This is a genomic window from uncultured Eubacterium sp. (assembly GCF_945980375.1).
Taxonomy (GTDB): Bacteria; Bacillota; Clostridia; order Oscillospirales; family Acutalibacteraceae; genus Eubacterium_R.
Genome location: NZ_CAMFQO010000004.1, coordinates 1 through 57,671 on the forward strand (window position 1 = coordinate 1; position 57,671 = coordinate 57,671).

Annotated in this window: 46 protein-coding genes, 1 tRNA gene and 1 other annotated feature (1 of these 48 running past the window's edge); of the genes, 20 read left to right on the top strand and 27 right to left on the bottom strand. The window is 41.7% G+C overall.

Going from position 1 to position 57,671, the window contains the following annotated elements; all coding sequences use genetic code 11:
* Positions 1 to 402 precede the first annotated feature (402 nt).
* Complete coding sequence (locus Q0P34_RS02230) at positions 403 to 1,761, top strand: MATE family efflux transporter (protein ID WP_294952255.1); 1,359 nt, start codon at positions 403 to 405, stop codon at positions 1,759 to 1,761.
* A gap of 174 nt (positions 1,762 to 1,935) precedes the next feature.
* Positions 1,936 to 3,579, top strand: coding sequence for a zinc-ribbon domain-containing protein (locus tag Q0P34_RS02235; RefSeq protein ID WP_294952258.1), 1,644 nt, complete (start codon positions 1,936 to 1,938; stop codon positions 3,577 to 3,579).
* A gap of 215 nt (positions 3,580 to 3,794) precedes the next feature.
* On the opposite strand, the gene Q0P34_RS02240 is transcribed toward Q0P34_RS02235, so the two are convergent.
* Positions 3,795 to 3,870, bottom strand: a tRNA-Met gene (locus Q0P34_RS02240).
* Between the two features lie 419 nt (positions 3,871 to 4,289).
* Here Q0P34_RS02240 and Q0P34_RS02245 point away from each other — a divergent pair.
* The 3 genes from Q0P34_RS02245 to Q0P34_RS02255 are packed head-to-tail and all read left to right on the top strand — an operon-like array spanning position 4,290 to position 8,907.
* Positions 4,290 to 5,360, top strand: a complete 1,071-nt coding sequence (locus tag Q0P34_RS02245; protein WP_294952261.1) for a glycerate kinase — start codon at positions 4,290 to 4,292, stop codon at positions 5,358 to 5,360.
* Positions 5,361 to 5,402: 42 nt separating this feature from the next.
* Entirely contained in the window at positions 5,403 to 5,624 is a 222-nt protein-coding gene (locus Q0P34_RS02250) for a methylenetetrahydrofolate dehydrogenase (RefSeq protein WP_294952264.1), read from the top strand.
* 19 nt (positions 5,625 to 5,643) lie between these two features.
* The gene (locus Q0P34_RS02255; RefSeq protein WP_294952267.1) at positions 5,644 to 8,907 is read left to right on the top strand and encodes a glycoside hydrolase family 38 C-terminal domain-containing protein; all 3,264 of its coding nucleotides are present in this window, start codon (positions 5,644 to 5,646) and stop codon (positions 8,905 to 8,907) included.
* A gap of 276 nt (positions 8,908 to 9,183) precedes the next feature.
* Here Q0P34_RS02255 and Q0P34_RS02260 read toward each other — a convergent pair whose 3' ends face one another.
* Positions 9,184 to 9,780, bottom strand: a complete 597-nt coding sequence (locus tag Q0P34_RS02260; RefSeq protein ID WP_294952269.1) for a DUF308 domain-containing protein — start codon at positions 9,778 to 9,780, stop codon at positions 9,184 to 9,186.
* A 3-nt stretch (positions 9,781 to 9,783) separates the two neighbouring features.
* Complete coding sequence (gene fusA, locus Q0P34_RS02265) at positions 9,784 to 11,826, bottom strand: elongation factor G (RefSeq protein WP_294952272.1); 2,043 nt, start codon at positions 11,824 to 11,826, stop codon at positions 9,784 to 9,786.
* Positions 11,827 to 12,113: 287 nt separating this feature from the next.
* Here fusA and nuoE point away from each other — a divergent pair, with 287 nt between their 5' ends.
* Genes nuoE through Q0P34_RS02280 form a run of 3 tightly spaced genes read left to right on the top strand, consistent with a single transcriptional unit; the run spans position 12,114 to position 16,544 of the window.
* The gene (gene nuoE, locus Q0P34_RS02270) at positions 12,114 to 12,587 is read left to right on the top strand and encodes an NADH-quinone oxidoreductase subunit NuoE (protein WP_294952275.1); all 474 of its coding nucleotides are present in this window, start codon (positions 12,114 to 12,116) and stop codon (positions 12,585 to 12,587) included.
* Positions 12,584 to 14,326 (top strand): NADH-quinone oxidoreductase subunit NuoF, encoded by a 1,743-nt coding sequence (locus Q0P34_RS02275; protein ID WP_294952277.1) that lies wholly within the window; start codon positions 12,584 to 12,586, stop codon positions 14,324 to 14,326. Before nuoE ends, Q0P34_RS02275 begins: the two co-directional genes overlap by 4 nt.
* Before the next feature lie 16 nt (positions 14,327 to 14,342).
* On the top strand, positions 14,343 to 16,544 hold the full coding sequence (locus tag Q0P34_RS02280) for an FAD-dependent oxidoreductase (protein WP_294952280.1): 2,202 nt from the start codon (positions 14,343 to 14,345) through the stop codon (positions 16,542 to 16,544).
* A gap of 144 nt (positions 16,545 to 16,688) precedes the next feature.
* Here Q0P34_RS02280 and Q0P34_RS02285 read toward each other — a convergent pair whose 3' ends face one another.
* From Q0P34_RS02285 to Q0P34_RS02300, 4 genes are read right to left on the bottom strand one after another with little or no spacing between them, the layout of a single operon-like run.
* Positions 16,689 to 18,230, bottom strand: coding sequence for an MFS transporter (locus Q0P34_RS02285; protein WP_294952283.1), 1,542 nt, complete (start codon positions 18,228 to 18,230; stop codon positions 16,689 to 16,691).
* Positions 18,231 to 18,269: 39 nt separating this feature from the next.
* On the bottom strand, positions 18,270 to 18,827 hold the full coding sequence (locus tag Q0P34_RS02290; RefSeq protein ID WP_294952286.1) for a hypothetical protein: 558 nt from the start codon (positions 18,825 to 18,827) through the stop codon (positions 18,270 to 18,272).
* Between the two features lies 1 nt (position 18,828).
* On the bottom strand, positions 18,829 to 19,185 hold the full coding sequence (gene spoVAE / locus Q0P34_RS02295) for a stage V sporulation protein AE (protein WP_294952290.1): 357 nt from the start codon (positions 19,183 to 19,185) through the stop codon (positions 18,829 to 18,831).
* A gap of 56 nt (positions 19,186 to 19,241) precedes the next feature.
* Positions 19,242 to 19,991: an ABC transporter ATP-binding protein gene (locus tag Q0P34_RS02300; RefSeq protein ID WP_294952293.1), complete on the bottom strand. Its 750-nt coding sequence runs from the start codon at positions 19,989 to 19,991 to the stop codon at positions 19,242 to 19,244.
* Between the two features lie 144 nt (positions 19,992 to 20,135).
* Between Q0P34_RS02300 and spoVAC the strand changes: the two genes are divergently transcribed.
* Positions 20,136 to 20,579, top strand: coding sequence for a stage V sporulation protein AC (spoVAC, locus tag Q0P34_RS02305; RefSeq protein WP_294952295.1), 444 nt, complete (start codon positions 20,136 to 20,138; stop codon positions 20,577 to 20,579).
* Between the two features lie 6 nt (positions 20,580 to 20,585).
* On the opposite strand, the gene Q0P34_RS02310 is transcribed toward spoVAC, so the two are convergent.
* Both Q0P34_RS02310 and Q0P34_RS02315 read right to left on the bottom strand, forming a co-directional pair.
* Positions 20,586 to 21,533 carry a glycoside hydrolase family 43 protein gene (locus Q0P34_RS02310; RefSeq protein WP_294952299.1) on the bottom strand — a complete coding sequence of 316 codons (948 nt, stop codon included), beginning with the start codon at positions 21,531 to 21,533 and terminating at the stop codon, positions 20,586 to 20,588.
* Between the two features lie 12 nt (positions 21,534 to 21,545).
* Complete coding sequence (locus tag Q0P34_RS02315; RefSeq protein WP_294952304.1) at positions 21,546 to 22,052, bottom strand: hypothetical protein; 507 nt, start codon at positions 22,050 to 22,052, stop codon at positions 21,546 to 21,548.
* A 111-nt stretch (positions 22,053 to 22,163) separates the two neighbouring features.
* Between Q0P34_RS02315 and Q0P34_RS02320 the strand changes: the two genes are divergently transcribed.
* On the top strand, positions 22,164 to 22,832 hold the full coding sequence (locus Q0P34_RS02320) for an SDR family oxidoreductase (protein WP_294952310.1): 669 nt from the start codon (positions 22,164 to 22,166) through the stop codon (positions 22,830 to 22,832).
* A 49-nt stretch (positions 22,833 to 22,881) separates the two neighbouring features.
* Here Q0P34_RS02320 and Q0P34_RS02325 read toward each other — a convergent pair whose 3' ends face one another.
* From Q0P34_RS02325 to Q0P34_RS02355, 7 genes are all read right to left on the bottom strand, one after another.
* Positions 22,882 to 25,887, bottom strand: a complete 3,006-nt coding sequence (locus tag Q0P34_RS02325; RefSeq protein WP_294952316.1) for a glycoside hydrolase family 2 TIM barrel-domain containing protein — start codon at positions 25,885 to 25,887, stop codon at positions 22,882 to 22,884.
* A 5-nt stretch (positions 25,888 to 25,892) separates the two neighbouring features.
* A complete protein-coding gene (locus Q0P34_RS02330; protein ID WP_294952321.1) occupies positions 25,893 to 28,265 on the bottom strand; it encodes an endonuclease MutS2 in 2,373 nt (790 codons plus the stop codon).
* Positions 28,266 to 28,270: 5 nt separating this feature from the next.
* Positions 28,271 to 29,005: a DNA repair protein RecO gene (recO, locus tag Q0P34_RS02335; protein WP_294952326.1), complete on the bottom strand. Its 735-nt coding sequence runs from the start codon at positions 29,003 to 29,005 to the stop codon at positions 28,271 to 28,273.
* Positions 29,006 to 29,158: 153 nt separating this feature from the next.
* Positions 29,159 to 30,046, bottom strand: coding sequence for a GTPase Era (gene era, locus Q0P34_RS02340; protein WP_294952329.1), 888 nt, complete (start codon positions 30,044 to 30,046; stop codon positions 29,159 to 29,161).
* A 3-nt stretch (positions 30,047 to 30,049) separates the two neighbouring features.
* Positions 30,050 to 30,550 (bottom strand): rRNA maturation RNase YbeY, encoded by a 501-nt coding sequence (gene ybeY / locus Q0P34_RS02345; RefSeq protein ID WP_294952332.1) that lies wholly within the window; start codon positions 30,548 to 30,550, stop codon positions 30,050 to 30,052.
* Positions 30,550 to 31,536 carry a PhoH family protein gene (locus Q0P34_RS02350; protein WP_178667074.1) on the bottom strand — a complete coding sequence of 329 codons (987 nt, stop codon included), beginning with the start codon at positions 31,534 to 31,536 and terminating at the stop codon, positions 30,550 to 30,552. The genes ybeY and Q0P34_RS02350 overlap by 1 nt, the downstream gene beginning before the upstream one ends.
* Positions 31,511 to 32,332, bottom strand: coding sequence for a hemolysin family protein (locus Q0P34_RS02355; RefSeq protein ID WP_294952337.1), 822 nt, complete (start codon positions 32,330 to 32,332; stop codon positions 31,511 to 31,513). Before Q0P34_RS02355 ends, Q0P34_RS02350 begins: the two co-directional genes overlap by 26 nt.
* 111 nt (positions 32,333 to 32,443) lie before the next feature.
* Between Q0P34_RS02355 and Q0P34_RS02360 the strand changes: the two genes are divergently transcribed.
* Entirely contained in the window at positions 32,444 to 33,493 is a 1,050-nt protein-coding gene (locus Q0P34_RS02360; protein WP_294952340.1) for an FkbM family methyltransferase, read from the top strand.
* Between the two features lie 74 nt (positions 33,494 to 33,567).
* On the opposite strand, the gene Q0P34_RS02365 is transcribed toward Q0P34_RS02360, so the two are convergent.
* From Q0P34_RS02365 to Q0P34_RS02375, 3 genes are all read right to left on the bottom strand, one after another.
* A complete protein-coding gene (locus Q0P34_RS02365; RefSeq protein ID WP_294952343.1) occupies positions 33,568 to 34,179 on the bottom strand; it encodes a hypothetical protein in 612 nt (203 codons plus the stop codon).
* Between the two features lie 89 nt (positions 34,180 to 34,268).
* Positions 34,269 to 35,945, bottom strand: coding sequence for a metallophosphoesterase (locus tag Q0P34_RS02370; protein WP_294952344.1), 1,677 nt, complete (start codon positions 35,943 to 35,945; stop codon positions 34,269 to 34,271).
* Positions 35,946 to 35,947: 2 nt separating this feature from the next.
* The gene (locus tag Q0P34_RS02375) at positions 35,948 to 38,644 is read right to left on the bottom strand and encodes a hypothetical protein (RefSeq protein ID WP_294952346.1); all 2,697 of its coding nucleotides are present in this window, start codon (positions 38,642 to 38,644) and stop codon (positions 35,948 to 35,950) included.
* Positions 38,645 to 38,840: 196 nt separating this feature from the next.
* Here Q0P34_RS02375 and Q0P34_RS02380 point away from each other — a divergent pair, with 196 nt between their 5' ends.
* From Q0P34_RS02380 to Q0P34_RS02420, 9 genes are all read left to right on the top strand, one after another.
* Positions 38,841 to 39,632 carry a Wzz/FepE/Etk N-terminal domain-containing protein gene (locus Q0P34_RS02380; RefSeq protein ID WP_294952349.1) on the top strand — a complete coding sequence of 264 codons (792 nt, stop codon included), beginning with the start codon at positions 38,841 to 38,843 and terminating at the stop codon, positions 39,630 to 39,632.
* Positions 39,632 to 40,549 (top strand): CpsD/CapB family tyrosine-protein kinase, encoded by a 918-nt coding sequence (locus Q0P34_RS02385; protein ID WP_294952352.1) that lies wholly within the window; start codon positions 39,632 to 39,634, stop codon positions 40,547 to 40,549. The genes Q0P34_RS02380 and Q0P34_RS02385 overlap by 1 nt, the downstream gene beginning before the upstream one ends.
* A gap of 21 nt (positions 40,550 to 40,570) precedes the next feature.
* On the top strand, positions 40,571 to 41,293 hold the full coding sequence (locus tag Q0P34_RS02390; protein WP_294952355.1) for a CpsB/CapC family capsule biosynthesis tyrosine phosphatase: 723 nt from the start codon (positions 40,571 to 40,573) through the stop codon (positions 41,291 to 41,293).
* Between the two features lie 112 nt (positions 41,294 to 41,405).
* A complete protein-coding gene (locus Q0P34_RS02395) occupies positions 41,406 to 42,434 on the top strand; it encodes a hypothetical protein (protein ID WP_294952358.1) in 1,029 nt (342 codons plus the stop codon).
* Between the two features lie 30 nt (positions 42,435 to 42,464).
* Entirely contained in the window at positions 42,465 to 43,388 is a 924-nt protein-coding gene (locus Q0P34_RS02400; RefSeq protein WP_366783530.1) for a DNA/RNA non-specific endonuclease, read from the top strand.
* A gap of 107 nt (positions 43,389 to 43,495) precedes the next feature.
* On the top strand, positions 43,496 to 44,476 hold the full coding sequence (locus Q0P34_RS02405; RefSeq protein WP_294952364.1) for an RING finger protein: 981 nt from the start codon (positions 43,496 to 43,498) through the stop codon (positions 44,474 to 44,476).
* A 24-nt stretch (positions 44,477 to 44,500) separates the two neighbouring features.
* Entirely contained in the window at positions 44,501 to 45,376 is an 876-nt protein-coding gene (galU, locus tag Q0P34_RS02410) for a UTP--glucose-1-phosphate uridylyltransferase GalU (protein WP_294952366.1), read from the top strand.
* A 17-nt stretch (positions 45,377 to 45,393) separates the two neighbouring features.
* Positions 45,394 to 46,404, top strand: a complete 1,011-nt coding sequence (locus Q0P34_RS02415; RefSeq protein WP_294952368.1) for a type II CAAX endopeptidase family protein — start codon at positions 45,394 to 45,396, stop codon at positions 46,402 to 46,404.
* A complete protein-coding gene (locus tag Q0P34_RS02420; RefSeq protein WP_294952371.1) occupies positions 46,401 to 46,868 on the top strand; it encodes a nucleoside deaminase in 468 nt (155 codons plus the stop codon). Before Q0P34_RS02415 ends, Q0P34_RS02420 begins: the two co-directional genes overlap by 4 nt.
* Positions 46,869 to 46,914: 46 nt before the next feature.
* Here the strand turns inward: Q0P34_RS02420 and leuB are convergent, their stop codons facing one another.
* The 8 genes from leuB to tpiA form a co-directional block, all read right to left on the bottom strand.
* Complete coding sequence (gene leuB / locus Q0P34_RS02425) at positions 46,915 to 47,985, bottom strand: 3-isopropylmalate dehydrogenase (RefSeq protein ID WP_294952373.1); 1,071 nt, start codon at positions 47,983 to 47,985, stop codon at positions 46,915 to 46,917.
* Positions 47,986 to 47,999: 14 nt separating this feature from the next.
* Entirely contained in the window at positions 48,000 to 49,736 is a 1,737-nt protein-coding gene (gene leuA, locus Q0P34_RS02430; RefSeq protein WP_294952376.1) for a 2-isopropylmalate synthase, read from the bottom strand.
* Between the two features lie 62 nt (positions 49,737 to 49,798).
* Positions 49,799 to 50,029: a binding site (T-box leader), on the bottom strand.
* Positions 50,030 to 50,090: 61 nt separating this feature from the next.
* The gene (locus tag Q0P34_RS02435; protein WP_294952379.1) at positions 50,091 to 50,732 is read right to left on the bottom strand and encodes an orotate phosphoribosyltransferase; all 642 of its coding nucleotides are present in this window, start codon (positions 50,730 to 50,732) and stop codon (positions 50,091 to 50,093) included.
* Positions 50,733 to 51,166: 434 nt separating this feature from the next.
* The gene (locus tag Q0P34_RS02440) at positions 51,167 to 51,325 is read right to left on the bottom strand and encodes a hypothetical protein (protein ID WP_294952381.1); all 159 of its coding nucleotides are present in this window, start codon (positions 51,323 to 51,325) and stop codon (positions 51,167 to 51,169) included.
* A 14-nt stretch (positions 51,326 to 51,339) separates the two neighbouring features.
* Positions 51,340 to 54,567 carry a hypothetical protein gene (locus Q0P34_RS02445; RefSeq protein ID WP_294952384.1) on the bottom strand — a complete coding sequence of 1,076 codons (3,228 nt, stop codon included), beginning with the start codon at positions 54,565 to 54,567 and terminating at the stop codon, positions 51,340 to 51,342.
* Positions 54,568 to 55,222: 655 nt separating this feature from the next.
* Positions 55,223 to 55,582 (bottom strand): endonuclease domain-containing protein, encoded by a 360-nt coding sequence (locus Q0P34_RS02450; protein WP_294952385.1) that lies wholly within the window; start codon positions 55,580 to 55,582, stop codon positions 55,223 to 55,225.
* A 72-nt stretch (positions 55,583 to 55,654) separates the two neighbouring features.
* Positions 55,655 to 57,187, bottom strand: coding sequence for a 2,3-bisphosphoglycerate-independent phosphoglycerate mutase (gpmI, locus tag Q0P34_RS02455; RefSeq protein ID WP_294952387.1), 1,533 nt, complete (start codon positions 57,185 to 57,187; stop codon positions 55,655 to 55,657).
* A 73-nt stretch (positions 57,188 to 57,260) separates the two neighbouring features.
* Positions 57,261 to 57,671, bottom strand: the 3' portion of a protein-coding gene (gene tpiA / locus Q0P34_RS02460; RefSeq protein WP_294952390.1) for a triose-phosphate isomerase. The gene runs 357 nt beyond the window's last position; the window shows 411 of its 768 coding nt (coding positions 358-768); the start codon falls outside the window, past its right edge; its stop codon occupies positions 57,261 to 57,263.

Consider the following 57,671-nt stretch of genomic DNA (forward strand, 5'->3'; position numbering starts at 1 on the left):
CCGATTTTTATTTTTCGCTTTATTTAGGACAATGGTATTTAGCCTAACAGTATCCTAACCTAATAGCCTAAAGTAAGGTAATTATGGTATCTGTCGCCATTTTTTGCCTTGATATACGGCAGTATAACTTCGTCAAAGAAATGACGACAGCTACACAAACTAACTCACTTTAGGTGCGTAGCAGTTTATATTAAACAAATTTTTAATTAGACAAGGCATATTTTTAATTGCATACTTGCGTATTCAATTAAAAATTAACGCAGTATAATCGTAAATTTGTTAATATAAACCTAATTATGTTCGAATTCTGTTAGGCTAGGTAGAAAAATATAAAAAATCACTTGAATTATGAAAAAATGCTCCTATAATATAATCAAGTTTTTGAAAACCGGGAGAAAGCCAATGAAACAAAACGATATGCTGAGCGGCAATCCGATAAAAAGAATAATTCTGTTTGCCTTGCCGATAATGATTTCAAGCATGCTTCAATACAACTACTCATTTATTGACAACATTATTGTCGGCAGATATGTGGGAACGGACGCACTTGCGGCTGTGGGTAATGTCGGCTCAATAGGCGGGTTTATTGTGGGTGCTTCGCTCGGGCTTACAAGCGGATTTACAATTCCCGTTGCTCATGCATTCGGAGCCGGAGATAAAAAGAGAGTTTCCGCTTATGCCGGCAACAGCATTGCAGTTGCTTTTTTGATAGGTGTAATCATTGTTATCGTTGCTCATATTATATCAAGGCCTCTGCTTCGTGCAATAGGCACACCAAGCGAAATCATTGATTTATCAGCAAGATACATAAACATTTTATATTTCGGAATTCCTCTTCAAATGCTTTCAAACAATTTTACGGCAATTTCAAGAGCAGTCGGCGAAAGCAGAAAGCCTTTGATTTTTTACATAGTAAGCGTTATAGTAAATTTTGTTCTTGATATTATTTTTGTAAAGCATCTCGGCTGGGGTGTCGAGGGTGCGGCGGTTGCAACATTGTTTTCGTATTTTGTTGCTGCCTTACTTACGGGAATATACATCATATTCATTAACAATGATGTTGAAATCAAAAAGGAAGATTTAAGATTAAACATTAAAATTGCTTGGGAGCAAATCAAGCTCGGCATTCCCGTTTCTCTTCAGTTTACCATTACATCAATAGGCTCAATGACAATGCAAAGTGCCATTAACTCTTTCGGTCCTACTAAAATGGCAGGCATTACCGCAGGAATGAGGGTTGAAAGCATAACAAATATTCCGATGAGTGGATTGGGTGTAGCAACACAAACCTTTGTAGGACAAAACTACGGTGCTAAAAATTATGACAGAATCATCAAATCGGTTAACAAAATATTTTTGCTTGATTTAGGTGTTTCAGTTGCAATGAGCCTAACGCTTATGGCTATTGCAGAGCCAATGGTATCACTGTTTATGACAGAGGTTAATGCCGAAATCCTTTCCGCTGCAAAGCAATACTTAACTGCAATAGCACAGTGCTACAGCCTTGTTGCAGTGTTGTTTGTCCTCAGGAATACATTGCAGGGGTTGGGATTCACGTACTCAAACACCATAGCAGGCGCAGGAGAGCTCATAGGAAGGATTGTTATTTCAATACTCGTATTAAGGCTCGGCTTCGGATTTGAGGCGGTATGCTACGCACCGCCTGCCGCATGGCTTCTTGCAGACATCCCACTTGCAATCATCTACCTGTCAAAGCGCAAAAAGTTCAAGCAACTCGCAGACCAAAGCATATGTGCATAATAAAGACAATGCTTAATATTCACAAAAAAGACACCGCTTGGGTGTCTTTTCCTTATGGGTCAAGTGTTAGCTTTTGATACAAAAAACTTTAATTCAAAAATAAAACTTTTCAATTATTGAAGGAATTATTATATTGTGATATTATATATTTATCAATGTTATGAGGTGCTTTAATTGGCTGAAAAGAAATACATAATAGATAGTGAAGAACTAATGGCTGAATGGGATTGGGAGAAGAATAATGAACTTGGTTTAAATCCTAATCAAATTACTTATGGCAGCAATAAAAAGGCTTGGTGGAAATGTCGTAAAGGACATTCGTGGGAAACTTCTATTTCAGCGAGAGCAAAACAAGGACATCAATGTGTATACTGTTCTAATCAAAAAGCACTTAAAGGTTATAACGATTTTGAGACATTTTGTAAAAATAATGCGTTACTATATTTACTACAAGAATGGGATTATGATAACAATGCTAACCAACCTGAAGAATATACTTGGTGTTCAGGTCAAAAGGTTTATTGGAGATGCAATAAAGGTCATTCTTGGAAAACATCAATTGCTCATAGAATAACCGAGAATACTGGATGTCCAGTATGTAGTAATAAAAAAGTATTGAAAGGATACAATGATTTAAAAACTCTATGTCCCGTAATTGCTGGCGAATGGCATCCAACAAAAAATGGTGATTTAACACCTGATAATGTGTCCATCGGTAGTAGCAAAAGAGTCTGGTGGATATGTAAGGAAGGTCATGAATGGCAAGCCGCAATTTATTCTAGAACGGGCAAAAACGGAACTGGTTGTGCTGTTTGTTCAGGAAAGAAATTATATCAAGGATTAAATGATTTAGAAACATATTGTAAGAGCAACAAAGAGCTTTTATATTTGCTCGACGAATGGGATTATGATAAAAACAAATGTAATCCAAATGAAATAGCTAGAAGTTCATCAAAAAAAGTGTTTTGGAAATGTATACACGGACATAAGTGGGCTGCCTCTGTATCATCTAGAGTACGAGGAAATAATTGCAGAATTTGTAATTCTCAAACATCATTTCCAGAACAAGCCATATTCTACTATATCAGTTCACTTTTCCCAAACTCTGTTAATAGATATGTTTTTGATAAAACTGAATTAGATATTTTTATTCCCGAATTATCTATAGGTATTGAATACGATGGTTTTCATTTTCACAATAAAAAATCAAACAAAGAAGTTTTAAAAAATCAAAAATGTATTGATAATGGCATAAAGTTAATTAGAATAAGAGAAAATGGATTAACTTCGTATAATGATTGCATATGCATTTTTAGGCAAGATAACTTTTCAAACGAAGCATTAAGTGATGTAATCAATGAATTATTGCGCCAATTAGGCAAGCCGGTAACGATCGATGTAAACAAGGATAAAGCTATAATCACAAAACAATATAAACAATATGTACTCGATAATTCTATTACATCATTAAAGCCAGAACTACTACTTGATTGGGACGAAGATTCTAACGGTGGTTTAATGCTTGAAAATTTTACAAAAGGTTCTCATTACAAAGCACACTGGAAATGTCATATATGTGGATATGAATGGGATGCTGAAATAAAATCAAGATTTGCAGGAAGCGGATGCATTATGTGTAGTATGAAAAAATTTACACAAACTCGTTCGATAAAAGTATTGAACGTGGAAACAAATGTAGTTTATACATCACTAACAGATGCCGAAAGGAAAACTAACATTGAGCGTCATAGTATATCTGATTGCTGTAAAGGGAAAAGAGACACTGCTGGTGGATATCATTGGAAATTCATTGATTAAATATTAAAGGTTTGGATTGAAATCCAAACCTTTTTTAGTTTTTACACGGAGTGCAAAAGGAAATCAAAATTGAGGTAGGTTTAAGTCCTACCCCCGCAACAAGACTAAAAAGAGCATTTTAGCAAATAGACAAATAAAATATTAGTGTTTGTTTTCAAGTGTATTTTAAGCAAAAAATTAAGACACAACATTGTATCAAATGTTGTGTCATTTAGTGGTTGCGGGGACAAGACTCGAACTTGCGACCTCCGGGTTATGAGCCCGACGAGCTACCAACTGCTCTACCCCGCGATATATGTGTTTACTCAACTTGTATAGAATATTATATCACATAATTTTGAAATGTCAATACATATTTTGATTATTTTATAAAACAAAAACGGGTAGCCTAAGTGTCCGCTTAAACTACCCATCTTCGCTGTTTAATAAAAACAATCTCTTCGTGTTGTGAAGTTGCTGACAGACACAACACTTTAGCGCTATTACCATCACGCTACCACACAATAGTGGTTGTATATATAGTACAACAGCAAGCAAAAATTGTCAAGATATTTTATGAAAAATTATCATTTTGTAACTTTTCAAAAAAGTAAATCAAATTATTTGTATAAATAGTCAATTCGATCCACAACATATTGTTTTTTTCATTTTACAACCACTAAAAAATGTGTTACAATTCAGGTAACAAAATTATTACAGGGTGAATAGCAATGAACATTTTGATAGCTCCGGATTCGTACAAGGGCACACTTACGGCAATGCAGGTTGCCGACACTATCAAGGCAGTAATTACAAAATGCACAAATCACAATGTTACGGCTCTACCCTTTTCCGACGGTGGAGAAGGCTTTGGCGACGCATTTGAGAGCATATGCGGTGCGAAAAAGCTTTTCACAAAATGTCACGATGTCTACGGCAGGCAAACAGATGGGTATATATTTGTATTTGATGACACCGCTGTAATTGAATGTGCGGTTGCAAGCGGTTTGCAAAAGCAAAAACGAATTATGCAAAGCACAAGCTACGGCACGGGAGAGCTTATAAAATTCGCATACGACAACGGCTTCAGAAAAATCATCCTTGGTCTTGGCGGTACAGGATGCTGTGACGGAGGTGCAGGAGCACTTGTAGCTCTCGGAGCAAAAATATATGACGAAAACCAAAGCATTATTAAAATGCCTAAAAGCAGTGACCTAAACTATATTTTCGGTTTAAGCACAAGAGATTGCCCAAAGGATATTGAGATAACATATGCCTGTGATGTTGAAAATGAATACTACGGAAAAAACGGTGCGGCTTATGTTTTTGCACCGCAAAAGGGTGCCAACAAAACACAGGTGGCAGAGCTTGACGAGGGCTTGCAAAGGCTAAATGCATTTTTCAAAAACGACATCAGCAAGGTTAAGGGGGCAGGAGCCGCAGGAGGAATATGCGGAGGACTTTACAGTGTTTTCGGCGGAGAGATTAAATCCGGATTTGATATTCTTGCACAGTACTGCAATCTTGAAGAAAAAATAAAAAATGCCAACATCATAATCACAGGTGAAGGCAAAACAGACGGGCAAACCTTAATGGGCAAGCTGCCTTACAAAATATACGAGCTTTGCAAAAAGCACAACAAAAGGTGCGTTGTAATCAGCGGGTGCATTGAAACAGACAAGGTTGGCGATATTGCGATACCGCTTGCAGACAAGGAAACAACAGTTGACGAGGCCATCGGCAACGCAAGGACAGTCCTTGCTAAAAAAGTGGAAAATAGCCTTGAAAAAATATTAAAATAATTATATAATATTATACAATTAATTTACACAAGGAGAATACTTATGAAGGTAAGAATCCCTAAACACAGAGAATTTCAAATTAAATTTCCGGACAACTATCCGTTAGAGGCAGAGGCTTGGGAAAAGCTTAACCAAATTGTTAAGGATTATTCCGTTGACGGAAAGAGTGTTCGCAGTGCATCATTTATCGAGGACAACGAGGACAAGGTAAAGGCTCTGCAGGAGCAGTACGATTTTGAATACGAAATTATTGAAGTAAAGTAAGTTAAAGCAGAGACATATAATGGCTGAAAATAAAATTTTTACGGTTGCAACTGCACATCTTGACACGGTTTGGAGATGGGAGCTGCCGAAAACCATTGATGAATTTATACCGGATACATTCAACAAAAACTTTGAATTAATTGAAAAATACCCTCATTACCGCTTTAATTTTGAGGGTAGCTTTCGTTATGAGCTTATTGAAGAATACTATCCTGATGCTTTTGCAAAAATCAGGCAATATGTTGACGAGGGTAAATGGTGTGTCAGCGGCTCTGCATACGAAAACGGAGATGTTAACATTCCGTCACCCGAGGCATTATTCCGCAATTTTCTTTATGGCAATCACTACTTTAACAAAAAATTCGGCAAAACCTCCAAGGATGTATTTTTGCCGGACTGCTTTGGATTCGGATATGCGTTGCCGAGCATTGCAAAGCATGCCAATCTGCTTGGTGTTTCTTCTCAAAAGCTTAGCTGGGGCGGAGCATATGAGCTGCCGTTCGACATCGGAATATGGCAGGGCGTAAACGGCGACAGGGTTTACGCATCCCTTAATCCCCTATCATACCGTTACAAATTTGACGGTGATGTCAGAGGAGATTTGCAAATAATAAACAAACTTGCAGAAAACGGACTCAAGCACGATTTGCCTTGGACCATGAATTATTATGGCACAGGTGATTGGGGCGGAGCTCCTACCGAAGAAAGTGCTAAGGCTGTAAACGACAGCGTTGAGGCTAACCAAAAAAACAAAGAAACCAAGGTATATTCTGCATCATCAGATGAAATCTTTGTTGAAATGGACGGGCTTTCGCAAAAGCAAAAAAACGCGTTGCCGATATGGAATAACGAATTAGTTATGAAAAGCCACGGTGCAGGCGGTTATACATCAAGATGTATGAGCAAAAGGCTCAACGCACAAAACGAATGTCTTGCAGACAGCTGTGAAAAGGCTGCCGTTGCCGCAAGCCTGCTGACATCATACAGGTATCCGCAGGAGATAATCGACAAGGCGTGGAAAAGAGTTATTCAGCATCAATTCCACGACGATATTCCGGGCACGTCGACAATGCTTCAGTACAACGACAGCTGGAACGATTACTTTGCATCCCTCAATCAATTCCAAGCCGAATACGAGGGTGCAATGGGAGCATTGGCTAACGAGATTGATACCTCATGGTGTAAGGAATGTGCCGTTATTGTTAACAACCCCGTTGCAGTAAAACGCAAGGCGGCGGTTAAGGCACACATCAAGCTTACACGAAATGCAAAATACATCAAGGTGCTTGACAAAAACGGCAAGGAGGTTCCAAGCCAGATTGTAAAAAAATCGGGCAAGGAATTTGACATTATCTTCCTTGCAAGTGTAGGCTCCTGTGCAAGCAGAGTTTACGATGTTCAGGGTGCCGACAAAAAGTATGACGGCAAGACAGACCTCAAGGTAACCGAGCATACACTTGAAAATGACAAATACAGGCTTATGTTCAACAAAAACGGCGACATAGGCTCTATCGTTGACAAAAAACTAAAGGTTCAGTTACTTACCGCACCTATCAAGCTTGCATTACTGCACAATATCGGTGAGCTGAATTATCCGTCCTGGGAAATCAGAAAAGAGGATATCGACGGCGAGCCGTACTGCTATGCAAACACTCCGAACTTTGAGATAGTTGAAGACGGTCCGGCAAGAATTGCAATCAAGGTGACACGAGAGGCCGAATACAGCAAAATCGAGCAGGTAGTCAGCCTTGAGGCATACGGTGAGGTTATAAGAGTTGACAACAACATTGATTGGCAGGAAAGAAGAGCTCTGCTTAAAGCACAGTTCCCTGTTACCTGCAGTAACGACGAAGCAAGCTACGACCTCGGCTTAGGCTACATAAAGCGTGGCAACAACACAGAAAATCTGTACGAGGTGCCTGCACAGAAATGGGCAGATATTACGGACAGATTCGGCAAATACGGTGTCAGCATTTTGTCAGACTGCAAATACGGATGGGACAAGCCGAACGATTACACACTGAGGCTTACCTGCATACACACCCCTGCCGGTGCTTTTACAAAGGATGCAAGGCAGGATTTGCAGGACATAGGACGAAACAGGTTTGCATTTGGAATAATGAGCCACAAGGGCAATGTAGGAGCAACTACTCAAATTGAGTCACAATGCTTTTGCCAAGGTCTTGTTGCGTTTTGCACATCGTCAAGGCGTGAGGGTGTACTCGGCGACAGCTTCAGCCTGCTTAACACATCATCAAACGCAGTTTTGGTCAGAGCCGTTAAAAAGGCTATTGACGACGACAGCATTATCGTGAGAATAAACGAGGGTGTCGGCAAGGCACACAAGAGTGCAGGTATTAAATTTTTCTGCGACATAACCGAGGCAACAGAGGTTTGGGCAAGCGAGGAATACAAAAACGATGCAAAAATCGACAACGGTGCATTGGTGTTTGACCTAAAGCCGTTTGAGGTGAAAACCTTTAAGCTAAAGCTAAATGCAGAAAGAAACAAGGCAAAGGAAAACTTTAAGAAGCTTGACCTTGAATACAATTCCGTTGGCATCACGGCAGATGAATACAAGGTTAACTGCATTATGCAGGGCAGCGGAATGAGCCTGCCGAACGAGCTGATACCAAGCTCGCTGACCGTTCACGGCATCACCTTTAAGATGCCTAACGTGGAAATGGATAAAAACATATTTATTCCTCGAGGACAAGAAATCGAACTGCCAAAGGGTGTTACAAAGCTGTATATGATTGCAGGCTCGGTGCTTGAGCGCAGAGATACCGTTGTTATGGCTGACAGCAAGGAAAGGCACATTACGGTTTATCCTATGCGTGAGCCGGTTGGTCAATGGGATATGGCAGGCTTACAGCAAACTGCCAAAATCACAAATCAACCAATCGCTATCGAATTTACGCACACTCATCATCCGGAGGGCAACATTGCCAACGGCAAGGCATATTTTTACCTGTATGAAATTGATGTGCGAGGCTGTAAAACAGTAACCATGCCTGAGGACAACAAAATTGTTATTTTGGCAATGACGGCTGTTAAAAAATTCTCTAACACTCACCTTGCAACAAGGCTGATTGACGAGGTTGACGAGGGCTACGAATTTGGTGAAATACCGCCTATCAACAAGATTATCGATAAGGCAGATTTCATTACAATCCGTGCAGGAAAAATACAAGACCAAATCAAAGGCGGCAAGGGCAAGGGTATCAAACGAGACAACATTATCACAAACATTATTCGCTCCTACACCAAGAGCGAATGGTAAAGCAAAGCACACGCTGGTAGACTGTTGAGAAATGGAGCTGAAATTCGCATTTTGCGAGGGAAGATGTACGAGGGTACCTCAACCGAGCAAAAGGCGAAAAACGCCAAAAAACAGATTGAACTCGATGTTCAATCTGTTTTTATATCCCCTCAGTCACCTTCGGTGACAGCTCCCCTTTATTGCATAAAAGGGGCGCCAAATATATTTTCTTTTGGCGTGGTTCAGCACACTTTATCGACAGTATAACGCTGTGAGCATAATGCTCACAGCGTTTTGTCATTCATCATTCTGTTGCTCGGTTGCTTCAACCTCTATGTCGGACGTGGAATCGATTGTTTGCTTTACCCTTTTGGCTGCCGTGTTGATTTGCAATAGTGTTATCAAATCAAGAACTGCGTATACGATAAGCGCCGCACCGATAAATCGAACTATGCTATCCGTCAGGCTTGCCGATTTTGTAATGGCTACTATGCCGAAGATTATTGTGATAACCGACAGAAGCATGGTAAACCAACCGGAAACCCTTAACGTTATTATTGAGCGAATAGCAGCCGCCATATCGACAAGGCCGGAGGTCAGTATAAATATACCAAGCACCACAACTATAAACGAAATAATTGCACGGTACCTAACGCATATCACTATTCCGGCAACAAGCGACAGGCAACCAAGCACAAGGCTCGGCTTTTGCTCTCGCTTAACAATATAAGACACAACCGAGATTATTCCTGTTGCAACAAATGACAGACCGATTACAAGAGAAATATACTCTATACACTTTGACGGAAATGCTATAAACAGCACACCCATAACGGCAGAAACAATTATCGTTGCAACGGAAAACCGTTTTAATCCTCTAAAAAATTCTATCATAAATTATTCATTTACCGAGCTTTCTGCGATAACCTTTTGAGCAATATGCTCAGGGCATCTTTCGTATCTTGCAAAGGCTGTTGTAAATGATCCTCTGCCCTGTGTGATTTGGCGCATAGATGTTGCAAAGGTTGTCATTTCAGATTCAGGCACCTCTGCAATAATCTCCTGCATACCGTCACCGGTAGGATTCATGCCGAGCACACGGCCTCTGCGCTTATTAATATCACCGATAACATCACCCATTGCATCATCGTTGCAAAGAGCATTAAGGGTAACAATCGGCTCAAGCAAAACAGGAGAAGCATCTGCTATACCCGACTTGAACGCAAGAGAAGCAGCCATCTTAAATGCCATTTCGGACGAGTCAACAGGATGGTATGAGCCGTCAAACAATGTTGCCTTTACGCCAACCATCGGATATCCTGCAAGCACACCCTTTTCCATAGACTCCTGCAATCCCTTTTCTACTGCCGGGAAGAAGTTCTTTGGAACGGAGCCGCCGACAACTCTTTCTGCAAATACAAGCTCTTCTGAATCGCAAGGCTCAAATTCGATAAATACATCACCGAACTGACCGTGACCGCCTGATTGCTTTTTATGTCTGCCCTGTGCAGTAACCTTGCGTGTAATAGTTTCTCTGTAAGCAACTCGAGGTTGTTCAAGAGAAGCGGTTACATTATATTTTGTACTCAATTTTGACAGACATACATCCAAATGCTGTTCTCCCAAGCCTGACAAAACTGTTTGTCTTGTTTCGTGGTTTACCTTATACGCGATTGACGGATCTTCCTCAATCATCTTTTGAATTGCGTTAGACACCTTTTCCTCCTCGCCCTTCTTATCAGCTGTAATAGCCATAGAATAGCAAGGTACGGGAACGGCAACGCCGTCAAGAGTTACAACCTTTGCCGATGTGCACATTGTGTCCCCGGTCTTGAAGCTGTCAAGCTTTGCAACAGCACCGATTTCGCCGGCGATGATTTCCTTGGCATCTGTTTGCTTTGTGCCGAGCAGGTTAACAACCTTGCCCACTCTCTCCTCCTTACCGGTGCGAGAGTTAACAACTGTTATACCCTGTGTAAGCTTGCCGGAAACAACCTTGAAATAATTAAGCTTACCGATAAACGGGTCTGCAACAGTCTTGAAGCATACAGCAGCCAACGGACCGTTTGCATCAACAGTAAGCTCGATAGGCTCACCGTTTGCATCAATAGCATATTCGGACTTCGGAGCAGGACAGCAATCCTTGATGAAATCAAGAAGCATATCCACGCCGACGCCGGTAAGACCCGAAAGTGCAAACACAGGGACTACCGTACCATCTGCAACACCCTTTGCCAAGCCGTTAAGCTTATCCTGTGTGGTAAGAGACTCGCCTTCAAAATACTTTTCCATAAGTGCATCGTCTGTGCCTGCAACAGCCTCTGCGAACACTTCCTTAATAGCGTCAAATCTTGCCTGATCATCGTGAGCAACATCGCTTGCCTTTTTATGAACTCCGTCGTATGTATAGGTTGTGTCGTCTATCATATTATAGTAGCCGACAACCTTGCCGCCGTTAAGAACAGGAACAACAACAGGACACATTGTTGTACCGAACTTTGCAACCAAGCCATTGAATGCCTTGTAAAAATCTGCCCTTTCATCATCCATCTTTGATGTAACGATAATGCGTGCCATACCCTTTTTACCGGCACCCTTAAATGCTTTTTCGGCGCCTGCTGCCAAGCCTGACCTTGCAGATACAACAACGATAGCACTATCGGCTGCTCTCAATCCCTCGGCAGAGCCCAAGGCAAAATCAAAAAGGCCCGGAGTATCTATAATATTAATTTTTGCATTATCATATGTAAACTGCAAAAGTGACGAAGATATACTAACTCCCCTCTTCTTCTCCTCTGCGTCACTGTCAGAAACAGTATTTCCATCGGCAATTTTACCCATTCTTTCGGTAACGCCTGCCACATTAAGCATTGCCTCTGCAAGAGTTGTTTTACCCTTTGAAGCGTGACCGACAATTGCCACATTTTTAACTATGCTCATTAAGAACACCCCTTCAATATATCATTTGTTAAAATTGTACAGTATTTTTGCACATATGTCAATACTTTTTGGTAAATAGTGTGCATTGTTTATAAAAATGAAATAAACGCATTTACCAGATATAACCAAAAACACTATATATATTCTATGGCTCAATATAAGCATATATTAATGTTTTTGTACAAGTTATATGAATTTGACGATTTTGCCTTGATAAAATGCCGAAATTATAGTATATTTTAAGTAATATATTATAAAATATACACCGTATTGTTAGGAGGAAAAATATGTCTACTGTTGATTTGAAGCTTATTGAACCTGTGCTTGACGAATATGCAGGCATTAAGGGAAGCTTGATTACAATTTTACAGCACACACAGGATATTTACGGCTATCTTCCCAAGGAAGCAATAATAAAAATTTCCGAAGCAACGGGTATTGCTGAAAGTGAAATTATGGGTGTCGGCACATTTTACACCCAATTTAGATTTCAGCCTGTGGGCAAATACCTTATTATGCTTTGCCAAGGTACAGCCTGCCACGTTAACTCATCCGAATTGATTTTGCAGACAATCAAGGATGAGCTTGGCATAGACGACGGAGAAACCACAGATGACGGCTTGTTCTCATTAAAGTGCGTTGCCTGTCTCGGCTGTTGCTCATTGTCCCCTGTTATGATGATTAATGACAATACATACGGCAGTCTTACACCTGACAAAACAAAGAAAATACTTAAGGAATTAAGGGAGGCAGCACAATGAGAATAGTTATCGGAGAGGGCTCATGCGGTATTGCTGCCGGAGCTGAAAAGGTGCGTGAGGCACTTTTGAATTGTGATTTAGGCGATGCAAGGGTAAGCATTACAGGCTGTATCGGTATGTGCTACCTTGAGCCTATTGTTGACATCTACGAGGGTGACAGGCTGACAAGGCTTGTTAAGGTTACTCCCGATGATGCCGATGCCATTGCCGAATATGCAAGAACAAAGGACATAAGCAAAATTGAAAAGCTTATTGTATCGGCTGAAGACAACGAATTTTTAACAAAGCAAACAAGAATTGCCTTGAGAAGATGCGGTATCATCAATCCTGATGAAATAAGCGAATTTATTGAAGCGGACGGCTACACAGCACTCAAAAAATGCTTGACAGAGCTTACACCCGAGGAGGTTATCGAAATCATCAAGGTGTCAGGCTTGGCAGGCAGAGGCGGTGCAGGCTTCCCAACCTGGTTCAAGTGGAATGCCGCAAGGCAGAGCGAGGGAGATGTTAAGTACCTTATCTGCAACGCAGACGAGGGCGACCCCGGTGCATTTATGGACAGAGCGGTTATCGAATCCGACCCGCACACTCTTATTGAGGGTATGCTTATCGGTGCATATGCTATCGGTGCACAGCACTCAGTTGTTTACGTAAGAGCCGAGTATCCGCTTGCTATCAAGAGACTTGAAAGAGCTATTGCACAGGCAACGGAAAAGGGTATTATAGGCGACAGAATTTTCGGCACAGACTTTAGCTGTGACTTTACCATCAAGGCGGGTGCAGGAGCATTTGTTTGCGGTGAGGAGACTGCTCTTATTGAATCACTTGAGGGACACAGGGGTATGCCGAGGCTCAAGCCTCCGTTCCCTGCCGCTTCGGGATATTGGCAGCAGCCGTCAAACATAAACAATGTTGAAACCTTTGCAAACGTTTCCTGGATTATCAACAACGGCGGTGAGGCATTTGCCGCTATGGGTACGGAAAGCTCAAAAGGCACAAAGGTATTTGCCGTTACCGGTAAGGTTAAGCGCTCGGGACTTGTTGAAATTCCAATGGGCAAAACTCTTAAGGATGTTATATTTGACATCGGCGGCGGAATGAAATCCGACAAAGAGTTTAAGGCCGTACAAATGGGAGGCCCGTCAGGCGGATGTATCCCGGCAGATATGATAGATACGGTTATTGACTACAAAGCTCTCGGTGCAACAGGTGCCATTATGGGCTCCGGCGGTATGGTTGTTATGGACGAGGGTACCTGTATGGTTGGCATGGCAAAGTTTTTCCTTGACTTTACCGCAAAGGAAAGCTGCGGCAAATGTATACACTGCCGTATAGGTACAAAGAGAATGCTTGAAATGCTTGAGCGTATCACAAAGGGCGAAGGCAAGGAGGGCGACATTGAGCTTCTTGAGGAGCTTTGCTATTCCATCAAGGACGGTGCTCTTTGCGGTCTCGGTCAAACTGCGCCAAACCCCGTGCTTACAACAATTAAATATTTCAGAGACGAATATGAGGCACACATTAACGAAAGAAAATGCCCTGCCGGCGAATGCAGTGACCTTGTTGAATACAAAATTATTGAGGACAAGTGCAAGGGTTGTACCCTTTGTGCAAGAAATTGCCCGGTTGAAGCAATCAGCGGCAGTGTGAAGAATCCTCATACAATAGACACCGAAAAATGTATCAAGTGCGGAAAATGCTATTCATCATGCAAATTCGGTGCGATAGTTAAAGAATAAGAAGGGAGGAGTAACGATGCTTAATATAACAATCAACAATAAAGCTATTCAGGTTGAAGAAGGAACAACAATTCTTCAGGCGGCAAGAGATAACGGCATATACATCCCTACCCTTTGCTATGACGAGGCTGTTAAGGTTTACGGTGCATGCGGACTTTGTGTTGTAGAGGCCGAGGGTATACCAAAGCTTCTGCGTTCCTGTTCCGCAAAATGCTCGGACGGTATGGTAATTAATACCGAAAGCGAAAGAGTTGTTCAATCAAGAAAAATTGCAATGGAGCTTTTGATGTCTGCACACGACGGCGACTGTGTTGCCCCATGTCAGCTCAACTGCCCTGCAAGAACCGACTGTCAGGGATATGTAGGTCTTATTGCAAACGGCGAATTTGACGCAGCACTTAAACTAATTAAAAACAAAATTTCATTGCCTGCATCTATCGGCAGAGTTTGCCCTCATCCATGCGAATCTGCCTGCAGAAGAAAGAATGTTGAGGAGCCAATCAACATTGCACAGCTTAAGGCTTTTGCGGCGGATGTCGACCTTAACTCCAACAAATACATTCCGGAAAAGAAAGCTGCAACAGGCAAAAAAATCGCTGTTATCGGTGGCGGACCTGCAGGTCTTACGGCAGCATATCAGCTTGCTATAAAGGGACACGACGTAACAATTTACGATATGATGGAAAAGATGGGAGGTATGCTGCGCTACGGTATTCCTCAATACAGATTGCCAAAGGAAGTTCTTGACAGCGAGATTGAAATCATTGAGAAGCTCGGTGTTAAGATGATTAACGGCAAAAAGCTCGGCAAGGACTTTACCATCGCACAGCTCAAGGCTGAAAACGATGCGGTTATTGTTGCAGTCGGTGCTTGGAAATCAAGCTCAATGAGAACTCCGGGCGAGGATCTTGACGGTGTATACGGAGGTATTGATTTCCTGCGCAGTGTTATCAAGGGTGAGCCTGTGGAAATCGGCGACAATGTTGTTATCTGCGGTGGCGGTAATACAGCTATGGACGCGTGCAGAACAGCAGTAAGGCTCGGTGCAAAAAATGTTTATGTTGTTTACAGAAGAACAAGAAACGAGATGCCTGCCGATGATCTTGAAATCCGTGAGGCAGAGGAGGAAGGAGTACAGTACAAATTCCTCACAAATCCTATTTCATTTAACGGTGAGAACGGAAAGGTCAAGAGCATTACACTTCAAATTATGGAGCTTGGCGAGCCTGATGCCTCCGGCAGAAGAAAGCCTGTTCCCGTTGAGGGCAAAACAGAGGAAATAGCAGTTGACAGTGTTATTATGGCAATCGGTCAAAAGCTTGTTACCGAGGACGTCAGCGAATTAAAGCTTACTGACAGAGGCAACATTGAGGCTGACATTGACACCTTTGAAACAAACCTTGACGGTGTATTTGCAATAGGTGATGCAACAAACAGGGGTGCATCAATCGCTATTGAGGCAATAGGCGAGGCAGACAGATGTGCCATTGCCGTTGACGCGTACCTGAACGGTGAGCAAATCGATACAAGAGTTCCCTATATCAGCCGCCGCGACGAAGAGCTTATTGACTATTCTGCCAAGGAAAAATGCTCAAGAATAAACCCAAGGGTACTTGATGCAGATTACAGAAGAAACAACTTTGACGAGGTAAGCCTTGGGTTTACCGAAGATGAGGCAAAGGCAGAGGCAAGCCGTTGCCTTGAATGCGGATGCAAGGAATACTTTAAGTGTAGGCTGCTTAATGTTGCACAGAGATACGACATCAATCCTGCAAGATTCAAGGGCGAGATGCCGCAAAAATACACGGCAAATTCCAACGAGTTTATTGAAAGAAACAGTGCAAAATGTATCCTTTGCGGTTTGTGCGTAAGAAGCTGTAAGGAGGTTATGAATATTTCGGCAATCGGTCTTATGGGCAGAGGCTTTAAGACAGAGGTTGCTCCTGCATTCAATCTTCCTCTTGACCAAACAAAGTGTACAAACTGCGGACTATGCGTTGAGCTTTGCCCGACAGGTGCATTAACGGAAAAATCAGCACTTAAAAAGCAGGTTCCGCTTGATGAGCAGTATTTTGAAAAGACTGTTAAAATCAACGGACAGGATGCAAAGGTGCTTGTTACAAAATACGACGGAAAAACAATCCGTGTTATTCCAAACGACGACGCTTCACGAAACGCCGACATCAGCAGAGAAGAGTTGTTTGAACTCGGAAAATAAGCAAAAACAAATTAAAACCGATTGGACTGCAATGAACAGTTCCAATCGGTTTGTTTTTTACAATTTATTTATTTCATCAACAATGCCGAGCAGATTTTCTTCAAGCTCCTTGGCTTTCAAATCATTTTGGGCATTGAGCTCTTTTCAATCCTCGTTTTCGGTTTTTTCTTCATTTCTCTTTGCAACAAGCTCTGCAAGAATTCTCTCATGCTCCTTATCAGACAAAGCATACTTTAATGTAGGCAATGCAGAAAGAACCATACCGATTGCCGGTGGGATTGAAATAAGGAAGAACATTGCAGCAGCATACTTACCTACGCCTGAGCCTCCGTCATATGTGATGAAGCTTGCTCCGTTTTCGATTGCTTTATTGAGTCTATCAACATTTTCACCGCTATAACCTACATATGCAAATACACCTGATGAAATGAGAGTTGCGATACCTGCCGAAAGCTTTGTAATAAAACTTTGACCTGAGAAGAACACACCATCGGTACGAACGCCGTTTGTATATTCCTCATAGTCTACGCAGTCGGCAATCATAACAGATTGAAGAACATTGATACCGCCGAATGACGCACTTGCAAAAAGCATGCACAAGCCCACCATAATTGACCAGAATGTTGAGGTCAAGTCACCGTTTGCAATCTTGAAGAATACAAAGATAAGTGCAAACGGAACTGCACCTGCGATAGAATAGAAATTGTAAAGTGTTTTCTTTTCTACCTTTTTAATAATTACAGGAGTTATGCCCATTGCTACAAACTGACCAACGAACAAGCCGAGAGCAACCGAAGCAACACCTATAAGAATCTTGAAGTCAATGCCTGTAATATTTCCTGCTTGGTCTTTAATTAAAACATTCATCAAATTACCGTTTGCATAATAATATGTAAACAATGTCATAGCAACAATCATAAGAAGCTGAATTGGGCTTCTTAAAATACCGGAAATAAGAATCTGTCTGAACGGCTTATTGCTGAACATAATCTTGAAGTTTTCCTTAAAGGTATAACTCTTTTCGGATTTTTCAACTCGCTCTCTTGTGAAAATACCGGCAAATTCAAAGCAGATTGTAGCAACAACTGTAAAGATTATTACAGTAACAATAAATCCCTTTTGCATATCGTCATCAAATGCACCTGCAAGTCCCTGTGCAACAGGAACAACAACTACACCGATACCGCCAACACCTGCTACCATACGGGCAAGACCGAGAAGCTTGCTTCTGTCATTTTCGTCCTCTGTCATAAGAGAGGTAATACCCCAAAGCGGAATATCACAAACAGTGAAGCACATACCCCATGCTATGTAGGAAACGGCTGCCCAGCCAACAATAAGCACCTTTTGTGCCTGTGATGAAGCCTCTGCATAATTACCATTGATGAATGTGAGAATTGTTATAACACCAATGATTGCAGGGAAGATGATAAGATACGGTCTGCACTTACCCCACTTTGACCTTGTTTTGTCAACAATGGTACCCATCATAGGATCGTTAACAGCATCCCACACCCTTGCAATTGCCATAATCCAGCCAAGAGCCATTGCAGGCAAACAGATTACATTTTGAAAATAAAAGTAAAGACCTGTTGCAACAATGTTGTAAATAAGATTTTGGCCGAACATACCTGTTAAGAAACCGGCGGCTTCTTTTTTGGTATAAGTTTTTACCTGATTACTCATTTTTACACCCCTTTGTTTTGATACATATATGATAACAGATTATTTGCACTTTAACAAGACATTTTTGCCACTTGTCAAAAATTCCTTAAATTTGGATAAAAAATTCACCTTCAATGTTATTACTGATTTTTTAATTGCGTAGCTTCCCGCACTGCTCGACGGTGTGTTTGAAACAAGATGAATTGCACCAAGAAGCCTGTTAAGCCCTCTTGTACCTCTTGTTGCAAAAACAACGGGACAGCCAAGAGAATAAGACAATGCCTGTTTGTTTATTTTTATTCCCATCCGCCTTGCCCGTTTAACATCGGTTATGTACAAAACTGCCCGTTGTCCCCTCACAAGCCGACACAAAGCATCAAAGCAGCAGAAGGTGTCCGTTGCCGAAAACACAACAACCCTCACAGCCGAATCATCAGGCTGTGCAATACGGTAAAGTGATGATTTGTAGCAGAAGCAATCCCTGCTTTCCTTACTGCAAAGCGGACAGGTCAGCTGACGAATCAAGCCGTCAGCCTCACCTACAAATCCAAGAGTTGTTACCGAATTAATCCTAAGCATAATAAAATCACAGCCCTTTCGCCAAAGTACATACAACATACTATTGCTTATCCTTCGGTTTTGCCACAAGGGCTACCGCAAGAGCGCAAAGTATTGCGACCGTCACTCCTCCGGCAGATGCTGACAGAGGTCCTGTCAATATTCCCATGGCGCCTTTTTCCTTAATGGCTTCTCTGACACCCGATGCAAGTGCCGAGCCAAAGCCTGTGAGTGGCAATGTTGCGCCTGCGCCTGCAAAATCAATAAGCCAATCATACACGCCTATTCCGCCAAGCAACACTCCGAGACAAACAAACATTACAAGAATCTTTGCAGGTGTCAGATTTGTTAAATCAATAAGAAGCTGACCTACTACACAAATTAATCCGCCGATAATAAAAGCCTTTATAAGCATCATAAAAAATCACCCGATGTTAGCATTGCCAAATCAGGTGATTTTATTATCAATATTAATTAACCAAGGTCAATAGGATTTGCGTTGTCGTACTTTGCCTTTCTGCCGTACTTTTCCTCGAATCCGGGATTTATGTAATCCTCAACAATTCTGCCGTCACGGATACGAACAACTCGCTCTGCTTCCATAGCAATCTCGTTATCATGGGTAATAACGATAACCGTTCTGCCCTCGTCCTTTAGCTGATGCAAAATTTTCATAACATCCTTTGTTGATCGGGTATCAAGGTTACCTGTCGGCTCATCGGCAAGAATTACAGGCGGTGCCGCCGCAATAGCGCGTGCAACTGCCACTCTCTGCTGTTGACCGCCCGACAAGGCCTTTGGCAGATGGTCCATACGCTCGGACAATCCAACCTTTTCAAGAGCTGCAACGGAAATCGCCCTACGCTCATCCTTTTTCATACCTCTGTATACAAGAGGGAGCTCTACATTTTCAAGAGCTGTAAGTGACGGGATAAGGTTAAATCCCTGGAAAATAAATCCTATTTCTTCATTACGGATAACAGACATCTCGTCATCGGTCAAATCGTCAACAAGTTTTCCGTTAATATAATATTCACCCTCGGTAGGAGTATCAAGAAGACCAATCATATTCATAAATGTTGACTTACCGGAGCCTGACTGGCCGATAATAGCTACAAACTCACCACGGTCAATAGTTAGGCTAACGCCGTCAAGAGCATTAACCTGATTTTCACCGGGATTATAAATTTTATATACATTTCTAACATCAACAAGATGCTCCATAAAAGCTCTCCTTTTACAATTAGTATAAACGAATTATACAATTATTAATACAAAAAGTCAACAATTCTCAAAGAATATTCACACAGGATTTACAAATAATACTGATACACATATGTTGTCTAAACAGCAGAAAGGAAAAATTGTATGAGCATTTCAAACAACGAGTATTCAAAAATGACCGACAAAGCAAGTCCGAGCTCACCTGTATTGCCAAACTGCATAAGAGCATTTTTGTTTGGCGGAGGGATATGTATGTTTGGTCAGTTGCTCAACATACTATTTGAAAAAATCGGCTTGAATTCCGAAGAGGTTAAGCTTGCCACTCCGTCAACAGTAATTATAATCACTGCAATACTGACAGGAGTAGGTGTGTTTGATAACATTGCACGATACGCCGGTGCAGGAACAATAGTGCCTATTTCGGGCTTTGCAAATTCGGTTGTATCCCCTGCTCTTGAATTTAAGCACGAGGGTTATATAACCGGCACCGCATTTCAAATGTTTACCATTGCAGGACCTGTTATTGTATACGGCACTGCATCGGCATTTATTTATGGTTTAATCATTTATATATTTAAGTTGTATTAAGCTTGATTAAAGGTGATCCCTGTGCTGATATGCAGTGATGATGCCGTCCTTAACATCAAGTCTGCAAATACGTGCATTGCGGGCATCAAAGGCATTTGCTCCCAGACCGTCATCATAATCCCTTGCGTGATAAATTGCATACCACTGACCGTCCTCTTTTATCATGGAATGGTGCCCTGTTCCCTCCTCAAACTCATTTGCCTTCATAACAGGGCAATATGTGTTATCATCGGGATATTTTTCAAACTTGATTTTTCTAAGGTCGGTTTCATCGGTCTTTGCTCTTGCATAGCCTATGTAGTAGGTAGGCTGTTCAAAGCAGTTGCCCGAATACATAACATACTGCCAATCACCCTCCTTAAAATAGAAGGCACCCTCAATAGTATGCCAATGCTGACCTTTTTTATATCTATCTCTGCAATAAATGTCCTCATCAAGAGTAGGTACAACAACAGGAACAGGATTTCCCTCAACAGTAAACGGGTCAATCATTTTATCAACAACGATATATGTACCTATTCTGTCACCCTCAAAGTTGTTGGTTGAATAAAAAATCCAAAGCCCTGCCTCGTTCTTAACAACATGTGAATCGATAGAAAACGCAGGGAGAAGCTGCTTTACAACCTTGAACGGACCAAGCGGATTATCGGCAACGGAAACATGCATTGCTCCCCTGTGTCCACCCTTATCGGGAGTATAGCCCTCAATTTCAAAGGAATTGTACATATAAAACTTTCCGTCAAGCTCTATTACACTCGGAGCCCACCAGGAATCGTGCTTACCGTCTGTAAGCACCATGCCCTCAAATTTCCAACCGCGTGTAAGCTCATTGGACGAATAAGCATAAATTCCTTTGTGACCGGTTGTGTAGATATAATATCTTCCGCCCGATTTCAAAATAAACGGGTCAGCCTGACCCAAATAATTTTCTTTATCAATTTCCAACAAATGCATAACATTCTCCGATTAATTGTTTTGTTTTTTCTCTTTTTCTGCCTCAAGCTCTGCCTTTTCTTTATAGAACATATTAGCCTTTAGGTAAACCTCGATAAAGCCTCGAATAACCTCTGCCATTTCACCCGGGTTATGATTCAAAAGCAGAATATGCTCGTCATCATCAATAGCAAGAGGCCCCTTTTCGTAATCGTTAAAGGTAGGCATTAGGGAATAATTCGTTCTTGTTTTCACGATAGAAATCATTGTAAAATCCTTGGTGGCATTAACAAAACCCTTTTTCTTTGTATAACGCTCAATGGTTGAGGTTTCTACATTATCGTTATGCTTTTTGGTATAGCAGGCGTCAAGCACCTTGTTAATATACTTTTCAAGTGCATCATCCGAATACGGTGCTTTAAGGAGCATAACCGTGTCAATATCGGCAATTCCGTATTTGTCACTGTCTCCGCAAGGAATACCTATCAAATTTTCATCCTTATCAACGTAAACGGAAATGGTATAAAATTCTCTGTCCATAACAAACCTCCAAAATATATGGTATGTACCTTAAAATTATATAATATATAATTGAAAAATTCAACAATAAATGATAATATAGTATCAAATATACATTAACAGGTGCGTATTATGAAAAAAGCATTAATTTCAGGCGGGGCAACAGGCATAGGCAAGGCAACGGCTTTGTTACTTGCAAAAAACGGATATGACGTTTATATAACATATAACAGTACCGAGCCTAACTATGAAATAAAAAAAATCAAATGCAACCTTGAAAGCATTGATGAAATCCAAAGCACCGTTGAAGCTGTCGGCGGAGTTGATGTTTTGGTGAACAACGCAGGGGTATCGCTTATAAAAATGATAAACGATGTAACACCCAAGGATTACGAAAAAATCTGTGCAGTTAATGAACGTGCGGTATATTTTATGAGCAAATACTGTGCACTTGATATGATAAAAAAACAAAGCGGTGCAATAATCAACATCAGCTCTATGTGGGGGCAGGTGGGTGCATCCTGTGAAACGCTGTACTCTATGACAAAGGCGGGAGTAATAGGATTTACAAAGGCATTGGCACAGGAGCTTGCACCAAGCTCAATAACAGTAAACTGCATAGCACCCGGAATAATAGACACCCGAATGAACAGTATGTTTGATGCAGACGAGCTTGCAAAAGAGGTACCTCTCGGCAGGCTCGGCACCCCGGAGGAAATTGCAAATGCTGTGTTGTTCCTTGCAGAAAACAAATACATCACCGGACAGGTGCTTGGAATAAACGGCGGTATTGTAATATAAACAAAAAGGCTGTAAACGGCATAAAATATGTCGCTTACAGTCTTTGCTTTTATTCAACAGGTGTAACGAGAATTGAAACATTTTGTCCCTTTAGATTGTTACATTTATATTCCTTTGACGGAACAGGACCGCAGGCATTTGAGCCGGCTCCCAAATGATAGGAATCAAAGCCAAGGAAGGTTGTGTTGCAATCCTGAAGCTCCTCAATATGATTAGCCTTTGCACATTGTTGCGGAGTGTAATGATCTGCAGAAAAGGTCACTCTGCCGTCAACAGATGTGAACAAAAGACCGCAGCCGTCATCATCGGTAACCCTTGCCCAACGCACGCCCGTACGCATTGAGGATGCCTGTGGCTTAATATATTGCTCGTGCATATCGGCAACGGTTGAATTATAGATGCCCAAAAGCGTATGCTCAAGATAATCGGATACATTGGGTCCGTCACCCATACCGTAATACTCTACGTTGGAAAAAGCCCTTGGCATCTCAAGCGTTAAGCCAAAACGAGGAGCAAATCGAATGTTAATGCTGTCTGTGCATTTTGCATTAACAAGAACAGATCCGTCACTGTAAATCTCATATGTAACAGTAACATCGCAAAGCTTCTTTTTAGCTATGGTTTTTACTGTGTACTCATTGGAAATGACAACCTTGTTTTCAACAATACTGAAAGCCCTTGCAGGTGCCTTTGCTTTTTTGATAAAAGGTCTTGCAGTTTCAAGAGAAAGCTTGTTCCAATTATTTTTGAAATGCATATCATTATCGATAGGTGCACGGTAAACACCGATGCCGAAGCCTGTTGTTGCACCGAAGGGTGCTGTATTGAAATATTCCCTGCCGTTCTTTTGATAGCTTACAGCCTCACCTGTTGCAGTATCAAAAACAAAACAACCGTTATCAAAATTAACGTACAGGCGTCTTTCGGAAATGTCAATGGTAGGAGGTGCAGTGCAATCGACAGGTGCGTTCTTGACATCGGCAAGCTCAACAACCTGCTCGCACGCAACCTCAAAATCACCGTCAAAATACCTAAGCGTTATTGCTTGGTCGCCCTCCATACGCTGAATATCAAGCTCAAATCCTTGCGACTTTCGAGGTTCAATATCAAGCTGAATTTCACCGTTTTGAACAGACTTACCGTCAACAAGATAGCTCCAGCAAAGCTTGTAATCGGCATTTGTAAAATACTTGTAATTATACAGTTCAATACTGTTACCGTCATGCTTTATGCACCTTACGGGACGATAGCAGTTTTTCATTTGCAATGCTCCCGAATGAGGCGTCCTGTCAGGGAAGAAAAGACCGTCAACACAGAAATTGCCGTCGTGCTTATTTTCGCCGTGGTCACCGCCATAGGTGTATTTATACGGTCCGTCCTCGTTGTAAATTTCGTGGTCGGCAAATTCCCAAATACAACCGCCAAGCATATTATCACTGTTCAAAAAGGCTTTAACATATGTTTCAAGCTCGCCCGCGCCAAGCCCCATTGCGTGCGCATACTCACACATAAAATACGGCTTTGTGTAAAATTTCTTAGGCAGTCCCGAGCCTCTTGCAATCCTTTCAACAAGATAAAACCAAGGATACATCTGCGACACAACATCATATGCCCATCTTTTTGTACGGCAAACCCCCTCATAATGAATAGGAATGTCCGTATACTTCTTAAGCTCTTGATAGCAATAATCCTGATTTTTATATCCGTGCGCTTCGTTACCGAGCGACCACATTGTAATGCTTGGGTGGTTTTTATCCCTTTGGAACATACGGTAAACCCTGTCCCAATAACGAGGCTGCCAATCGGGATTATGCGAGCAAGCGCCCGGTCTGTGCAACTCTGTTTCGCATCCGTGGGTTTCTATGTCCGCCTCATCGACAACGTAAATGCCGTATTCATCGCACAAATCAAGGAACATAGGGTCGGGAGGATAATGTGAGGTACGCACGCAGTTTACGTTATATTCCTTAAACAGCCTCACATCCCTTTCCATATCCTCTGCGGTCATTGCATAGCCTGTTTTCGGATTTGTATCGTGATGATTTACACCCAAAAGCTTGATGTTTTTATTATTAAACGTAAACACATTGCCTGTAATTTTGATATGCTTAAAGCCGATAGGACGACGAATAAGCTCTATCACCTCGCCGCCCTTTGACAAGGATACAACAAGTGTGTAAAGCTTTGGATATTCGGCAGACCACTCCTCTACCTCCAATGAAGAAAAGGTAATTTTGTCTATTTGCTTTGAATCAACGTTAACCGACCTTGCACTGACAAGCTCGTTTCCGTCAAGCAATGTTGCCGAAAGCTCACATTCATCAACAAGCTTAAGTGCGGGAATAACATCAAGATTGTATGTATAATCGGTATTAAAGGTTATTTTTGCCTCAAAATCATAAACAGAATTTTTATCGGTTTTGTAAAGCAGTACATCACGGAAAATTCCGTTATCACGGAACATATCCTGACATTCAAGATATGTACCGTTTGTCCACTTATGATTAACAACCACAAGGTGATTTTCACCCTCGGTCAAGGTATTCGTAATTTCAAACTCTGCCGTATTATGACTGCCCTCGCTGTAGCCGATATACTTACCGTTTACAAAAACGTCAAGGCCTCCGGATACACCTAAAAATGAAATGACATAGCACTTATCCAAATTGTCAACATCAAACACCCTATGATATACGCCGACCGGACAATCTACCGGGATTTCAGGCGGGTTGGGCTTAAAGGGATAACGGGAATTCAGATAGTACGGCTTTTCGTAGCCTGTATGCTGCCACACCGACGGAACAACAACCCTGTCAAAGCGGGCAGTATCCGTATCAAGCTCGCTCGGTAAATCAGACTCCCTCTTATAGTAAATAAAATCCCACTCGCCCGAAAGGCAATCCACCATTGAAGATGAATAACGTTCGGTTCTTATATCGGTCTTTGCCATTTCTTCAGGCGAAGAAAACGGAATAAAATACGAACGCGGAGTGAGTACATTATCCTTAAATACATCAAAGCTTTTGTAGTTATCGTTTTTAATCTTAAAAATCATATCATTTATCCTATCCTTGCAATAGTTACGCCATCCTCACCCTCGCCGTATCTGCCGAGCCTAAACTCGCTGATATTGGGGTGATGCTTTAGTTCATCGGCAACAACATTTCTCAATACACCTGTGCCCTTGCCGTGAATAATTCTAACCTCTTTAATACCGTTAAGAACACATTTATCAATAAAAATACCGAGATTACCGATTGCCTCCTCTGCCGTTTGTCCACGCAAATCAAGCTCGGTTTTTACATCGGCATCTGCTCGAGATGATGTACGGTACAAATTACGCTGTGGCTTTGTCGGTTGTTTCTTTTTCTTTTCGATAAGCATAAGGTCGGACATCTTTACCCTTGTTTTGAACAATCCCGACTTAACGGTAACGTTATTGTTCTTAACCTCAATTACTTCACCCTCGCCTATACCGCGAATAACAACGGCATCGCCTACAACAACATCCCTCGGGAGCTTATAATCCTCATCCCAATTTTCCGCAAGCTCCTGCGGATTAATAAGGTCGTCCATTTCTCCCATTTGGTTTTTGATTGCTCGCCTTGTCTTTTTGGCAAGCTCGGTTGCGTTTTCAGGTGATTTTTCTTTTTTCATTTTTTCAAGCTCAAGCAGAAAATCCGATGATTGACGCTTTGCCTGATTAATTAGTTTTTCAGCTTCTTTCTTTGCCTTATCAAGCTCCCTTGCCTTAAGGACCTCGATTTTGTCCTTTTCAGACTGTGCCCTTGACGCCATTTTTTTTGCAAGCTCGGTTGCCTTTTCGGCGGCAAGCTTTTCATTTTCAAGCTCAAGACGGGTTGCCTCAAGCTTATCAAGAATAGCCTCAAAGTCACGATTATCAGAGCCTACAATCTCTCTTGCTCTGTTTACAACATCCTCCTCAATGCCTATATGAAGCGATATTGCAAAAGCATTTGACCTGCCCGGAACACCTATCAGCAGTTTGTAGGTGGGTGATAGGGTGTTTACATCAAATTCACAGCAGCCGTTGATGACACCGTCTGTATCAAGTGCGTATGCCTTTAACTCTGCATAGTGAGTTGTGGAGCATATTTTTGCACCCTTTTCCCTAAGGCGTTCTATAATTGCAACGGCAAGTGCCGCACCCTCGGTTGGGTCTGTGCCGGCACCGAGCTCGTCAATCAAAACAAGTGAGCTGTCATCTGCAACCTTCAAAATGTTTGCCACATTTGTTATGTGTGACGAAAAGGTTGATAGGCTTTGCTGAATGCTTTGCTCATCACCTATATCAACCAAAATCTTATCAAACACAGATATTCGACTTGATTGGTACGCAGGTATAAGCATACCGCACATAGTCATAAGAGTAAGCAGACCAACAGTTTTGATTGATACTGTTTTACCGCCTGTGTTTGGACCTGTTATAACAAGAGTGTCGTATTTTTCACCAAGCGAAATATCAATAGGCACCACCTTATCTTTGTCTATAAGCGGATGCCTTGCCTGCTTCAAATCAATAATTCCGTCTGTGTTTATTATAGGCTTAACAGCCTTCATTTTATTTGCAAGATGAGCCTTTGCAAAAATCAAGTTAAGTTCAACCGCCGATTCGTAGCTGTTCTTAATGCTCTCGCCGAAATTGCCTGCCTCAACAGACAGCTCGTACAGGATACGGTTTATTTCCTCTCGTTCCTGTCCCTTGAGCACCTTAATATCATTGTTTGCCTCCACAACGGAAATAGGCTCAATAAAAACAGTTGCGCCTGATGATGAGGTATCGTGAACAAGTCCCTGCACATCACCTCTGTGCTCTGCCTTAACGGGAACAACAAATCTGCCGTCACGCTGGGTAACTATTGCCTCCTGCAAAAATTTTGTATAATGTGCAGAATGAATCATAGAATCAAGCTTTTCGCGAATAGATGCGGATTTAGCCCTGATTTTTCTTCTTATTTCATAAAGCGTGTCGGATGCCTTGTCGGCAATTTCATCCTCACTGACAATGCAGGTAAAAATTCTGTCCTCAAGATATTTGTTAACGGTTATGCTTTCAAACAAAAAGCTCAGTGAGGTTTTAACTCCACTGCAATGGCCGTACCATTCCTGCAAAATTCGCATGGAACGCAGAGTTGAGCCGATATTAAGAAGCTCTCTTGTATTAAGCTCACCACCGGCTGCGGCACGTGCAAGCGGGCCGTTAACATTATATAAGCCTCCAAACGACGGAGCACCAAAGCGAGCAAGAAGTGAGTAAGCATCCTCGGTTTGATTTATCATATTGCAAACCGTAATAAAGTCAGAGGACGGCCTAATCTGCAAAGCACGCTCGGCGGCATCGTCACAGGAGGTTTCATTTTTTAGCATTTCAAGAACCTTATCAAGCTCTAATGTTTCAAAATTCTTTTCCATAATCATTAAGTAATTGATTTATAAAATTCTAATGTTGTAAGCCTTCCGTCAATTCTGGAAAGCAAGTATTTTTCTGTTATTCTGCAAAGTGTTGACATATTTTCATCGCTGAGCGCAAACGAAAACACCTTGCCCATATCGGCAAGACAAATATAGCGCATGGCACTGACAACTGCAAGCGGAAGCTCAACTGCGTTGTTTCGGTAGCAATCCTTACAGTAAACACATCCCTCCTCAATGTCAAGGTACATTATATCGCTTTCATATGTACCGCAACGGTAGCAGGCGGTTAAATCAGGCATATAGCCGCCGAGGGTGAGCATACGAAGCTCCACGGTTGCTTTGATTTGGCTATGGCTTTTTTTACCCTGACAAAGCAAATACAACGAATTAAGCATCAGCCTTAGCATACTCGGTGACGGATGCTCCTCCTCGCCGAGAAATATACAAAGCTGTGCAAAATACTGTGCAAGCGAAAGGGTTTCAATATCTCTGCGCAAATCAAAAAAAACCTCAATAGCCGTTGCATTATCAATAACAAAGGCATCCTTGCTTCTGTAAAGAGAAAGCTCGCTGTATGCAAAAAGAGAGGTTGCAGACAGATTTTGACTTTTGATAGTCTTTGCTCGTCTTACAAAAGCCTTTATTAATCCAAAATCCTCGGTAAGAGCAGTAACAAGCTTATCACTCTCCCCTACTGTCTGTTCCCTGATTATAAGTCCCTTTGTCTTTGTCTGCATCAGTCTGCACAACCTCGTTTTGTTTTTCGTTTTGTTTATATTTCAAATAATCCGCAACGCTTCCGGAGGCAACAAAATTTTGCCATAAATCATTCATTTCAAGCACCACCGTTAATATTCTATCCTATGGTAGTTGCTATGATTTGTGCCAAATTAATCCAAGCCGAAATTATGAATTAAGCCCTCGCGATTTCGCCAATCCTCCTTTACCTTTACCCAGGTTTGAAGATTGACCTTTATTCCGAAAAATGCCTCTAAATCCTGACGGGCATAGGTCGATATTTTTTTGAGCATTGCACCTTTTTTACCGATAACCATACCCTTATGGCTTTCTCGCTCGCAATAAATTATTGCTTCTATGTCAAGAATATCCTTATCGTCACGCTCTCGCATTTTTTCAATAGATACTGCAATGCCGTGAGGAATTTCCTTATCCATAAGTCTTAATATTTTTTCTCTGATAATCTCTGCGGCAAGCACTCTTTCAGGCTGATCGGTAAGAGTATCGTCAGGGAAAAAGTGAGGTGACTCAAATGCAAGACGTTTCATTTCGTCAACAAGCTCGTTGATATGCTCGCCGTTTGATGCACAAACAGGAACAACCGCCTCAAAATCAAAAAGCTCACTGAGCTGAACTATTCTTGCAAGAAGCTCCTCCTTATCCTTTATCATATCAATTTTATTGATAGCAAGAATTACGGGTACCTTAAGCTTTTTGAATTTTTCAAGAAGCTCATATTCTCCCTTTTTTATGTCGCCCTTTGCCTCCACAACAAAAAGGCAGGCATCAACACCGCCTATGGAATCACCGACAGCCTGATTCATTTTTTCGCCAAGCTTATTGTGAGGCTTATGATAGCCGGGAGTGTCGGTAAAAACAAGCTGTGTTTCGCCCTCGGTGAGAACACCCATAATCTTTGTACGGGTGGTTTGAGGCTTTGAGGAAACGATAGCAATCTTTGTACCCAAAACCCTGTTAAGTATTGATGATTTGCCGACATTAGGGCAACCTACTATTGCAATAAATGCAGTTTTTGTCATTAATTATTCTCCCATATAATAGCTGTTATCACGCTTAAGACCGATTTTTGTGAGCACCTCTTCTTCCTTCTCACGCATATGAACCTGCTCGATTCCGCCGTTTTCATGGTCGTAGCCCAAAAGATGAAGCATAGAGTGAACGGTTAAAAATCCGATTTCTCTTTGCAGTGAATGGTTATATGCCTTTGCCTGCTCCATTGCCTTGGGTACGCTGATAACAATATCACCCAAAAGCTTTGCACCGGTGTTCATATTTGTATCGTACACACCGTTTTCGCCGAGAGGAAATGAGAGCACATCTGTTTCTCGGTCAACGTTTCTGTACGCCTTGTTCAGCTCGTGAATACGTTGATTATCAACAAAGCAAACGCTAACCTCTGCGTCATCTCCAAAATGTTCCTCCTGCAGTACAGCAGTGCAGCAACGACGGATAAGGAGTCTTATTCCTCTTGGAACGTCAATCTCCTTTTGCTCATCGGAGATTATAACCTTAACCTTGTTCATCACTTTTCTTCTCCTTTTCTTTTCCTCGCAAGTTGTTTTTCATCATACCTTTCGTATGCCTTGATGATGTCCTGTACAAGTCTGTGGCGAACAACATCCTTTTGTGAAAACTTAATGATTTCGATATCATCAACATCCTTAAGTATATTCAAAACAGTTTTTAATCCTGACTTTTTTCCGTCAGGCAAATCAATCTGGGTAATATCACCGGTAACAACCATCTTTGACCTAAAGCCAAGACGGGTTAAAAACATCTTCATTTGCTCCGGTGTTGTGTTTTGAGCCTCGTCAAGAATAATAAAGCTATCGTCGAGGGTTCTGCCTCTCATATAAGCAAGCGGAGCAACCTCAATTGCTCCCCGCTCCTGATAGTTTTGAAAATTCTCGGCGCCGAGCATATCAAACAATGCGTCATACAGTGGGCGTAAATAAGGGTCAACCTTGCTTTGCAAATCGCCCGGCAAAAAGCCAAGCTTTTCCCCTGCCTCAACAGCAGGACGGGTTAGGATAATTCGGTTGACCTGCTTTGCCCTAAATGCAGTAACGGCCATTGCTACCGCAAGGTAGGTTTTGCCGGTGCCGGCAGGACCTACGCCAAAGGTAATTGTATGCTCGTCAATAGCCTGAGTGTACTTTTTTTGACCGAGGGTCTTTGGCTTTACCGGTCTGCCCTTTGCGGTTATGCAAATTGAATCATTAGTCATAGAGGACAGCTTATCCTCGTTGCCCTCGTTAACAAGCGACAGCACATAACGAACATTTTGGTCGGTAAGAGCTTCGCCCTTATTTATAAGCACAAGCAACGAATTAATAGCTCTGACGGCACGCGCAACCGCCTCTGCCTCACCCATAATTTTTAGGTCGGAGCCACGCGACACTATGCTCACTCCATACTCCCTTTCTATCATACGGATGTTTTCGTCAAACGAGCCAAACAGCGAAACCGCTGCCTCCATTGCCTCAATTGTTATTATTTGTTCTGTCATAAATCTCCGCCTTAACCGAATCTATTTTTCTTTCAGTAACCTCAAGCACGGAAAATTTCACTCCGCCGTACTCAACACTTTCGCCCTTACTTTGCTCGTTTGGTACAGTGCCCAAGCGATTGATAACAAAGCCTGCAATAGTATTATAATCACCCTCGGGCAGTTTAATGCCAAGAGCCTCCTGAGCGTCCTCTATGTCACAGGCGCCGTCAAAGATATAATTATTGTCATCGAGCTTTACCACCGACTGCTCCTCATCGTCGTATTCGTCCTCAATTTCGCCGACAAGCTCCTCAATAATATCCTCCATAGTGACAAGACCTGCCGTTCCGCCGTATTCATCAACAACAATAGCAAGCTGAATATGTGTTTCGGTCATTTGAGCAAAAAGCTTACCGCAAGGAATAGTTTCCGGAACAAACAAAGGATTACGGATATAAGCATCTATTTTTTCCGTTTTGGGAATTTCCTCACCAACGAACTTGAGCAAATCCTTAACATAAACGATACCCTTGATATTGTCCAAGTCCTCCTCGAAAACGGGGATACGGGAATATCCCTCCTCGATTGCGAGCTTTACAATATCAATTATTTCCCCGGTAATCTCAACAGCAGCAATATCAGTCCTATGAGTCATAATGTCACCGACATTAGTGTCATCAAACTCAAACAGGTTATTGATAAAATCTCTGGTGGATTTTTTCAGCTCACCCTCGTCCTCGTCAACAAGCTGCTTTATTTCCTCCTCGGTTGAGCTTTCCTTCTTAAACAAATGTCTTAAACTGCCGATAGCCATGACGGCAAATACCTCCGATAACAAATTTGTCTATCAAGTTATTATTATAATATATAAATAATAATTTGTAAAGTGCAATCTAATATGTTATTATGTACAAGGTGATATACAATGCTTGAACTGATAAACGAACAAAACATATGGGATAACCTTAAACAAAGCGACAAGCCGATAGTGCTTTACGGAATGGGCTTGGGTGCCGAAAAAATAATGGCAGAGCTTGAGCAACGCGGTATGAAGGCACACGATATTTTTGCAAGCGATGAGTTTGTAAGAGGTCACAGCTTTAAGGGATACAAGGTACTTAAATACAGCGAGGTTTGCAAAAAATACGATGATTTTAATGTTGTGCTTTGCTTTGCAAGCCACATAGACAGTGTTATCGAAAACATAAAAAAAATCAACAACGAGCATACAGTTTTTGCCCCTGATGTTCCGGTAGCAGGCGGAGGACTGTTTACCAACGAATACGTTGCCGAGCACGACAGCGAATTTGATTATGTATACAACAGGCTTGCCGATGAAGAAAGCAAAAGGGTGTACCTTGACATCATAAGATTTAAGGTGTCGGGAAAAATAGAATATCTGCTGTCGTCATTTTGCAATAAGGATGATGTTTACAACAAAATATTAAAGCTTTCGGACAACGAAAACATAATTGATCTCGGTGCATACGACGGTGACACGATAAGAGAATTTGTAAAATCAACAGGCGGAAAATACAGCCACATAACTGCACTTGAGCCTGATGCAAAAAGCTACAAAAAGCTGCTGAAAAACACAGACGGTATGCAAAATCTAACCACGTTAAATATGGGTGCCTGGAGCGAAAAGGATACTCTTATTTTCAGCGCCGACGCAGGACGAAACAGCAAGATGTCATCAAGCGGAACAAGTGTTAAGGTGACGGATATTGACAGCCTGAATATCCCCGCAACGTTCATAAAAATGGACATTGAGGGCAGCGAAATGAGAGCGCTGAACGGTATGCAGGCTACCGTAAAAGGTCGACACCCGAAGCTGTACATCTGTGCGTACCACAGAAACGAGGATTTGTTTGCATTGCCGTTAAAGGTATGGGAGCTTGACGACAGCTACAAAATATACTTTAGGCACAGCAAATACATACCGGCGTGGGAAAGCAATTTTTATTGCATATAAAAACATATTTCATAATACTGCATACAAAAAAGAGATTGGCAAAAAACCAATCTCTTTTATTTTGTGTATAAGAATTATTCCTTGTCTTCCTTCTTTTCCTTGAGGAGAACGAACTTTTCCATCGGAAAGAGAACAACCATTTGGATGAAGCCTGCTGCCAAGCCTGCGATTGTTCTTGCAAGAGGCTGAAGCCAAGCCCAAGGAATCTTTGCCATAATGCCTACGAGCCAGCCCTGAAACCATGTTGAGAACAAGATAAGAGCAATCATAAGTACAATATAGATAGCAAAATTGTACCATGGTGCATCTGACTTAAATGTTGTCTTCTTGTTCTGATAGAAGCCATAGATGTTTGCAATAAGGTTTGAAAGGAAGAATGGAAGCAGGTAACCCCATGTAACCACTCCGCCAACAACGTACTTTGCAATCTGCTCTGCGCCCTTTTGGGTTGTTGCATCAAAAATTACATCCGGCTTAAAGATACCCTGAAGGAATACAGGCAATGTTGCTGTAACGCTGTCAAATACAAGCGGAAGCAGGTTTGCCAACACAAGCTGGATAATTGTAACCAAGCCTGATACTACAAGGAACTTTACAAGCTGCCAAACAGTTTTGATAAATGAACCCTTTTCCTCAGCGGCAGTATCAATGCCACCAAGACTAAACTTTTTCTTTTCGTCTGCCATAATTTACTCCTTAAAAACTACTTTTTATGTAAACAAAAAAATTTACGAAAATATTATAACAACTATTTTTTGCTAATGCAATACTTATTTTAGAAAAGCAAGGCTAAAAACGCCGTGCCTGTGCAAGCGTGGATAATAGCAACGACAGCCCAAACAACAAGGGCAACCAGGCCTACAACCAATGCAAGTAAAAGCAATACAATAAGAATTAACAGCAAAAGCACCAACGGGCCTTTTTTGCTCTTTTTAACAGTATCGGTAAACTGCTTTTCCTCAAACGCACTTGCAGGTGCAGGGTTTTCGTCATCATAAATAGGATAAAGAGGTAATGTTGCCTTTGCATCACAATAACCGCTGTTCCACAAAAGAGGCTCGATAAGCGACCTTACGGATGTTGCACCCTTGAGCACCTTGCCGATTGAAAAATGAATTGTATCCAAAAAGGCATCAATTATGTTTAGAAAACCGCAGGTGAGCTTATATTCTCTTGTATCGGGGCCATAAGGAGAGTCGCCGCAATATAGGTTCTGTACCAATTCAAGAATAAAATCGGTAACCTTATTATATGCAATATCGGCAATATCGGATTTTTTAAGTCCGCATTCCTTTTTGCAAAGCCTCCAAATCTTTTTGAAGGTAAGCTTGTTGAGGAACTTGCCCACAGGCTTAATAATCCATGCATATTTCTTTACCGTTTCGCCCGGAACGGAAAACGCAGGAGTCATTTCTGCAAGGCGGTCAATATCGTTGCCCATTGCCCAAATAACCTCGGCAATCATACCGAAGAAGAAATCCTTCATATAATCCGGAAAGCTCTTGCCCTTTGTATCAAGACCGTCAACGTTATCTACATATACGGTTTCAACGTCAATCTTTGCGTCTCTTGGGTCAAAGGTAACATTTCTGATTGCAGGAGGACAGCCGATAAAAGCACCGCAGGCAACATCGTAAAACTTATTGCCCTTCTTTGAGGTAACAACGCTGATATCGTGAACGTGGGTATGACCTGTTAACATACAGGAAAGACCTGCATCTGCAAAGATTTCTCTTGTGGTTTCGTAATTTCTCTGCATATTTCCGCCACCGATGATGTTATAAAACGGTGATGGAGAAATCATAGGATGGTGAGTCATTGCGATAACATACTGATCATTATCGTGAGCATCCTTTAACTGCTCCAAAATCCATTTCATACAATCATCGGAGAAGCCCGAACCTCTTTCGCCCTCAGGCTTGTAGTTTGTATCATCATTTAATGCAAAAAGGCGATAACCCGGAGCAAGCTGAACTACATAACACATAGACTCCTTATGAGTTGCAATAGCCTCACTCGGACCAAAATCATAGTACATATCCCACAGGTCATGTCTGTCCTTAACGGCAGGCACCTCGATTCTGTTATCTCCGTCATAGGCGTGCGCAATTCCATTGTCCTGAAAGTCGTGAGTTGCGGTAATTACGTACACTCTCTTTCCACGCTTTTTAAGGTCATGAAGCATTTCGATAAATTCGGTATGCGACTCAATTTCGCCCTCGTGGGTAGTGTCTCCCGAAATAACGACTATATCGGTTGAATCGTCCTCGCAAAGCATATCAAAGCCTCTTTTTATAACAAGGGGACTGTCCTTAATCACCATCTGTGATTTGGACTCCATTTTATCGTATGCCTTTCCCTCGGTACCTAATTTGCTTGAGTAATAATGAACATCGGTAATAAACTGAATTTTCAATGGTTCATTATTACTGCCATAAATTCTGTTTTCCATATTTATTCCCCTTTTATTTCAAGGACACCTGATTTTACATTATTGTCAAATGTAAACTCCAGACTGCCTTTATTTCTTTCAACAAAGTCGATTTCCTTTCCGTCAAGATAAGCCTTGTAGCTATGCTCATCACTCAGTGTAACAATCATACTGTATTTTTCGTTATTACCGAAATACTTAAATGATATTTCGGCACTACGCTCTGTTACTTTTTGATAATCTGTCCACAAATCAAGACCTGTTGTAACCGTTCCCGGCTTGTAGTAGGCATTTGCCCAAATGCAAATAGGTGCAGACAGACCGCCGAAATTATGGAACCATCCGCCGCGACGAGTCTTAATACCAAAGCATTCATAGGTAAAATATGAGAAGTCGGTTTCCTCTCTCCACATTTCAAGAGCACGGTTTGCAATTTCAAATGCAAAATCAGTGTCCGCATTATCAAGCATTGTTTTCCATACAAACCACTGATGGCTCATCCAAACATTTCCGTTCCAATAGCCGTCATCAAAGTAGTACGACGCCGACATATCAACAGCTGAAACACCTGCGTTTGACCACATTTCGTTTGAATTTTTGATGTGAGAAATAAGCCTTTGCTTTCGCTCGCCGTCAACGGCACCTGCGATAAGAGGATATACACCGTCAAAGCCCTTATCCCAATTTTCGCCGTCCTCGGTTTTCATAATATAAGGAGCATTTTTATCCCTATCGTACATTGTGTAGCCGAAATAGCCTGACTCCTCGTCCCAAGCAAGCATATTAAGTGCATTTGAAGAATACTCGATATCTGCATCGTAAACGGCAATATCATCAGCCTTGCCGAGATACGACGCAACCATTTTCATAATTTTACCTGCACGAATAATTTGGCTTGTTGAAAGGCACGGACAGGAATATTCCTCTGCCTTGTCGGCAATCATTTTTACCTGAGCAGGATAATCGTCCATACCCGAGCAGGAATACCAATAATCGTAAGTAGTTAAAAGTCCGTTTCCAAACTTTGCACAGGTTGAATTATGTGTTCTTCCACGCAAAAATTCATAATATAGCTTCATTTTGTCATAAAGAAAATCGAGCCTTGATTTGTCATTTGTGCGTTTCAAAAGCTCAAGGTACTCTACAAACTGTGTAGGCACAAGGGAGCCGTGAAGCAAAAAGCAAAAGTCATCGTTGTCCTCATCACACAAATACATATCAAGTGCGTATTTGCAAAGCTCATTGCTGAATTCAAGCAAGCCCATACCGATAAATCCGCTGTCCCAGGTATAGAAGCTGTCCCAACGCTTGCCGGGAGTGTGATGAATAACATTTTCGCCGTGGCAGTAAACGGGATATACTGTGTTGGTTAAAAGAGTGGCACGCAAAATATCGGTTGAAAGCTTATATTTTTCGCCATTCTTATTGAACTGTGCCGTTTCACCGGCAACATTTCTTTCGTTATAAATTGCCTCGTATTCTACATCGGTTAAAGGCTCAAAATCGGATTTTGCAACAACTGCGTACTCGGTGTGAGTGCTGTGAGGCTCTATAAAAATAGACTTGATAAGTGTATTTTGGAAGAAGCCGTCGTCGGAGGTTTTACGCTTAAATGAATTTGAAAATGTTTCCTTCAAATCATCATAGGTGTGGTCTCCGTTTGAAAGACGGTTGATAAGCGCATCCTCAAGGCTACCGCTTTCAAGCACACGAAAGCGAGTGTTCGGATTTGATGTAATCACCTTGAACCTGCAATCGTCATAATCAAAATCCATATCAACGGTATAGCCCTTGCCGTTTTTCTTTGCCTCAATTTGAGGCTCAAAGCTATGCTTCATTTCAACAACCTCAAGGCTGTTTCCCTTTTCGTACACAGCAATAAAATCAAGCTCAACGCCTGCTTTGCCGAGGCTTACAAGCTCAATGCTGTCTGCATAATCAAGCTCAATAACGCAAAGGCTGTCGCTGTGAGGGAACACGGTATTGGCACCGTTTACGCAAAACTCCGCATCACCGTCGGTTACTGTCTTATATCTGACGGCAACAACAGGATTATTGATGCCCTGTGCATCAAGATTGTACGACACCCTGTCTCCTTTTTCACAGCCAAACGGTTTCAGGTTTAGGTAATGAACATGGGCATGGTCGCATCTGTCACCAAGACCGTAGCCGAGATAAAACTCCTCATCCCTGAACATACCTCTGAACATACCGTCGGGAGTTTCGTTTTCCCACGGGCGAACGGCAGCATAGGCAAATTTTGCATAATCATTTGCCTTAATAAGTTTATAATTACTGTCTTTTGCCTTTATGTAATATTCCTTAGAATTCGGAAATTCAAGAGATGAATAGAAATTAAGGACAGTATTTTGAGAAAGGTCGGTATTGTTTACAAATTTAACTCTTGCAAGATAAGCCTCATCGTTTATTTTTGAAAAGGACACATCGGCATAAACCTGATCCTTCCACATAAGCTCATATCTGTATGAATAGAATGAGTAATCTGTTGAACATTTCCACAAATGATAGCTTGACGGAACCGTAACATTGGGAACAGGAGTTGATGAGTTCCAAATGGTTGGATGAACTGTAAAATCAAAGCGTACCGCATCTGCATTGGATTTGCCGTTTTTGTTGCTTATGTCACCCATAATTCTGGACAGTCCCATATATTTTTTAGAATATGGTCCCCAAACGGGCATACAGGTCTTTTCGGACATACTTTTCTCCTTATTTGAGTTAAATTTAACAATCAAAAGTTTACAAATATTATGAGTTAAAAAGCACAATTTGTCAATACAATATATGGCAATACTCTCTTATTTTTTAACTTTTATTGACAAAGATTGCCTAATAGATTATTATATTATTAATATTAATTCTTTGCAGACAGTTTGAACGAAATGGAGCTTTTATATGAATATTGATGAAAATGTACGCAAGATACTTATTTCTCTGTTAAGGAAATGGAAGGTCTTGGTTGTATTTGCAATTATCGGTGCCCTGCTTGGATACTTTTACACGGCAAACATAACAAAGCTTACATACACATCAACGGTGGAATTTCTTGCCTCTACTGTTGACACAAGCAGTGAGCTTAAGGAAGCATACCCAAATGTTGATGACGTCAGAATAAGCAACACCAGCAAAATGAATTACACAACAATGATGCTTGCAACATACATTGAAATTATGAACACAAACGAGTTTGCTACAAATGTTGCGCAAGGGCTGAACAATCGCCTTAATTCAAGCTACACCGGTGCTTACATCAAAAGTGTAATGAATATTGAAGCGGTTGAGGATACCGCCATGTTCAAAATCAGTGTAACAACCGAAAGCAACGAAAAATCATACGAAATTGCTCATCAGCTTGAAACAGAGGTTCCCAAGATGATGAAGAACACAAACAGCGGTCTTGTTCAAGCAACTGTACAGGACAAGCCTATTAAGGCCTCCACCGCAGGAAGCAAGGGCTATCCAAAGAAATGCCTTATCGGAGCAATAGGCGGATTACTTGTTGCGGCAGCATATGTTATTCTTCGCAACCTTCTTGATATTAGAATTCGCAGCAGTGAGGAGCTTATTGAGAGATACGATATCCCTGTTCTCGGTAACATACCTAATTACGAAATCAAAAACGCATCCACCCGTTCAAGAGAAATTGACGAGGCATACATAACAAAGGAAAAAGGAGATGAAAGATAATGGCTAAAAAGAAAGACAAAAAAAACAGCACAATCTCCTCCCGTCAGCTTCTCAAAAATATTGAAATGGACCCATCTCTCAAGTTTAGAGTTGAGGAAGCATACAAAAGCATAAGAACAAACATTATGTTTTCCGTAATGAAAAAGGGCTGTAAAACCATTGTTGTTTCTTCTTCAGTTCCAAACGAAGGCAAAACGACAACCACAATTAACATTGCCATCGCTCTTTCTCAGGCTAACCAAAGGGTGCTTCTCATTGACGGTGATTTGCGTAAACCAAAGATTCATCACTATTTTTCCGTGCCGAATTCTCCCGGTCTTACAAACTATCTCGGCAACAAAGTCGGCGCAACCGGTACAGGCCAAACCGATTTGTATTCGGTAATTCACCCAACAGAATACGAAAATCTTTCTGTTCTATGCTCAGGCTCTATTCCGCCGAATCCGGCAGAAATCCTTGGCAGTGAGCCTATGGCAGAATTTCTTGAGGAAATAGGCAGAGACTTTGACTACATTATTATCGACACTCCGCCGCTTAATGTTGTATCGGACGCTTTACCTGTTATAAGAGAAAGCGACGGTGTTGTTCTTGTTGTGCGTTCCAACCAATCAACTCATCCCGAAATTCAAAAGACAATTTCCGCGCTTGAGTTTATTGATGCAAAAATACTTGGATTTGTTGTAAACTTTGCAGAGTCGAGCCGTTCAAAATACGGCTATAACAAATACGGCAGATACCGTTACGGCAAATACAGAGCAGGCTATGGTTACGGTGCATACGGAGGATACGGTAATTACGGTTACGGCAATTACGGTTACGGTAATTACGGCTATGGAAATTATGGCTACGGCAATTACGGATACGGCTATGGATACGATTACGGTATACCACGCAAAAACCAAGACGAAAGACAATAGCACAAAAGGAATTAAACGCAAATGATTATTGAAAATCTTGTAGAAACCCATTGCCACATTATTCCCGGAATTGACGACGGAGCAAAGGATATTGAAACAAGCCTCGCCATGATTAAGCATTTGCAGGAGCAGGGTGCAAAAAAGATTATTTTAACTCCGCATTACTATTCGGACACTATATCGCTTGATGATTTTTTAAGGCAACGCGACAAGGCATTTAACGAGCTTTACAAGGCTCTTCCGAGCGGAAGCCCTACCCTTATACCTGCCGCAGAGGTTTTTATAAGCAAATACCTTTTTAACAATCAAAGCATTGATGAGCTTAAGATCGCGGGTTCAAACTATATTTTAATTGAGCATCCGTTTTCGTGCAGCTTTTCGGACAACAGCTACGACAGGCTTATGAATATGTACTGCGATTACGGTGCACGGCCTATTCTTGCTCATATTGAAAGATACCCTGCACTTATGGACGACATGTACAGGCTTGAGGATTACATTCAGATGGGATGCTTAACTCAGGTAAATGTTTCATCATTTTCAGAGGCTCACAGAAGCATAAGAAAAAAACTGTTTAAGCTGCTCGACACAGGTCACATTCATCTTATCGGCTCTGACTGTCACAACCTGACATCAAGAATCCCCGACTATGAGGACGGCGTTAAAGAGATTATCAAAAAGAGCGGTCAGGAGGCTGTTGACACTTTAATCAAAAACGCAAACATTTTAACATCAAACGTATAAAGCATACCAATGCCCCGAATCTGTTTTTTAGAATCGGGGCATATTTTTTGTTTTTTGACAATGGTTACCGAATACTGCCTAACCGATTCAAATATAATATACGGGTGATGTTATGAAAAAAGCACTCGAAGCGGCACAGTCGGTAGGGATTTTTGCATTAATAATTTGCTTCATTGTCTTTTCCGTTAGGGCAAAGGCACAGGCATTGGAGGGAATGAAGCTATGCCTCAATGTAATTGTGCCAACGCTTTTACCGATTTTAATACTAACCAACACGATTATAAAATCGAGTTCAAGAGCCTTTCTTGAAACGGTGTTTTCTCCCCTTGCACGACTTTTAAGGCTTCCGAAATGTGCCTGCTGTGCACTTATCTTAAGCTTGATAGGAGGATACCCGACAGGTGCAATACTGTCCAATGAGCTTTTTAATCTGCATCTTATAGACAGTCAAACGGCAAAGAGGCTTTTGCGGTGCAGCTTTTGCGGAGGCGTGGCATTTATTATAACTGCTGTTGGAACAATACATCTAAACAGTACAAAAACAGGAATAATAATTTATACCATAAATGTTTTGTCATCAATAATAATCTGTGTTGCAGACGGCATAATACATCCGAACACTAACAAAAGCACACAAGAGTATTCCATAGGCTCGCAAAGCTTTTGCAATGCACTTATCAGCTCGATAGAGTGCAGTACAAAAAGTGTAGCTGTAATGTGCGGATGCATAGTATTTTTTTCTGCTATATGCGGATTGGTGAGCATACCGCCGTTTGCAATGCCGTTAATAGAAATAACAAACGGAATATTCAAGTTTAACGGCAGTATTTCCCTACCGTACTTATGCTTCTTTTTATCGTTTGGCGGATTATGTATACATCTGCAAATTCTTAATGTAATAAAAAGTACGGGTATTGGATATATTGATTTTTTCGTTCACAGGGTTGTGGGCGGATTAATCTCATATTTCCTGGGAAAAGGATACATACTTTTATTTAATCCGGACACGGAGGTTTTCAGCAACATATCTCAAATCACACCAAGGCTAAATCAAATCAACGGTAGCTTAAGCATAATTCTTCTTGCAAGCTGTATTGTTATTGTTGTTGACCTAAATAACAAAAAATCAAAATTGATATAAGTAACGGAATATGGTATTATTGTATTGGTGATTAAAATGTACAGGAATACTATAAAGCTTATTTGCACAATTCTTGCACTGATAATGCTTTGCTCGTGCAGTGATATAGGTGCAATAAGCCAAAGAATTGATGAAGAAAAGCAAACTACAACGCAATACACCGAGATTGAACAATTCTCCTCTGTAAACGATGTTGAGGAATATACCTTTTTTCCGTATGTTCAAATAAACAACAATGTTCCCGAATTTGACGACACAAGCTATACAGAATCATTTGAGCAGTACGGCGAGCTTGACAGCTTGGGAAGATGCACCTCCTGCATTGCAAACATAGGCACAGACCTAATGCCGACCGAGGAGCGCGGAGCAATAGGCTCAATAAAGCCTACCGGCTGGCAGGTGGCAAAATACGACTGTGTAGACGGCAAATATCTATACAACCGTTGTCACCTTATCGGCTATCAGCTAACAGCGGAAAATGCCAACCCAAAAAACCTTATTACAGGCACGCGCTACCTTAATGTTGACGGTATGCTTGAATTTGAAAGCATGGTTGCCGATTATGTAAAATCAACAGGCAACCACGTGCTTTACAGGGTTACGCCGATATTTAAGGGTGATGAGCTTGTTGCAAGAGGTGTGCAAATGGAGGCATACAGCATTGAGGACAACGGCAAGGGTGTTCAGTTTAATGTTTACTGCTACAATGTTCAGCCTAATATAGAAATAGACTACAAAACCGGCAACAGCAGATACGTAGGTGATGAATCGACAACGCAATACAACACAGGCGAAAGGCAGGAATATATAGTTAACACAAGCTCACGAAAATTTCACCTGCCCTCCTGCTCTGCTGTCAGCAAAATAAAGCAGGAAAACAAAAAGGCATATATAGGATACAGAGATAATCTTGTCAAGAACGGATATGAGCCCTGCGGTCAATGCAAGCCTTGAAATTTCATTAGTTTATAAAGAGTTAATCAAATATTAATTTATTATTTGATTTTTTGTGTTTATATAAGTATAATAAAAATGATACTTAATTTTTATGGGAGAATCATATGCCTAATTACGAAAAATATAAATGTCCCGTATGCAATCAGCAATTTTCACGAGACGATGACATAGTTACCTGCCCTGAATGCGGTACGCCTCACCACAGAGAATGCTATGGCTTAACAGGTCATTGCGTTAACCGTGGCTTACATTCAACAGGCTACAGCTTTTTGGAGGAGCACAAGCCCATTATTCCCGAAAAGCCACAGCCCGCAATCACAGGCGAATACTATACTCCACAGGGTGACAGCGTCAAAGCGGATAGCAACAATACAGAAAATGACGAGGAGCAATCCCCTATTCCGAGCTTTCAGCCTATTCAGTTCAACGCACCTCAATACAAGGAGGAGGGCGAAATTGACGGAGTGAGCATAAACGATATTGCGGCAACAGTAAGGACAAATCAAAAAAGATTTGTTGATGTATTCAAAAAGCAATCACAAGGCAGGAAAAAGCTTGGCTGGAACTGGGGTGCATTCTTTTTCGGTGCTTACTACTATCTTTTCAGAAAAATGTACAAGCAGGGCTTTGCGTTTTTCTGTATTCAGTTTTCTATCATTATGCTTGGCGATACGGCATTGTTCAAGCTTGCACCAAAGTATATGGCAGAGCTTCAACGCATAGTAACAACCTTTGACCCAACAGCAGGAACGTTGCCGGATGTCAGCTCACTTATCGGCATTTCCGATGCACAAACCGCAACAACTATCGCGTATGCAATGTTGGGTGCGCTACTGCTTTTTAGAATTATCATCACAGTATTTGCAGATTACTTTTACAAGGGCACTGTTTTTGACATAATCAAAAAGGTATCAGCGCAAATTGAAGACGGTGCAAGCTTTATTTCCTCCCCGTTTTTCACACAGGAAACAGGGCTTAACCAGGATCAAATGAGAAGAATGTATCTTGGCAATCGCGGCGGAGTGTCATTGTTTGCACCTATGTTGGCGTACTTTTTATTCTACATCGTAACATCATTTATTTAGGGTATCACCCGGGAGAAACAATTTATGAAAAAAATAAGAAAGGCTATTATTCCTGCTGCCGGACTCGGCACAAGAGTTTTGCCTGCATCAAAGGCAATTCCAAAGGAAATGCTTAATATTGTTGACAAGCCTGCAATTCAGTACATTGTTGAAGAGGCTTTTAACAGCGGTATCGAGGAGGTACTGATTATCACTAACAGGGGTAAGGGCGCAATTGAGGATCACTTTGACCACGCGTTTGAGCTTGAGTCAAAGCTTGAAGGAAATCCTGACAAGGCTGACCTTCTTGACTCTGTAAAGGCTTGTGCAAGCCTTGGCAACATATACTTTTTGCGTCAAAAGGAAACAGGGGGCTTGGGCCATGCCGTACTGTGTGCAAAGTCTTTTGTAGGTGATGAGCCGTTTGCCATTTTGTACGGCGACGATGTCATAATAGCCGACAATCCCGTTACAAAGCAGCTCATAGATGCATACGAAAAATACGGCAAGGGTGCAGTAGGTGTTAAGGAGGTTGACACGGAGTCAATCAAAAAATACTGCTCGCTTGCAGTGGAGCATCTTGAGGGCAACTGCTACAGCTGTAATGATATGATAGAAAAGCCAAAGACAGAGGAAATTATGTCTAATTACTCTATACTTGGCAGAGTGGTTATGCCACCGGAAATTTTTGAAATTTTGGAAAACACACCAAAGGGTGCAGGAAACGAGCTCCAGCTGACCGACGCTATGCGTACGCTTGCAAAGACTAAAGGCGTTATTGCCGTTGACTATGACGGAACAAGATACGATATGGGCAACAAGCTTGGTATATTGCAGGCCAATATTGAGGTTGGCTTAAAGCATCCGGAGCTTTCAGAGCAGCTTAAGAATTACATAAAGGAGCTAACAAAAAATCTGTAATCCCGAAAGGAACAACAATGAATCAGTTTAATCAACAAAATCAAGAATATATGCAGGCTATGATGTTTCAAAGGCAGGTAAGCTATATGAAGAAAAAGCAACGCGCCGAAATCCTAAAGGCAGGATTTATTCTCGGCGGTGCAATCATTGCTTACATTGTTTTGCAAAGTGTTTGGGCTTTATCTATGCACGCCTTTGGATTAACACAGGTATATGAAGATTCCGTAATGTTCAAATATGCCTTTAATATTATTGCGGTTGATTTGCTTGCAATGCTTCCTGCGTTCGGTATTGCCGCACTTATGCTAAAGAAAAATTTTGTCGGTGAATTGCTACCGTCAAAAAAGGTTGGCAAGGCAAAGTTTACTGCTTGGGTTTTGCTTGGAATGGGTGGCGCAATGCTTGCAAACCTGCTTGTATCGTGGCTTATCACATTTACCAAAGAGGTACTTGGATATGAGCTTACACAAAACGATTACGGCACTGCAAGTGACCCTTTATCACTGTTTGTTATGTTTTTTGCAATCGCGGTTGCTCCTGCAATATTTGAAGAGTTTGCGTTCAGGTGCTGTGCGCTCGGCGCGTTAAAAAAGTTCGGCAAGGGCTTTGCAGTATTCTCCGTAAGCATAATTTTCGGTTTAATCCACGGCAATGTTATTCAGTTTGTTTTTGCATTCTTTGTAGGCTTAATTTTGGCATACATTACGGTACAAACAGACAATGTATTGATAGCCATGGTTATTCACGGCATCAATAACGGTCGCTCGGTTATAAACGATATGGTTGAGGCAATGGCAAACGAGGACGTTGCAAACAAGGTTACATCTGTCTTGTTTATTGTATTCCTTGTGCTTGGCGTTATCTCGTTAATCTATTTGCTGATAAAAAAATCGTTTAAGAGAGAAAAAAAGCAAATTAACATTTACGACAACAACTTTTTTGTAAAGATTGCCTGTATGGCACCGGGTATGATTGTTCCGTTTGCAATACTTATAAAGATGACACAGTCATACGTAACAAAGATATGATGAAAAATGCTTTCATGGAAAAGGCGCTTGAGCTTGCAAGGCAAAGTGCCAATGAAGGAGAAGTGCCTGTCGGTGCGGTAATAGTTAAGGATAACAGAATAATTGCCTGTGGCAGAAACAGACGGGAGCTTGGCAAAAACGCCCTGTATCACGCAGAGATTGAGGCTATCGACAATGCCTGCAAGGCTCTCGGCGGTTGGAGGCTGTGGCAATGCGAGATGTACGTTACCCTTGAGCCTTGCCCGATGTGTGCAGGTGCAATAATTAATTCTCGAATAAAAGCCGTTTACTACGGTGCTTCGGACAACAAGGCAGGCAGCTTTGGCTCTGTTGCAGATTTTAATCGACTGCCGTACAATCACAAGCCTGAAATTTATGCGGGCATTATGGCAGACGAGGCACAGAATCTGCTGACAGAATTCTTTTATAATTTAAGGCAAAATAAAAAATCACGAACCGATTAGAGATTTAATCTGTTCGTGATTTTGTTTTTTAATCGTAATTCAATTTTTATAGTAAGGATGCAACCCTGTCGCCCATCTGCTGTGTATTAACAGCCTCGAAGCCCTCCTCGTAAATATCGGGAGTTCTAACCTGAGTGAGCGCAATATCTACTGCCTTTTCTATTGCATCGGCGGCCTCTGCCTGACCGAAGGTATAGCGAAGCATCATAGCTGCCGAAAGAATGGTTGCAAGCGGGTTTGCCTTGCCCTGACCTGCTATATCCGGAGCAGAGCCGTGAATAGGCTCATACAAACCAAACGTGCCCTCTGCAAGAGAAGCAGAAGCAAGCATACCGATTGAGCCTGAAATCATCGAAGCCTCGTCGGAAAGAATATCACCAAAAATGTTTGATGTTACGATGGTATCAAACTGATTTGGGTTACGAACAAGCTGCATTGCGCAGTTGTCAACATACATATACGAAACCTCAACCTCAGGGTAATCCTTAGCCGTTTCTTCCATAACCTTTCTCCAAAGGCGAGAGCTGTCAAGAACATTTGCCTTGTCAACGCAGGTAAGTCTCTTTTCACGCTTCATTGCGTATTCAAAGCCAGCCTTAACAATCCTCTTAATTTCGGGATAGGTGTAGCGTTCGGTATCATATGCGCCTACAACGCCGTTTTCCTCATATGTTCCTCTGTCGCCAAAATAGATACCGCCTGTAAGCTCTCTGACAATAAGGATATCAAGTCCGTCGCCGATAATTTCCTCCTTAATAGGAGATGCACTTTTAAGCGGTGCAAAAATCTTTGCCGGACGAAGATTTGCAAACAAGCCCAAATCCTCACGAATAGCAAGCAATCCCTTTTCGGGACGGTTATTGCCGGGCTGGCTATCCCACTTAGGTCCGCCGACAGCACCCAAAAGCACAGCATCCGACGCCTTGCAGGCATCTGCCGTTTCCTGCGGGTAAGGCACACCTGTTGCGTCAATTGCACATCCGCCCAAAAGCTGATAGTTGTAATTGCACTTAAAGCCGAATTTTTCTCCTGCCTTATCCAAAACCTTTATTGCTTCATCAACGATTTCGGGGCCTATTCCGTCACCCTTCAATACTGTAATATTATAATTGTTCATATGTTCTCCTCCAATCAGCAAACATCAAAAATTCCGGGCATGGTGTCATCACGCATTGTATCAGGCTGATCACGGTTGATTGCACAGATAACACCCTTCATACAAGCATAGCCGATGTTGTGGCTGACGCCGATACCAAAGATTGTTTTGCCCTGTGGGTTCTTAAGCTGAATGTAGCTGATAGCCTTTGAATCGGAGCCAACAGAAATTGCATGCTCGTCGTAATCGATAAACTCATATTTGCAAAGCGGGGTTTTGTTCATAGCGTCACAGAATGCGCCTACCGGTCCGTTTCCGTAGCCCTCTATTTGAATAGGTGCCTCGTCCTTGTACTTAAGAGTGCCTGTAAAATGAACGGTTGTAAGAGTGTCCTCTTCGTTCTTTTCCTCCGCAATCTTATAATTGGCAAGTCTGTAAGGGCCGTTTACATTTCTGTATTCCTTTTGGAACAGGTCAAATACCTCTTCACTTGTAAGCTCCTTGCCCTTTTCGTCGCAAGCCTTTTGAACAACCGCACCAAACTCGGGATGCATAGGCTTTGGCATCTTTATACCGTAATTGTTTGCAAGGATAAATGCTGTACCGCCCTTGCCCGATTGCGAATTGATGCGAATAATAGGCTCGTACTCTCTGCCGACATCGGCAGGGTCAATAGGAAGATAAGGAACCTCCCACATATCTGAATGGGTGTCGTCCATATAAATTTTGCCCTTGTTGATAGCATCCTGATGAGAGCCTGAAAATGCAGTAAACACAAGCTCACCTGCATACGGATGACGTGGCGGAACCTTCATTTTTGTACAACGCTCGTATACATCCTTAATCTTGTTAATATCGTGAAAATCAAGCTGTGGGTCAACGCCCTGGGTCCACATATTAAGTGCAAGGGTTACGATGTCAACATTACCGGTACGCTCACCGTTACCGAAAAGTGTGCCCTCTATTCTGTCTGCACCTGCAAGCAAGCCGAGCTCTGCGGCTGCAACGCCTGTGCCACGGTCATTGTGTGGATGAAGAGAAATGATTGCGGCTTCTCTGTTTGGTAAGTGACGGCAAAAATATTCAATTTGGTCTGCGTAGCCGTTTGGAGTTGAGCCCTCAACAGTTGACGGCAAATTAAGAATAATCGGATTTTCCTTGGTGATATGAAGCTCCTCCATAACTCGCTTGCATATCTCTACTGCATTATCCATCTCTGTTCCGGAGAATGATTCAGGTGAATACTCAAAGCGAATGTTAATGTCGGGATTCTTTTTCTTTTCTTCCTCTGTCAATTCGTAAATAAGCTGTGCACCCTTAACGGCAATGTCAATTACACCGTCCATATCGGTCTTAAATACGACCTTTCTTTGCAGGGCTGATGTAGAATTGTAAAAGTGAACAATAACGTTCTTTGCGCCGTGGATAGCCTCAAATGTCTTTTTGATAAGGTGAGGTCTTGCCTGAACAAGAACCTGAATTGTAACATCATCGGGAATGTATCCACCGTCAATAAGAGTTCTTAAAATTTCGTACTCGGTTTCGCTTGCTGACGGAAAGCCAACCTCAATTTCCTTAATTCCGACATCTACAATAGTCTTAAAAAACTCAAGTTTTTCCTGCAAATTCATTGGGTCAACAAGAGCCTGATTGCCGTCACGCATATCAACAGAGCACCAAACAGGCGCCTTTGTAATTTGCTTTGACGGCCATGTTCTGTCCGGGATGTCTATCGGCTTAAAGCCAAAATATTTTTTGCAACCTTTGTTCATAATGAAAAATCTCCTTCCTTTTAGTGCAAAGGGATATAAAAAATCCCCTACACTCATTAAAGTATAGGGGCGTAAAATACGCGGTACCACCCTATTTCAGCAGTAGGTTGAACTGCCCTTTAGCATCTATCAATGCCTTAGCCTGTAACGCGGCCAAACGGACGGACCTATTGATTACTTTTCAGACCGTCGACTCCACAGAGAGCTATACATTATTTACTGTCCGTCGATTCGCACCAACCACCGACTCTCTGAAGTAAGCAAATAATCTTTTTCTGCTTCAACATCTTTAAGGGTACTGTTAAATTTTCAGTAAATATATTATACCAAATTTTTATGATTTGTCAAGACCTTTTATATTTTTGAATATCCGTAGCCGTTGCTGATTGCATCAACAGGAATACCCTTTTGGCAGAGAGGGCAATCGTGCGACGGATAAGAAATATAGCCGGGAATATCCTTTTCGGTGAACAATGAATTTACAGGAACGCCTGCAATACGGCTTTGCATAGAGAATGCGGATGAAATACCTGCAACCTTGCCGCCGTAGTATGTAACACTTTCTACTGCCCTTTCGATAGTTCTGCCCGATGTGATACAGGAAATCAAAAGCAAAACATTTTTACCGTAAATCATTCGGCGAAGATTATCTCTGAAAATCAAATTGCCTGCGGCATCGTATTCGCTGCCGACAACAAAAACAGTTTGGTCAGGATTTGGTGCCATCATAGACGGATTGGCAAGCTCCATTGCCAAATATGCACCGAGAGCCTGAGTTTCGTACAGGCAAAGAACGGTGTCTACATCTATGCCGTTAGTGTTGTAATACTCTGCCAAAAGCTTTGCGGCATCAATGGAATTATTAAGGTTATGCTTGATGTCGGACGTACCTACATAATAATTGATGTGATTGTTGGCAGAAATAAAGTGCCCGGGCATAACATGAATAAAAACATTTTCGTTTTTTGGATGCGTAATAGTGTAAACGTTGCTCATAAAAAAGCCCCCTTTTTATTTAATATTACACTAAAGCGATAGCTATTGCAAGGAAAAATTTATAAACATTATACAAAACTGCTTAAAATGTATACCTTTTATCCCCAAGATTGTTTTTATCCCCTCAGTCGTCATAAATGACGACAGCTCCCCTTACAATAAGGGGAGCCTTAATTCGTTATAGGATCGTTCGCGTGGCTCCCCTTGAAGCAAGGGGAGCTGTTGAGCACAGCGAAACTGAGGGGATTTACTTATTTACCTTTTATCCCCTCCGAGTGCTTCGCACTCACCGTCTCGCCTGCCGGCTCGGTCGGTGCTTCTGCATATTCGTGCAGAGGTCTCCACCGGAGACCCACACCCTTAATTACATTATAAGGGGAGGCAAAAAATGCTCCCCTTGTAATAAGGGGAGCCGTAGTAAATTTGATATTGCGTTAGAACGGGATTTCCGATGCAGGCTGTGAAGCAGAAGCTTGTGAGCCGATACCGACCTCGTCAGGACTACCCTCGTAGCCTTCACCCGATGAGGTGGAAATTACATCATTTGTCTGGAACATTACAACCTTAATCTCAGGTGTCTCAAATTTCTTCATTAACTTGTACCTCCTTAATTAAAGTTGATAGCAACCTCATTGTTGCTCAACAATGTTATTCTGTCGCCGTTAGCGTCAAAGTATATAATGTAAGCCTTTGCCGATACGGAGCTGATGTTTGCAGCTTTTTCAACATTAACCTTGAATGTATACTCATTTCTTGATGTCTTGTTGTTAGACTTAAAGTTGTATACTGTACCGCCGGCAGTGGCCTTGATACCCCACTCAACAATTTGTGCATTGTCCGGAACAAAGAACTTGCAGTTGAATGCGGCAATATCCTTTGTATCGTTACTGTCATGATACGAGCCTGTTACACCAACACTTGCTGTTGGGGTAAAGTCATTAGGAAGCTCGTATACATAAATGTCAGAGTTGTGAGGAGCATAGAACTCGTCGGTCTTGAAATAGGTGAGAAGCTTGGTCTTTGCCTCGTCCTGAGTAACATCGGTAACTGCCCCTGAATACATTCCGTAGTATGTGCTCGAGCCGTAAAGCTTTACAAAACTGTCGTAGTTGTACTTTCTTACACCGCCGTCGCCAAAGTTCTTAAAGTGGATTCCGCACTTATGTGCATCTGCATCTTCAACATTGAAATTGTACTGTGCACGAACGGTGATTTCACCGCCGTTTGCAAGACCTTTAACCTCTGTCTTGTCCCAAGCAATTGCTGTGTAGAACGGAATTGCAGGGATTGCAACATCACTTGTTGCAAATGAAATACCGGGCTCAAGATATTTTATGGCAACGAGGTTATTGTTTCTGCCCATAAATACAACCTTGGTTATATTCTTCTGTGATGTGCTGTTTTCTGCAAGGTGAGCAATAACCGATATATTCTCTGTAACTACAAGTGAAAGTGTATTTTCGCCTGTTCTTACATAAGATATAACCTCGTTATCGTTGCCTACTCTATTTTTGATTTCCCACTTTTCAACATCGCCGTCGGAAACGGTGAGTTCGACAGTATCTCCGTATTTTTTATCGATTACTTGTGCATCGCCTACTGGCGTACCGTTCTGTGATTTGGTAAAGGTAATTGTAACACTTGATGAAATAAGCGAGCTGATTGCTGTAAGGAGCTCTGCTGCAAGTGAGTTAACGTCGTCTTCTGTTGTTGGAACAACATTCTTTATTCTGTTATATTCATCAGAAAGATTTTGATACGTGTCTGCAACATATTTGCCATCAGCATTGCCGACGTTGAGTATATTTTCAGCCTGTGTCTTTGCAGAATCAAGTGCCGATGTATCAAGGAGAACATGACCGCAGTACTGACAATGACCTGTGCCGTCGTCGGTGTGAGCCTCTTCAACATTCAATTTGTCACATCTTGAACAGGTCTTAATATGCTTTGTGTAATCCTTAAATGCGTATTTAGGATCGTGGTTATCCGGGTCAATTGCACCGAATTCCAAACCGCAGACAGTACATACAGCCTTGGCAGTACAAGTAGCAGTACCTGTACACGATTCAGCATTACTTACCTCTTTTATAATTATATCAGAGGTTACAACATCATCTGCTGTATATGTTGTTGGCCAAGAGAATCTAACATGCTTGCCCTCATCAATAAAGATTGGATCATCGTTATGAGTTTGGGGTGCACTGTTGCTTGGAAATGCACCTATTTTTGAACCGTACTCAATAACCCTATTTTCAATTACATTATTTGTTTGTGTGCGGAAAGACACAGTTACTTTCTTAAGTTTAAGATTATTGTAAGCTGTATCAACTGCAGCTATCAAGCTATCCATATCGTTTGCAGCATCTATTACTGCTTGCTCCGTGTTAGCATCATAATCATACAATGATGGATCAAAAGCGAACATCTTATAAATAGCATTGTAGTATGCATTTAATGTGGTAGTATCATAAATTGAATCATCAAATGTAGACAAGAAACTGTTTACTGAATTAACCTTATCAATTATTTTCTTGTAATTAAGAACATAAATTGATTTACCACTAACAGAACCTGTTGTATGAACTTGAGGTGTGCCCTCGTCGGTACCAACCTTATATTCAAAAGTTGGGTTTATTTTCTTATAGCTTTCAGAAAAATCTCCGCCTTTATACTGCATTATGTTAGCATAGTAGCCTGTTTCACCTTGCTTATAGTAGGAACCTACACTTGAATTGTCCGAATAAACTTCCTGCGTTCCTCTTTCATTAAGTATATACTGAACGTTATTTCTGCCGTCAGTACCCTGCCATTTTGTATTTTTAATTGCTAATACGTTTGCACCATCGACAATTCTGCAATAGTATGAACGAACATTGCTCCAACCGTAGTTCCATGGTTTATCATAACCTGTAATAGCGAAGCCAATTGGAAATTGAGGCACTGTATTTCCATTGTATAAAAGTACAGTATTACCATAAAAAATATGAGATTTAAGATAAATCTTATCTTTACCTTCTGCACTTACTGGTGTGGATAAATACGCCTCTTGCATGTTGTTAGGAGCATACAACACATTCTTGTACGAATTATTGTAGTAATTCTCTTCAATGTAATCACTATCATCTGAGAATGAGCCGTACTTTGTGGCTTCATATGCAGTAAAATTACGGTCGGAAAAATCATAAATTGTAACTGAAGCTGTAGTATTTGAACACGTTATGGTTGTATCTGACCAGCCGTTTGTACCTCCTGATTCGCCTGCTTTTGAAAGCATAAATACAATTGTTGCTGTTGATTTACCTGCTTTTTTTGCTGCAACAATCGCAGGTCCCAAATCCACAGTCCTGTCAGAATTATCATTTTTTATTGTAGGATATGATGCTATGTGCTTTAATCCCCAATAGGTTTTTGCACGAGAAATATGAGCACCATCATCTTTTGACCATATATCTGCAAAAGTTGCACGACGACCACCTGCAGCGAAAGAATCCACGTTTGCCGTAGGATAATATACAGATACACCCAATGATTCTGTTTCTTTAAGGTTAATTTTGAACGTATATGTAGCACTTATTCTTTTAGCCTCTGTATAGTTTATACCACTAATGTTAAATGTAACGTATCCAACAGAGAAGTTACTATTTTGTGAGTCATTAACCAAGTCAAAAGTATTTGTTCCTGTTCTGTTGCTAGAAGCATACAAGCCGTAATAGCTCCTGTTTATAGTAGTATTTGACGTTGCTGCGCCTACAGTTATTGCGGAAAACGGCAATGATGTTGCTATCATTACTACGGCAATTATGCATGCAAGTGATCTTCTAAAAAACTTTTTCATAAAAACCTTCCTCCAAAAATTTATTTGAAGCAAACCACAGCTATGGTGCAAATGGGTATAGTTATAGCATAGGTTTCCATATACTGTAATTTTATCATAATATGCAAGTTATAGCAACAAAATTTTTTCAAAAAAGTGACTATTTATTAACAAAAAATTTATAATTTATTGTGCAAAATAACAATAGTTTAACAAAGAATTAAGTTGAGCAGTTGTGTTGTTGGTTTATCCCCAAGGTTGTTTTATCCCCTCCGAGTGCTTCGCACCCACCTCCCCTTACAATAAGGGGAGGCAAAATTCGTTACAGGAACGTTCACGTGGCTCCCCTTGAAGCAAGGGGAGCTGTTGAGCACAGCGAAACTGAGGGGATTTACCTTTTATCCCCTCAGTCGTCATAAATGACGACAGCGTCTCGCCTCCCGGCTCGGTCGGTGCTTCTGCACTTTCGTGCAGAGGTCTCCACCGGAGACCCGCACCCCTTACAATAAGGGGAGGCAGAATTTGTTGCAGGATCGTTCGTGTGGCTCCCCTTGAAGCAAGGGGAGCTGTTGAGCACAGCGAAACTGAGGGGATTTACCTATTTACCTTTTATCCCCTCAGTCGTCATAAATGACGACAGCTCCCCTTACAATAATGGGAGCCGATATAGTATGGATTATTTCATTCTTTGTTTAACGAGTGAATCGATTTTGTCGCAAACACCGTAAAAGTTTGAATTGATTTCGTAATTACTTACACGCAAAACAAGCAAACCGAACTGCTGCAAATACACTGTTCTGGCATCATCATACATTTTGCCCGACAGTTCATAGTGCTGTGAGCCGTCGATTTCCACAACGAGCTTTGCTGATGAACAATAAAAATCAACAATATATTTTCCCAAAACCTTTTGTCTTGAGAACTTAACAGGATAGTCCCTAAGAAAATCGTACCACAAATGACGTTCCTCATTTGTCATATTCTTTCGCAATTCCCGTGCGTTTTGCACGAGGGAAGGATTATACTTTCTATCCATAGTTTTGTACCTTTTATCCCCTCAGTCACCTGCGGTGACAGCTCCCCTTACAATAAGGGGAGGCAGAACGGTTTACTTTATTATTGATGTGCCGGTCATTTCTGCAGGTTGCGGCATACCCATTGCCTTGAGCATTGTAGGAACGATGTCGGAAAGCTTGCCGCCCTCACGGAGTTCAACATCACCGCAATTACAAACGATGAACGGTACCTCGTTTGTTGTGTGTGCAGTAAACGGTGAGCCGTCGGGCTCTTTCATTTGGTCGGCATTGCCGTGGTCTGCTGTAATGAACAATGTGCCGCCGTTATCCATAACTGCCTGATAGAGTGAGCCGACGCAATCGTCAACCGCCTCAACAGCCTTTACTGCGGCATCAAACACACCTGTATGGCCAACCATATCGCAGTTTGCAAAGTTTACGATAACAACATCATACTTACCGGAGCGCACTGCTTCATTAAGCTTTTCGGACACAAGATATGCAGACATTTCAGGCTGAAGGTCGTATGTTGCAACCTTTGGTGACGGAATCAAAATTCTATCCTCGCCCTCATTAACTGCCTCAACACCGCCGTTAAAGAAGAAGGTTACGTGAGCATACTTTTCGGTTTCTGCAATACGAAGCTGAGTCATACCGTTATTTGCGAGGTATTCGCCAAAGGTATTTTTAAGTGACTGCGGCTTAAATGCAACATCCACGTTAGGCATTGTTGCGTCGTACTGAGTCATACATACATAATTTACAGGGAAATACTCTCTTTCAAATCCTGCAAAGTCAGGATCAACAAAGGTACGTGTAATCTCTCTTGCTCTGTCAGGGCGGAAATTAAAGAACACAACAGAGTCGCCCGCGCTGATTCTACCCTCGTTTTCAAGAGTAACGGTAGGCAAAATAAACTCGTCGGTAAGGTTTTTGCCGTCGCCGTCAACGGTTTGATAGCTTTCCTCAATAGCGGCAACAGGATTTATATTTTGAATACCCTTGCCGAACACAACTGCATCATATGCCTTTTGAACTCTGTCCCAATTATTATCTCTATCCATTGCGTAGTATCTGCCCATAACTGTAGCAACCTTGCCTACGCCGATTTGTGCCATTTTTTCTATTGCATCGGCAACGAAATCCTTGCCCGATGTAGGCGGAACATCTCTGCCGTCCATTATGCAGTGAAGGTAAACCTTATCCTGTCCCATTCTTTTTGCAAGCTCTACAAGTGCAAAGATGTGACTGTTGTGGCTGTGAACACCGCCGTCTGACATCAAGCCCATAAGGTGAAGCGACTTGCCGGTATCAATTGATTTTTGCACTGCGTTTTTAAGGGCTTCGTTTTCAAAAAAGTCTCCGTCCTCGATAGACTTGGTAATTCTTGTAAGCTCCTGATACACAACTCGGCCGGCACCCATATTTGTGTGACCAACCTCCGAATTACCCATCTGACCGTCAGGCAGGCCTACATCCATACCCGACGCACCGATATATGTGAACGGATACTTTTGCATAAGCATATCAAGATTTGGCTTTTTTGCGGCCGCAACAGCATTGCCGAAATCGTTTGCGTTATGTCCGAAGCCATCCATTATACAAAGAACATTTGTCTTTTTCATACTTTCTGTCTCCTTCTTATTATCCATTTATCCTTAAAAATGGGCAGGTAACAACCCACCCATTTTACTTTTATTATTTTGAAGCTGCCTTTACGATTACAGAGAAATCGTTTGCCTTGAGTGATGCACCGCCGATAAGACCGCCGTCTACATTTTCCTTTGATGTAAGCTCGTCTGCATTGCCTGCGTTCATTGAGCCACCGTACTGAATTGTAACACCTTGTGCGGCATCCTCGCCGTATGCCTCTGCAATAGCGGCACGTACAAAGCCGTTGCCCTCGTCAGCCTGATCGGCAGTAGCTGTAACGCCTGTGCCGATTGCCCATACAGGCTCATATGCGATAACAACATTCTTAAGCTGATCTGCTGTTACATTTGTAAGAGCCATTTTTGTTTGGAATTTCAAAAGAGTTTCTGTATAGCCGAGCTCTCTTTGCTCCAATGTTTCACCAACGCAAACGATTGGCTTCAAGCCCTTTTCAAG

What these genes read in the sequence shown, in the direction of transcription:
- Q0P34_RS02385 (WP_294952352.1), top strand. Translation starts at nt 39,632, where the DNA reads ATGGCTAAAAAGAAAGACAAAAAAAACAGCACAATCTCCTCCCGTCAG.
- Q0P34_RS02355 (WP_294952337.1), bottom strand. Translation starts at nt 32,332, where the DNA reads ATGGCTATCGGCAGTTTAAGACATTTGTTTAAGAAGGAAAGCTCAACC.
- spoVAC (WP_294952295.1), top strand. Translation starts at nt 20,136, where the DNA reads ATGAGCATTTCAAACAACGAGTATTCAAAAATGACCGACAAAGCAAGT.
- Q0P34_RS02370 (WP_294952344.1), bottom strand. Translation starts at nt 35,945, where the DNA reads ATGGAAAACAGAATTTATGGCAGTAATAATGAACCATTGAAAATTCAG.
- ybeY (WP_294952332.1), bottom strand. Translation starts at nt 30,550, where the DNA reads ATGAACAAGGTTAAGGTTATAATCTCCGATGAGCAAAAGGAGATTGAC.
- Q0P34_RS02435 (WP_294952379.1), bottom strand. Translation starts at nt 50,732, where the DNA reads ATGAGCAACGTTTACACTATTACGCATCCAAAAAACGAAAATGTTTTT.
- Q0P34_RS02380 (WP_294952349.1), top strand. Translation starts at nt 38,841, where the DNA reads ATGAATATTGATGAAAATGTACGCAAGATACTTATTTCTCTGTTAAGG.
- Q0P34_RS02365 (WP_294952343.1), bottom strand. Translation starts at nt 34,179, where the DNA reads ATGGCAGACGAAAAGAAAAAGTTTAGTCTTGGTGGCATTGATACTGCC.
- Q0P34_RS02250 (WP_294952264.1), top strand. Translation starts at nt 5,403, where the DNA reads ATGAAGGTAAGAATCCCTAAACACAGAGAATTTCAAATTAAATTTCCG.
- Q0P34_RS02255 (WP_294952267.1), top strand. Translation starts at nt 5,644, where the DNA reads ATGGCTGAAAATAAAATTTTTACGGTTGCAACTGCACATCTTGACACG.
- Q0P34_RS02310 (WP_294952299.1), bottom strand. Translation starts at nt 21,533, where the DNA reads ATGCATTTGTTGGAAATTGATAAAGAAAATTATTTGGGTCAGGCTGAC.
- Q0P34_RS02450 (WP_294952385.1), bottom strand. Translation starts at nt 55,582, where the DNA reads ATGGATAGAAAGTATAATCCTTCCCTCGTGCAAAACGCACGGGAATTG.
- fusA (WP_294952272.1), bottom strand. Translation starts at nt 11,826, where the DNA reads ATGAGCATAGTTAAAAATGTGGCAATTGTCGGTCACGCTTCAAAGGGT.
- Q0P34_RS02360 (WP_294952340.1), top strand. Translation starts at nt 32,444, where the DNA reads ATGCTTGAACTGATAAACGAACAAAACATATGGGATAACCTTAAACAA.
- Q0P34_RS02320 (WP_294952310.1), top strand. Translation starts at nt 22,164, where the DNA reads ATGAAAAAAGCATTAATTTCAGGCGGGGCAACAGGCATAGGCAAGGCA.
- Q0P34_RS02415 (WP_294952368.1), top strand. Translation starts at nt 45,394, where the DNA reads ATGAATCAGTTTAATCAACAAAATCAAGAATATATGCAGGCTATGATG.
- Q0P34_RS02445 (WP_294952384.1), bottom strand. Translation starts at nt 54,567, where the DNA reads ATGAAAAAGTTTTTTAGAAGATCACTTGCATGCATAATTGCCGTAGTA.
- Q0P34_RS02350 (WP_178667074.1), bottom strand. Translation starts at nt 31,536, where the DNA reads ATGACAGAACAAATAATAACAATTGAGGCAATGGAGGCAGCGGTTTCG.
- Q0P34_RS02260 (WP_294952269.1), bottom strand. Translation starts at nt 9,780, where the DNA reads ATGATAGAATTTTTTAGAGGATTAAAACGGTTTTCCGTTGCAACGATA.
- era (WP_294952329.1), bottom strand. Translation starts at nt 30,046, where the DNA reads ATGACAAAAACTGCATTTATTGCAATAGTAGGTTGCCCTAATGTCGGC.
- leuA (WP_294952376.1), bottom strand. Translation starts at nt 49,736, where the DNA reads ATGAACAAAGGTTGCAAAAAATATTTTGGCTTTAAGCCGATAGACATC.
- Q0P34_RS02330 (WP_294952321.1), bottom strand. Translation starts at nt 28,265, where the DNA reads ATGGAAAAGAATTTTGAAACATTAGAGCTTGATAAGGTTCTTGAAATG.
- gpmI (WP_294952387.1), bottom strand. Translation starts at nt 57,187, where the DNA reads ATGAAAAAGACAAATGTTCTTTGTATAATGGATGGCTTCGGACATAAC.
- Q0P34_RS02395 (WP_294952358.1), top strand. Translation starts at nt 41,406, where the DNA reads ATGAAAAAAGCACTCGAAGCGGCACAGTCGGTAGGGATTTTTGCATTA.
- galU (WP_294952366.1), top strand. Translation starts at nt 44,501, where the DNA reads ATGAAAAAAATAAGAAAGGCTATTATTCCTGCTGCCGGACTCGGCACA.
- Q0P34_RS02420 (WP_294952371.1), top strand. Translation starts at nt 46,401, where the DNA reads ATGATGAAAAATGCTTTCATGGAAAAGGCGCTTGAGCTTGCAAGGCAA.
- nuoE (WP_294952275.1), top strand. Translation starts at nt 12,114, where the DNA reads ATGTCTACTGTTGATTTGAAGCTTATTGAACCTGTGCTTGACGAATAT.
- spoVAE (WP_294952290.1), bottom strand. Translation starts at nt 19,185, where the DNA reads ATGATGCTTATAAAGGCTTTTATTATCGGCGGATTAATTTGTGTAGTA.
- Q0P34_RS02300 (WP_294952293.1), bottom strand. Translation starts at nt 19,991, where the DNA reads ATGGAGCATCTTGTTGATGTTAGAAATGTATATAAAATTTATAATCCC.
- Q0P34_RS02230 (WP_294952255.1), top strand. Translation starts at nt 403, where the DNA reads ATGAAACAAAACGATATGCTGAGCGGCAATCCGATAAAAAGAATAATT.
- Q0P34_RS02275 (WP_294952277.1), top strand. Translation starts at nt 12,584, where the DNA reads ATGAGAATAGTTATCGGAGAGGGCTCATGCGGTATTGCTGCCGGAGCT.
- Q0P34_RS02405 (WP_294952364.1), top strand. Translation starts at nt 43,496, where the DNA reads ATGCCTAATTACGAAAAATATAAATGTCCCGTATGCAATCAGCAATTT.
- Q0P34_RS02440 (WP_294952381.1), bottom strand. Translation starts at nt 51,325, where the DNA reads ATGAAGAAATTTGAGACACCTGAGATTAAGGTTGTAATGTTCCAGACA.
- Q0P34_RS02315 (WP_294952304.1), bottom strand. Translation starts at nt 22,052, where the DNA reads ATGGACAGAGAATTTTATACCATTTCCGTTTACGTTGATAAGGATGAA.
- Q0P34_RS02390 (WP_294952355.1), top strand. Translation starts at nt 40,571, where the DNA reads ATGATTATTGAAAATCTTGTAGAAACCCATTGCCACATTATTCCCGGA.
- Q0P34_RS02290 (WP_294952286.1), bottom strand. Translation starts at nt 18,827, where the DNA reads ATGTTGTATGTACTTTGGCGAAAGGGCTGTGATTTTATTATGCTTAGG.
- recO (WP_294952326.1), bottom strand. Translation starts at nt 29,005, where the DNA reads ATGCAGACAAAGACAAAGGGACTTATAATCAGGGAACAGACAGTAGGG.
- Q0P34_RS02325 (WP_294952316.1), bottom strand. Translation starts at nt 25,887, where the DNA reads ATGATTTTTAAGATTAAAAACGATAACTACAAAAGCTTTGATGTATTT.
- Q0P34_RS02285 (WP_294952283.1), bottom strand. Translation starts at nt 18,230, where the DNA reads ATGAGTAATCAGGTAAAAACTTATACCAAAAAAGAAGCCGCCGGTTTC.
- Q0P34_RS02280 (WP_294952280.1), top strand. Translation starts at nt 14,343, where the DNA reads ATGCTTAATATAACAATCAACAATAAAGCTATTCAGGTTGAAGAAGGA.
- Q0P34_RS02375 (WP_294952346.1), bottom strand. Translation starts at nt 38,644, where the DNA reads ATGTCCGAAAAGACCTGTATGCCCGTTTGGGGACCATATTCTAAAAAA.
- Q0P34_RS02245 (WP_294952261.1), top strand. Translation starts at nt 4,290, where the DNA reads ATGAACATTTTGATAGCTCCGGATTCGTACAAGGGCACACTTACGGCA.
- leuB (WP_294952373.1), bottom strand. Translation starts at nt 47,985, where the DNA reads ATGAACAATTATAATATTACAGTATTGAAGGGTGACGGAATAGGCCCC.